Annotated in this window: 46 protein-coding genes, 1 tRNA gene and 3 pseudogenes (2 of these 50 running past the window's edge); 33 read left to right on the forward strand and 17 right to left on the reverse strand. The window is 42.5% G+C overall.

Annotated features, from left to right (window positions below):
• The 7 genes from GD631_RS03530 to GD631_RS03560 form a co-directional block, all read right to left on the reverse strand.
• On the reverse strand, positions 1-1,906 hold the beginning of the coding sequence (locus GD631_RS03530; protein WP_143260721.1) for a hybrid sensor histidine kinase/response regulator transcription factor. The gene continues 2,111 nt to the left of window position 1, outside the view; the window shows 1,906 of its 4,017 coding nt (coding positions 1-1,906); its start codon is at positions 1,904-1,906; the stop codon falls past the left edge of the window.
• Between the two features lie 99 nt (positions 1,907-2,005).
• The gene (locus GD631_RS03535; RefSeq protein ID WP_143260719.1) at positions 2,006-4,066 is read right to left on the reverse strand and encodes an acetate--CoA ligase family protein; all 2,061 of its coding nucleotides are present in this window, start codon (positions 4,064-4,066) and stop codon (positions 2,006-2,008) included.
• Between the two features lie 387 nt (positions 4,067-4,453).
• Positions 4,454-5,095: a hypothetical protein gene (locus GD631_RS03540; RefSeq protein WP_143260715.1), complete on the reverse strand. Its 642-nt coding sequence runs from the start codon at positions 5,093-5,095 to the stop codon at positions 4,454-4,456.
• Positions 5,096-5,228: 133 nt separating this feature from the next.
• Entirely contained in the window at positions 5,229-5,540 is a 312-nt protein-coding gene (locus GD631_RS03545; RefSeq protein WP_185911567.1) for a JAB-like toxin 1 domain-containing protein, read from the reverse strand.
• Between the two features lie 74 nt (positions 5,541-5,614).
• Positions 5,615-6,781 carry an Imm65 family immunity protein gene (locus tag GD631_RS03550; protein WP_143260710.1) on the reverse strand — a complete coding sequence of 389 codons (1,167 nt, stop codon included), beginning with the start codon at positions 6,779-6,781 and terminating at the stop codon, positions 5,615-5,617.
• Entirely contained in the window at positions 6,781-8,034 is a 1,254-nt protein-coding gene (locus tag GD631_RS03555; protein ID WP_143260708.1) for an RHS repeat-associated core domain-containing protein, read from the reverse strand. Before GD631_RS03555 ends, GD631_RS03550 begins: the two co-directional genes overlap by 1 nt.
• A gap of 51 nt (positions 8,035-8,085) precedes the next feature.
• Positions 8,086-8,433: a hypothetical protein gene (locus tag GD631_RS03560; RefSeq protein ID WP_223225959.1), complete on the reverse strand. Its 348-nt coding sequence runs from the start codon at positions 8,431-8,433 to the stop codon at positions 8,086-8,088.
• A 395-nt stretch (positions 8,434-8,828) separates the two neighbouring features.
• Between GD631_RS03560 and GD631_RS03565 the strand changes: the two genes are divergently transcribed.
• The 9 genes from GD631_RS03565 to GD631_RS03605 all read left to right on the forward strand — a co-directional run bounded on the left by GD631_RS03565 (position 8,829) and on the right by GD631_RS03605 (position 19,591).
• Positions 8,829-9,542, forward strand: a complete 714-nt coding sequence (locus GD631_RS03565; RefSeq protein WP_185911568.1) for a LexA family transcriptional regulator — start codon at positions 8,829-8,831, stop codon at positions 9,540-9,542.
• 245 nt (positions 9,543-9,787) lie between these two features.
• On the forward strand, positions 9,788-11,827 hold the full coding sequence (gene metG, locus GD631_RS03570; protein ID WP_143258952.1) for a methionine--tRNA ligase: 2,040 nt from the start codon (positions 9,788-9,790) through the stop codon (positions 11,825-11,827).
• 220 nt (positions 11,828-12,047) lie between these two features.
• A complete protein-coding gene (locus GD631_RS03575) occupies positions 12,048-13,505 on the forward strand; it encodes an O-glycosylation flippase (protein ID WP_143258951.1) in 1,458 nt (485 codons plus the stop codon).
• Complete coding sequence (locus tag GD631_RS03580) at positions 13,492-14,544, forward strand: hypothetical protein (RefSeq protein ID WP_143258950.1); 1,053 nt, start codon at positions 13,492-13,494, stop codon at positions 14,542-14,544. Before GD631_RS03575 ends, GD631_RS03580 begins: the two co-directional genes overlap by 14 nt.
• A 55-nt stretch (positions 14,545-14,599) precedes the next feature.
• Positions 14,600-15,463, forward strand: coding sequence for a LicD family protein (locus tag GD631_RS03585; RefSeq protein ID WP_143258949.1), 864 nt, complete (start codon positions 14,600-14,602; stop codon positions 15,461-15,463).
• Positions 15,460-16,482, forward strand: a complete 1,023-nt coding sequence (locus GD631_RS03590) for a hemolysin activation protein (RefSeq protein WP_185911569.1) — start codon at positions 15,460-15,462, stop codon at positions 16,480-16,482. The genes GD631_RS03585 and GD631_RS03590 overlap by 4 nt, the downstream gene beginning before the upstream one ends.
• Positions 16,455-17,573: a glycosyltransferase family 4 protein gene (locus GD631_RS03595; RefSeq protein WP_143258948.1), complete on the forward strand. Its 1,119-nt coding sequence runs from the start codon at positions 16,455-16,457 to the stop codon at positions 17,571-17,573. Before GD631_RS03590 ends, GD631_RS03595 begins: the two co-directional genes overlap by 28 nt.
• Before the next feature lie 10 nt (positions 17,574-17,583).
• A complete protein-coding gene (locus tag GD631_RS03600) occupies positions 17,584-18,849 on the forward strand; it encodes a glycosyltransferase family 4 protein (protein ID WP_143258947.1) in 1,266 nt (421 codons plus the stop codon).
• Positions 18,842-19,591 carry a glycosyltransferase family 2 protein gene (locus GD631_RS03605; protein ID WP_143258946.1) on the forward strand — a complete coding sequence of 250 codons (750 nt, stop codon included), beginning with the start codon at positions 18,842-18,844 and terminating at the stop codon, positions 19,589-19,591. Before GD631_RS03600 ends, GD631_RS03605 begins: the two co-directional genes overlap by 8 nt.
• 12 nt (positions 19,592-19,603) lie before the next feature.
• On the opposite strand, the gene GD631_RS03610 is transcribed toward GD631_RS03605, so the two are convergent.
• On the reverse strand, positions 19,604-20,461 hold the full coding sequence (locus tag GD631_RS03610; RefSeq protein WP_143258945.1) for an SGNH/GDSL hydrolase family protein: 858 nt from the start codon (positions 20,459-20,461) through the stop codon (positions 19,604-19,606).
• Between the two features lie 442 nt (positions 20,462-20,903).
• Here GD631_RS03610 and GD631_RS03615 point away from each other — a divergent pair, with 442 nt between their 5' ends.
• The 3 genes from GD631_RS03615 to GD631_RS03625 all read left to right on the forward strand — a co-directional run bounded on the left by GD631_RS03615 (position 20,904) and on the right by GD631_RS03625 (position 22,339).
• Positions 20,904-21,680, forward strand: a complete 777-nt coding sequence (locus GD631_RS03615; protein WP_143258944.1) for a class I SAM-dependent methyltransferase — start codon at positions 20,904-20,906, stop codon at positions 21,678-21,680.
• Between the two features lie 70 nt (positions 21,681-21,750).
• A complete protein-coding gene (locus GD631_RS03620; protein ID WP_143258943.1) occupies positions 21,751-22,101 on the forward strand; it encodes a helix-turn-helix domain-containing protein in 351 nt (116 codons plus the stop codon).
• Between the two features lie 13 nt (positions 22,102-22,114).
• The gene (locus tag GD631_RS03625) at positions 22,115-22,339 is read left to right on the forward strand and encodes a hypothetical protein (protein WP_143258942.1); all 225 of its coding nucleotides are present in this window, start codon (positions 22,115-22,117) and stop codon (positions 22,337-22,339) included.
• An 18-nt stretch (positions 22,340-22,357) separates the two neighbouring features.
• On the opposite strand, the gene GD631_RS03630 is transcribed toward GD631_RS03625, so the two are convergent.
• On the reverse strand, positions 22,358-23,056 hold the full coding sequence (locus GD631_RS03630; RefSeq protein WP_143258975.1) for an SIR2 family NAD-dependent protein deacylase: 699 nt from the start codon (positions 23,054-23,056) through the stop codon (positions 22,358-22,360).
• Positions 23,057-23,463: 407 nt separating this feature from the next.
• Between GD631_RS03630 and bamJ (GD631_RS03635) the strand changes: the two genes are divergently transcribed.
• The 5 genes from bamJ (GD631_RS03635) (at position 23,464) to GD631_RS03655 (ending at position 26,053) form a co-directional block, all read left to right on the forward strand.
• Complete coding sequence (bamJ, locus tag GD631_RS03635) at positions 23,464-24,048, forward strand: BamJ family beta-barrel-assembly machinery protein (protein WP_143258941.1); 585 nt, start codon at positions 23,464-23,466, stop codon at positions 24,046-24,048.
• Between the two features lie 20 nt (positions 24,049-24,068).
• Positions 24,069-24,947, forward strand: coding sequence for a BamJ family beta-barrel-assembly machinery protein (gene bamJ / locus GD631_RS03640; protein WP_143258940.1), 879 nt, complete (start codon positions 24,069-24,071; stop codon positions 24,945-24,947).
• A gap of 159 nt (positions 24,948-25,106) precedes the next feature.
• Positions 25,107-25,571, forward strand: a complete 465-nt coding sequence (locus GD631_RS03645; RefSeq protein WP_004302580.1) for an Lrp/AsnC family transcriptional regulator — start codon at positions 25,107-25,109, stop codon at positions 25,569-25,571.
• Positions 25,572-25,576: 5 nt separating this feature from the next.
• A complete protein-coding gene (locus GD631_RS03650; protein ID WP_004296605.1) occupies positions 25,577-25,888 on the forward strand; it encodes a DUF4491 family protein in 312 nt (103 codons plus the stop codon).
• 91 nt (positions 25,889-25,979) lie between these two features.
• Positions 25,980-26,053: transfer RNA gene (locus GD631_RS03655), tRNA-Ile, on the forward strand.
• Positions 26,054-26,175: 122 nt separating this feature from the next.
• Here the strand turns inward: GD631_RS03655 and GD631_RS03660 are convergent.
• A complete protein-coding gene (locus tag GD631_RS03660) occupies positions 26,176-26,682 on the reverse strand; it encodes a transposase (RefSeq protein ID WP_370511914.1) in 507 nt (168 codons plus the stop codon).
• Between GD631_RS03660 and GD631_RS03665 the strand changes: the two are divergent.
• A pseudogene (locus GD631_RS03665) lies at positions 26,672-27,424 on the forward strand (DUF4373 domain-containing protein); the annotation flags it as partial. The gene GD631_RS03660 and the pseudogene GD631_RS03665 overlap by 11 nt on opposite strands.
• 20 nt (positions 27,425-27,444) lie before the next feature.
• Positions 27,445-27,714 (forward strand): hypothetical protein, encoded by a 270-nt coding sequence (locus GD631_RS03670; protein WP_143258939.1) that lies wholly within the window; start codon positions 27,445-27,447, stop codon positions 27,712-27,714.
• 163 nt (positions 27,715-27,877) lie between these two features.
• Here GD631_RS03670 and GD631_RS03675 read toward each other — a convergent pair whose 3' ends face one another.
• The 5 genes and pseudogenes from GD631_RS03675 to GD631_RS03695 all read right to left on the reverse strand — a co-directional run bounded on the left by GD631_RS03675 (position 27,878) and on the right by GD631_RS03695 (position 30,566).
• Positions 27,878-28,198: a helix-turn-helix domain-containing protein gene (locus GD631_RS03675; RefSeq protein WP_143258938.1), complete on the reverse strand. Its 321-nt coding sequence runs from the start codon at positions 28,196-28,198 to the stop codon at positions 27,878-27,880.
• Between the two features lie 15 nt (positions 28,199-28,213).
• Positions 28,214-28,762, reverse strand: a pseudogene (locus tag GD631_RS03680) (hypothetical protein).
• Between the two features lie 86 nt (positions 28,763-28,848).
• Complete coding sequence (locus GD631_RS03685) at positions 28,849-29,070, reverse strand: hypothetical protein (protein ID WP_223225875.1); 222 nt, start codon at positions 29,068-29,070, stop codon at positions 28,849-28,851.
• A 32-nt stretch (positions 29,071-29,102) separates the two neighbouring features.
• Complete coding sequence (locus GD631_RS03690; protein WP_143258936.1) at positions 29,103-29,897, reverse strand: Cof-type HAD-IIB family hydrolase; 795 nt, start codon at positions 29,895-29,897, stop codon at positions 29,103-29,105.
• Between the two features lie 165 nt (positions 29,898-30,062).
• Positions 30,063-30,566, reverse strand: coding sequence for an RNA polymerase sigma factor (locus tag GD631_RS03695; protein ID WP_143258935.1), 504 nt, complete (start codon positions 30,564-30,566; stop codon positions 30,063-30,065).
• A 595-nt stretch (positions 30,567-31,161) separates the two neighbouring features.
• On the opposite strand from GD631_RS03695, the gene GD631_RS03700 reads away from it, so the two are divergent.
• The 7 genes and pseudogenes from GD631_RS03700 to GD631_RS03730 form a co-directional block, all read left to right on the forward strand.
• Positions 31,162-32,517 (forward strand): SWIM zinc finger family protein, encoded by a 1,356-nt coding sequence (locus GD631_RS03700; RefSeq protein ID WP_143258934.1) that lies wholly within the window; start codon positions 31,162-31,164, stop codon positions 32,515-32,517.
• Positions 32,505-35,462: a DUF6493 family protein gene (locus tag GD631_RS03705; RefSeq protein WP_143258933.1), complete on the forward strand. Its 2,958-nt coding sequence runs from the start codon at positions 32,505-32,507 to the stop codon at positions 35,460-35,462. Before GD631_RS03700 ends, GD631_RS03705 begins: the two co-directional genes overlap by 13 nt.
• A gap of 13 nt (positions 35,463-35,475) precedes the next feature.
• A complete protein-coding gene (locus GD631_RS03710) occupies positions 35,476-38,379 on the forward strand; it encodes a DUF6493 family protein (RefSeq protein ID WP_143258932.1) in 2,904 nt (967 codons plus the stop codon).
• Positions 38,380-38,525: 146 nt separating this feature from the next.
• Positions 38,526-39,305: a M15 family metallopeptidase gene (locus GD631_RS03715; protein WP_143258931.1), complete on the forward strand. Its 780-nt coding sequence runs from the start codon at positions 38,526-38,528 to the stop codon at positions 39,303-39,305.
• Positions 39,306-39,374: 69 nt separating this feature from the next.
• Positions 39,375-40,565, forward strand: coding sequence for a THUMP-like domain-containing protein (locus tag GD631_RS03720; protein WP_185911570.1), 1,191 nt, complete (start codon positions 39,375-39,377; stop codon positions 40,563-40,565).
• 18 nt (positions 40,566-40,583) lie between these two features.
• Complete coding sequence (locus tag GD631_RS03725) at positions 40,584-41,066, forward strand: hypothetical protein (RefSeq protein ID WP_143258930.1); 483 nt, start codon at positions 40,584-40,586, stop codon at positions 41,064-41,066.
• Positions 41,067-41,086: 20 nt separating this feature from the next.
• Positions 41,087-41,266, forward strand: a pseudogene (locus GD631_RS03730) (Riean_0653 family protein); the annotation flags it as partial.
• 363 nt (positions 41,267-41,629) lie between these two features.
• Here GD631_RS03730 and GD631_RS03735 read toward each other — a convergent pair.
• The gene (locus tag GD631_RS03735) at positions 41,630-43,480 is read right to left on the reverse strand and encodes a mechanosensitive ion channel family protein (RefSeq protein WP_143258929.1); all 1,851 of its coding nucleotides are present in this window, start codon (positions 43,478-43,480) and stop codon (positions 41,630-41,632) included.
• Positions 43,481-43,606: 126 nt separating this feature from the next.
• Between GD631_RS03735 and GD631_RS03740 the strand changes: the two genes are divergently transcribed.
• The gene (locus tag GD631_RS03740; RefSeq protein WP_143258928.1) at positions 43,607-44,596 is read left to right on the forward strand and encodes a calcium/sodium antiporter; all 990 of its coding nucleotides are present in this window, start codon (positions 43,607-43,609) and stop codon (positions 44,594-44,596) included.
• Here the strand turns inward: GD631_RS03740 and GD631_RS03745 are convergent.
• On the reverse strand, positions 44,593-46,590 hold the full coding sequence (locus GD631_RS03745; RefSeq protein WP_143258927.1) for a DUF2961 domain-containing protein: 1,998 nt from the start codon (positions 46,588-46,590) through the stop codon (positions 44,593-44,595). The two genes, GD631_RS03740 and GD631_RS03745, sit on opposite strands and share 4 nt — an antisense overlap.
• Positions 46,591-46,903: 313 nt before the next feature.
• Here GD631_RS03745 and GD631_RS03750 point away from each other — a divergent pair, with 313 nt between their 5' ends.
• From GD631_RS03750 to GD631_RS03775, 6 genes are all read left to right on the forward strand, one after another.
• The gene (locus tag GD631_RS03750; RefSeq protein WP_143258973.1) at positions 46,904-47,881 is read left to right on the forward strand and encodes a glycoside hydrolase family 5 protein; all 978 of its coding nucleotides are present in this window, start codon (positions 46,904-46,906) and stop codon (positions 47,879-47,881) included.
• 119 nt (positions 47,882-48,000) lie between these two features.
• Positions 48,001-51,252 (forward strand): SusC/RagA family TonB-linked outer membrane protein, encoded by a 3,252-nt coding sequence (locus GD631_RS03755; RefSeq protein ID WP_115483937.1) that lies wholly within the window; start codon positions 48,001-48,003, stop codon positions 51,250-51,252.
• A gap of 12 nt (positions 51,253-51,264) precedes the next feature.
• A complete protein-coding gene (locus GD631_RS03760; RefSeq protein ID WP_143258972.1) occupies positions 51,265-53,028 on the forward strand; it encodes a RagB/SusD family nutrient uptake outer membrane protein in 1,764 nt (587 codons plus the stop codon).
• Positions 53,029-53,057: 29 nt separating this feature from the next.
• Positions 53,058-54,230, forward strand: coding sequence for a glycan-binding surface protein (locus GD631_RS03765; RefSeq protein WP_143258926.1), 1,173 nt, complete (start codon positions 53,058-53,060; stop codon positions 54,228-54,230).
• A gap of 59 nt (positions 54,231-54,289) precedes the next feature.
• Positions 54,290-55,375, forward strand: a complete 1,086-nt coding sequence (locus GD631_RS03770; protein ID WP_143258925.1) for a glycoside hydrolase family 5 protein — start codon at positions 54,290-54,292, stop codon at positions 55,373-55,375.
• A gap of 18 nt (positions 55,376-55,393) precedes the next feature.
• A protein-coding gene (locus GD631_RS03775; protein ID WP_143258924.1) for a glycoside hydrolase family 2 protein crosses the window boundary here: on the forward strand, positions 55,394-57,671 show its 5' portion. The gene runs 293 nt beyond the window's last position; only the first 2,278 of its 2,571 coding nucleotides appear in the window; the start codon lies at positions 55,394-55,396; the stop codon falls past the right edge of the window.

Raw genomic sequence — 57,671 nt, forward strand, 5'->3', positions numbered from 1 at the left:
AACTCGAACGATAATTAAACTGGTCGCCCAACAATCCATTGGAGGTAGTATATACTTTCATGACTCCAGTTGTGGGTTGGAAGCAAACCAGACCATTATTGGTTGTCAACCACAAAAGGCCGTTCTTGTCTTCCACAATCTGATATACAACATCATTCGGCAAGCCAGCAGATAAATTATAGTTGGTAAATGTCTCCGTATCCGGCTGAAAACGACAAAAGCCTCCTCCTTGAGTAGTCAGCCAGATTTGCCGGTGAGAGTCTTCAAAGATACTTAATACCTTGTCGTATGGAAGACTTTTCGGGTCATTTTCATCGTGCAAATAATTCTTCCATTTCTTCTCACTCACATTGTAGCAATAAGCTCCATTTGCATAAGTTGCCAACCATAGATTCCCTCCGGAGTCCTCCTTTATGTCATACACAAACCGACCGTTCAGTTCCGGTATCCGGTCGAAATCATCAGACTGTTTATTATATCGGAGCAAGCCGAACAAAGTTCCCAGATAAATATCACCTGTCGTTGTGCAGCAAATAGAGAAAACACTATTATCTATCAATGAACGAGGAGAATCCGTTTTCTGATAAGTTTTCACGATAGCTCCCGTACGCGTATCTACTACTTTCACTCCTTTTGAGAAGGTTCCCACCCAAAGATAATCGCCAATTAAACACAAACCATGCACATTGGTAAAAGCACTGCTGGGCGTAAAAAAGGAGAAAGTTTTGGTCTTGGGGTTGAAACGGTTCAAACCACCGTCTTCCGTACCAATCCACAGGATACCTTGATTATCCTGACAGAACTCACGTACTCGCTTCCCACGCAAACCATTATCAGTCCCTTTGGGATAATATTTCTCGAAATACGTATAAAAACGAGGATAGTAATTCACACCGCCAAAATAAGAACCAATCCAGATACCACCCTCGCGATCCTTACACAATGAATAAATAGCATTGTCGGATAAAGAATAAGGGTCGTTGATCGAACTGCGCAAATGAACGTATTTGCCCATTCGGAGATTATAGATATAAAGTCCCGACTCTGCACCAATCCACAATTCGTTGTCAGAAGCGACCAGCAATTCACGACAAAAAACAGACTCTCCATTTTCATCTTCAGAAAGTAAGTCATGCAGTTTGTTAGAGGTCAGGTTCAGTTCTTTCACTCCTCCCTTTAAAGAGCCTACATATAGGCAGTTATATGCTCCTTTCACCAAGGCTATCACGACATCATTGGCATAAGTTTTCTGATTGTCTACAGGTGAGATATAAGGATGAAGGGTTTGCAGACGGTCTTTCGAATAGAAAAGTCCATCACCATAACAGCCAATCCAGAGAGTTCCGCTATTATCAAAAACAAAAGACTGGACATTGGTGGAGATAAAAGAAAAGTTCTTCAATGTGTGATTCCGGAGTTTTCCTTCCTCCAGGTCATAACAAAATAATCCCTGTGACTCTACCGCTACCCAGACACATCCTTTGTTGTCTCCGGAGATTGCAGTTACGGTATGTTCTATTTTCGTGTTTTCTGCGCTCAATTCAGCAAAATGCCGGAAAGAATCCTTCTCCGGATTATAGATATAAAGTCCTACATCCGTACCTACCCAGATATCTCCTTTTGCGTCCTCATAAAGCGCTGTGATAAAATTATTACCAATGCTCCGCCGTGTGCGGTCATCATGTTTGAATTTGCGGAATGACAAACCGTCATATCTATTCAGACCATCTTTTGTGCCGAACCACATAAAGCCCTGCTTATCCTGCAAAATCGCATTGACCGTGTTCTGAGATAATCCGTTCTGTACACTAAGATTTTTGAAATAATAATGCTCGTCCGCCATTTGCGCATGGCAGCCTATCTGACAACTTATTAAACAGATTAAAAGTATTAGAACTTTCTTCATAAACATACGCGTTTTCTATCCTTCCGTTTGAGTTACCAAATGTAGGCAAAATCACAGCGGAAAGATAGTAAATATGTCTCAATGAATGAAAAAATAGTCCTATTTTTCTATCCTGATGCGTGCGTCAACTGCTATAACGGCCTTTTGTGTTGCTAAGAGCGGATTTATATCCATTTCTTTGATCTCTGTAGCAAAACGTAGCAAAGTGGACAAACGGACAATAATTTCAGCAAATTTATCTTCGTTGACTCCCTTTTGCCCACGTGTTCCCTGAATGATTTTATAAGCACGCAAAGAATGAATCATTGAATAAGCTTCTTCATAAGAAAGCGGGGCGAGACCGGAAGACACATCTTTCAGCACCTCCACAAAAATACCTCCCAAACCACAAAGTACCACGTGTCCGAACTTCTCTTCATATTTTGCACCAATAAACAGTTCCGTACCTTTCAGCATCGGCTGTACCATAATTGCCCTTGCTTCAGGAATCTGCATCATACGATCGAATTCCAATGCCAGATGTTGCTCGCTTTTGATGTTCAGCACTACACCACCGACATCTGATTTATGCACAGGTCCCACCACTTTGGCCACTACCGGAAATCCGCATCGACGGGCAAAAGCTACTATCTCCTCTTTATTATCGGAAACAAATTCATCTACCAACGGAATACCGGCAGCGTGCAACAATGCCTGTACATAATTGGGAGCGATATAACCATTCTCCGGAATAGAATCTATGATGCGACGAATCCTCGGAACGTCTACTCCGAACAGTTCTATTTCAGGAACTGCCGGTTTAGGAACATTGACAATGCGTGAAAGGGCAGTACCTAGAGTCACTTCGTCCGCAAAGTTCACGTGTCCTTTTGCCAGGAAGGCGGCAACCTCTGCCCCGGCTGTATTAATCGAAGGAAGAATGGGGAAAATCGGTTTCTTGCAAGTCTGCATCTTTTCGTGAAGCACATCATACATTTCAAACATAGTAACCAATCCCGGAGTTCCAAAAATGGCCATCATGGCGTCTATATTGTCAAGCTTCTCCTCGCAATAGTCAATGCAAAGGCGCAGATGTTCCGGTGTTCCGGTAGCCAGAATATCAATAGGATTCCCGACGGCAGCACCGGGGAATAGTTGGGCTTTTAGTTCTTCGGCTACTTCTCCTTCCAGCTTAGGTACATTCAGCCCACCTTTACTCAACGCATCTGTCAACATCACTCCCGGTCCTCCGGCATGGGTGATAATGGCAAAATTCTTTCCTTTCAATTCGGGCAGAGTAAACACGCAACCTACAGTAGTCAATTCTTCACGGGAGAAGCAACGTACAATCCCCGCTTTACGGAACAAAGCCTCTACTGCCGAATCGGAACTGGCGATTGCTCCTGTATGGGAAGATGCTGCCCGGCTTCCGCTCTCCGAACTTCCGGCTTTGATTGCCGCAATCTTACACCCTTTCCTAATCAAAGAAGAAGCATGAAATAACAACCTGTCCGGATTCTGAATACTTTCAATATAGAGTAGTTTCAGATGAGAATCTTTTTCGGGATCGAAGTTCTCATCCATAAATTGCAATACATCTTCTACACCAATCTGCTTGGCATTTCCCACCGACCAGACTGAATTGAACTGCAAGCCTTTTGTTACGGCACTTTCAAGAATAAAGACGGCCGTAGCACCGGAGCTGGAAATCAAGTCCACTCCTTTCGAATTCAAATTAGGAATCGGCTGGCTGAACACGCTATGATGCCATGTGTTCATCAATCCAATGCAATTAGGACCAATCAACGAAGCCCCGTATTTATTGACTGTTTCCAAAATACGTTCTTCCAACAGCGCCCCTTCGTGGGTTTCTTCACCAAAACCAGCCGAAAGTATGATAAATGCCCTGGTTTGTTTCTTGCTAGCCAATGTTTCCACCATATCAGGACACATCAAGGCAGGCACAGCCAACACCGCCAGGTCTGTATCCGGCAGATCGTTCACATCCGCAAAAGCGGGAACTCCCTGCACTTCCTTTTCCTTCGGATTCACAGCCCGAAGTTCTCCCTGATAACCTCCATTTATTAAATTCTTTAATATTGCGCCACCCGGCTTATGTACATTATTCGATGCCCCTACTACGACAATGCTTTCAGGACGAAGCAACTGGGTTGTTATCATATCATGCTTTGGTTTTCGTTTAACTAAGGTACAAATATATTCTTTCTTATGAGAAAAAAGAAAGAAAAAGGGGAGAAATATAAGAGAAAGTACAGGATAATGGGAAGAAAGACAAAGAAATCAAGTGGATTATGCTGACTTATTGATTTAGTTAGAAAATTACCCCGATATAAATTGTTTTTGGTCAACTTATGCCAGGGCAATACACGTAAAGATAAGTTATCAAAAGTCGTTTTAAAAAAGGTAGCCATTCTTTTTTATTCATAGAATGACTACCTTTTTAATACTATAAATAACGATTAAAAAACATATTTATCTGAGAAACAACACTACATTCCAAAAAATTAATCTTCACAGTTCGTATTGTAGAATTTAGAAACGGGCATTTTAAGAAACTCTAGTAGCCTTTCCCCTTTCCAAAAATGCCACATCATATGGATCATGAGTTATCTTATAAATACAATTTTCCGTATCAATACCTAAAAAATCGCCATCCTCCAATTCTCTAATATGATAATATATTTTACCATTCAATTCTGTAGGATAAATATCGGGGGCAATCCAGTTCAACTCCTCTTCAGTCAACAAAAGAGCTACTTTTTCATAATACCCATTTTCACAAAACGATTTATAAACGAAGCTAACATCTACTGTATTTGCGTCAAATGTATATTTCTTAATCTTTGCATGCGTATTAATCGTATAACCAGCCACTAATCCATCTGCTATAAAAATAGAAACCAATAATTCTTTATTTGTAATAACATCCCTCACCTTTATATTATTCAAATCAAAACTTTTGCATTTTCTATTTTCATATTTATCCACAATTGGAGTAAAACGAAATACTACAGTGTTAGGAATAGAGCTAAGCCCAATACATACTCCGCCAATAACCCCTTCGACTATTTGATCATACAATAAAGAATTTTCACTTCCTTGAAGTTTTGAGAATACAGACTTCAAAAAATCTATTTCCCACGGCATTACTTTGTGCCTAGTAAAAAGATTGCCAAACAATGTAAACATAACTATTTATAAATTAGTAGACCAATTATATTTCGCCTCAATCCATCCAATATCTGATTTTATTCCGGCTCTTAAAAATCTAAATCTATATGTATCGAGTAATGAATGTTGAATCGTATTAATTTTCCACACATTAATCCACGATTGGCTGAAACCCTTCAAGTGGCCTATTATTGATACCTTCCAATGTAGAAACACTATAATCACGGCTACTATTTCCTATGATATATTTCCTCTCTCCATCCCTGTATCCGGCAGTATATCTCCATTCAACCCCGGTATTCTCAACACTAAATGTTGCGATATTGGCAGCATCATACGCACTGGATGTTTCTGCAAAGTAATTAACGCCACTGGTAGTATTGCCTAAGTTTGTTTTCAATGCAGGCAAAATAGACTTGTCAAATACCCTAATATTCTTCCATTCAGGGTTTATTCTCGACACTGTCCCACTTGTTCCACTAGCGTATAGGACATTAACAATTCTGTCCGTCTTATATTATCAACGCAATGAAACGTTCATTCTTTATCCGGATTTATTTTTTGCCTTTTCTCACTTAACTTTTCATCTACAGCATCCGATATTTTTTGCCTGTCTGCCTCACTTTTGTTATTCCATTCAGTCCACCACAATTTAGTATTTTTCTCTATTCTATCCTCCTTATCGTATATGCCGTGATTCAATATCCTGAACAGAGTTTCTTTTCCAAACTTTTCACAAGTGACCTCAAACCCATAATTACCAATATCGTGAAACATGACTTTTGTTTTCAGTTCTTCCCCATTTACATTCATCAGGCAATAGGTTGAACGGCAGAATAGATTATAAAAATACTCCCAGGGATTTTTCTCGGATGCCAAATGTTCAAAAAAAAACGAACCCGATTGACCGGACAAACTTCTATATTCCACTGTCTTTCTTTCAAGTGGCTTCAAGACAATGGGCAAAGAATCGCAAAGGGATAAATAAAGGCTATCCCGACCATTCACAACAGCATAGTGTTCTTTCGTACTTGAGGACAGACAAACGGTGGAAGTCGTATTATTCCTCAAATACATTTGACCATATACACTCTTTATCCTCACGCCATTCCAATCAAATAGTTCCCGCTTTATGCTATCTGCATTTAACGAGAGACCCGGATAACGTTCCAATTGAATGTCATGGGACAGCACCCCCATCTGTACCGGATAGTCTTCCACATACCCCGACAAATATGGCCATAATTCCACAATATCAAACCATGACGACCAGTCCTCATACGATGAAAGCTCCACCAATGCTCTTTTTTCTCCAAACTTGGATATCACTACACACCATTTGGGGGTATAGTCTATTTCAACCATGGGATTACCGGAATACCCAGTCATCTCTTTTATATCAGCCACAGGCATCTCCTGTTCGTCCAATTCTATGAAGCAGAGATATTTATCCTTGTATGGAACGATTTTGGAAGGTGACTCCAAATGCGATTCCACAGGAAATTCAGAGTCCGAAATCAGATATATATGATTGGAATCATTCACCGCCAATTCATATAGCACCACATATTTATTATGTATCAAACCACAGTCCACAAGCAATTCGGATTGCGCTTCCACCACTTGCTGCACTTTATTAAGAGTAGGCTGCGCACAGCCTACCATAACAAACAAAAACATCAAATTAAAAAATATATTTCTCATTACTTCATAAATTTATCATTCAACCTTTTCAACAGTTCGCTACTTGTACTTATTTTAAAAGTCTCATTCTCAATACGAGATTTTTTGCTATTATAAAACAAAAGTTCTTTATCATCTCTATAATAAATAGCACCGGTATTGATTTTCAAATTCTTCATATCATTATCAGAAGCTGCTTTATTATACGGATGCGAATGCAGATCCACAATTTTATCGCCTTCAACTCCTAATTTATCTTGCACGTCCGAAAAAACACTACTTTCTCTGCCAGAAGTACCCACAATAGTAGTTTTACTCCCTTGGTTATCATACACATCCAACTTCCACTCTGCATCTGTGTTATCCGCACCAAACTTAAAAACAGCAACTGCATCATTAAGATTCGCTGTTGAATTGTAATATTCTATTCCAGCATTCTTATTCGACTTTTGCGCAGCATACATTCCTGAAAGCAGCCCCTTATCATTTACAATAATTGACGGGACATTTTTTTTAGTACTTAACAATCTATCATATGAGAAATTGTTTATTGAAGTTCTAAAAAGTTGCCCCGCGCCATTTATTGTATAATCATCCTTCCCGTCCGGATCTACCCTTAACACCGGATTATTCTTACAATAAGCATAAGGACTCCAACTGTAGTGTTTCTCACAGGACGGATCTACCCCGTTCCACCTCCCCAGCACAGGATCATACCGTCTGGCACCATAGTCATACCAATTCAGTCCGCCCGCTGTCTCCAGCTCTTTCCCGTTATACTTATACGGCTGGACACTCCACCGGGAACTCGCAGACATTAATCCGCCCAAAGGATAATAATCATTCACTTCCTCCACATTGCCATGCTCATCCACAACGACACGAACATTGCCCTGATGATCCCTGATAAAGTAATGGTAGGTAGTATCAGCTAAAGTGATATACCCGACTTCAGTCAGCAACCGCACCAACACTCCATTTTCATAGACCGCATCGCCGCAATAATCCGTTGTCAGCGTATCGCCGCCAACAACCTGTACCGTGCGCACTTTAGTTCCATCACCACTGTATAAATTTGAAATGCTATCACCATTCTTAAATAGCACCCAACTAGGCAAATTTAAACAATTATATTGAATGTCAACAATATTCTTATTTAAATCTTTTGTCAAATTACCGTTTGCATTATAAGCATAGGCAGACTCTTGCGCAAACAGATTCATTCCTCCAGCGAACAAGATGCCTGTCAATACCAATTTCCGTAATAAATTCATAATCTAATTCAGTTTTGTGTTAATTAATCGAGTTCAGTTTTGTCTGTAAGCTTATCGACACAACAAAGATTCCTCTTCAAGCATTCTTCTCTTTTTGCGCTCCAGAAGAGAACGTACCACCTGAAGAGCGTACAAAATCAGCTGCATCCGTGTTTCACGGTCTTCAATCTGTGTAATGACAGGGTAAGACGGACGCTCGGATAATGCGGACAGAGAACGTTTGTCGTTGCAATATTGCCTGCGGCTTATGGATTTACGACATTCTTTGCAGTATTTATCCGGGCAAAAAGTTGTTTTGTTCACATAGAAAGAATCCAGAGAAAGTTCGCGTTTACAATTCGCGCAGATGCTCGTAGCCGAGGCGGGGAGTCGTGTTGATAAAGAGTTTAACGGTTTCATTATACTTACTTGTTTTTAAATTTAAAGAATAAAAATGACGTGTTTGCCGGGGATATATATACAGCGTGGTGGATATATATGTTCACCGTAGTGGGGATATATATACACCACGGTAGATATATATACTCACTAAACTGAACGGTCAGATCGATTCCAATGGCGGTGAATGATCTTTTTCACAACCTTTCGTTAACTTTTCCTCGTTTTTCATGGTTATCCTGTTTTTAATTTATAATTTTGAAACGTTTTAATCATCCGGACACCACAAAAATAAAACAGTTTTCATGCATAAAATAAATGGTTTTAGAAATTAATTCTCAAAAAGATGATAACGAATTGCTCATTAGCAATTAACGAGTTTATGAATTTTTACATCGAAATTAAACGATCATAGAATGGATACATTTTTGGATGTTACAGGAATAGTGAAGCGTGCCAAACAGGTGCTAAACTTCAAGAACGACAGCGAATTGGCTGAATACTTAGGCGTCTCGCGTGCCACAGTTTCCAATTGGGGGGCACGAAACAGTATTGATTTCCGTCTGTTACTTGACAAGTTTGGAGACAAGGTAGACTACAACTGGCTATTATTGGGAAAAGGAAATCCGAAACACCAGCCGAGATATTGCGAAAGCGAACTGGTGCAGGGAGAAGTCGAGATTATACACAATCCGAAAACACCCGAACCGATAGACGACCGCAGCGTGACATTATACGATATTACGGCAGCTGCGAACCTGAAAACATTGTTCACCAACAAAAAGCAGTATGCACTGGGGAAGATATTGATTCCGAATATATCCGTCTGCGACGGGGCGGTCTACGTCAACGGAGACAGCATGTACCCTATATTGAAATCGGGAGACATTATCGGATACAAGGAAATCAGCAGTTTCGACAATGTCATTTATGGAGAAATATACCTGGTATCGTTTATGATTGACGGAGACGAGTATCTGGCAGTAAAGTACGTAAACCGGTCGGACAAGGAAGGTCATCTCAAACTGGTGAGTTACAACACACACCACGAACCGATGGATATTCCATTCGCGTCCATCAACGCAATGGCGATTGTGAAGTTCTCCATCAGAAGACACATGATGATGTAAGACTCACCACAGATTACACAGATTAATGCAGATCTTTCTATATTAATTCTTAAAAATCCTGCTGGATATTGTAAGTACAGTCACCACTGCTATGAAGTCAGTCACCACTGCTATGAAGACAGCCACAACTACAAGACAACCACGATTATGAGAATGAAAAATCTACGTTAATCCGTGTAATCTGTGATGAAAAGTCACTATCTTTGCACATTGCAAAGCTGAAACAACAAAAATCACACTATATAATGGAAAAGAAATTCAAAAGAACCACCGTCACATCGGCACTTCCGTATGCGAACGGGCCTGTCCACATCGGTCACCTGGCTGGTGTATACGTACCGGCAGATATTTATGTGCGCTATCTGCGTCTGAAAAAAGAAGATGTATTATTCATCGGAGGTTCGGACGAACACGGGGTACCTATCACAATCCGTGCCAAGAAAGAAGGAATTACTCCGCAGGATGTAGTAGACCGTTATCATGCGCTGATAAAAAAATCATTCGAAGAATTCGGTATCTCATTCGACGTGTATAGCCGCACCACTTCACCGACACATCACCAACTGGCTTCGGATTTCTTCAAAACATTGTACAATAAAGGTGAATTCATCGAAAAAACGTCTGAACAATATTACGACGAGGAAGCAAAAACATTCCTTGCCGACCGTTATATCACCGGAGAATGTCCCCACTGCCATTCGGAAGGCGCTTACGGCGACCAATGCGAGAAGTGCGGAACCTCGCTTTCTCCTACGGATCTTATCAACCCGAAAAGTGCCATCAGCGGCAGCAAACCGGTAATGAAAGAAACCAAACACTGGTATCTTCCTCTCGACAAGCACGAAGCATGGCTGCGCAAATGGATTCTGGAAGATCATAAAGAATGGCGTCCCAACGTATACGGCCAATGCAAGAGCTGGCTCGACATGGGACTGCAACCACGTGCCGTGAGCCGTGACCTTGATTGGGGTATTCCTGTACCGGTAGAAGGAGCAGAAGGTAAAGTGCTCTACGTATGGTTTGACGCTCCTATCGGATACATCTCCAACACCAAAGAACTTCTCCCCGACAGCTGGGAAACATGGTGGAAGGATCCTGAAACCCGCCTGATCCACTTCATCGGAAAAGACAACATCGTGTTCCACTGCATCGTATTCCCCGCCATGCTGAAAGCAGAAGGCAGCTATATCCTGCCGGACAACGTGCCGAGCAACGAATTCCTCAACCTCGAAGGAGACAAAATCTCCACTTCCCGCAACTGGGCTGTATGGTTGCACGAATACCTGGCCGACTTTCCCGGCAAACAGGACGTACTCCGCTACGTACTGACCGCCAACGCACCGGAAACGAAAGACAACGACTTCACCTGGAAAGACTTCCAGGCACGCAATAACAACGAGCTGGTAGCCGTATACGGTAACTTCGTGAACCGTGCAATGGTATTGACTCAAAAATACTTCGACGGACGCGTGCCTGCGAAAGGTGAATTGACCGACTACGACAAAGAAACGCTGAAAGAATTTGCAGACGTAAAAGCCGAAGTGGAAAAATTGCTCGACGTATTCAAATTCCGCGACGCACAAAAAGAAGCTATGAACCTGGCACGTATCGGCAACAAATACCTGGCCGACACCGAACCGTGGAAACTGGCAAAAACAGATATGGAGCGTGTAGGTACCATCCTCAACATCTCCCTGCAACTAGTTGCCAACCTTGCCATCGCCTTCGATCCATTCCTGCCGTTCAGCTCGGAAAAACTCCGCAAAATGCTGAACATGGATACTTTCGAATGGTCTGAGCTGGGACGTGACGACCTTCTTCCTGTAGGTCACCAGTTGAACAAACCGGAATTATTGTTCGAAAAGATCGAAGACGCCACTATCGAAGCACAAGTACAAAAATTGCTTGATACAAAGAAGGCAAACGAAGAAGCCAACTACAAGGCTAATCCTATCCGTCCGAACATCGAATTCGACGACTTCACGAAACTGGATATCCGTGTAGGTACCATTCTTGAATGTCAGAAAGTGCCGAAAGCGGATAAACTGCTGCAATTCAAAATCGACGACGGACTGGAAACACGTACCATCGTATCGGGTATTGCCAAGCATTATCAACCGGAAGAACTGGTAGGCAAGCAGGTTTGCTTCATCGCCAACCTTGCTCCGCGCAAACTGAAAGGTATCGTCAGCGAAGGTATGATTCTAAGTGCCGAAAACAACGACGGCAGTCTGGCAGTTATCATGCCGGGACGTGAGGTGAAGCCGGGCAGCGAAGTAAAATAAGAATTTTCAATTGCGCCTACAGTATAAGCGCAATTGGAAATAACTAATTAGCTTTTTGCCGACAATTTTACAAAACATATCCACTTGTGAACGCACTGCGTTCACAAGTGATTACACCTACCTACCATACAACTTATCCAACAGAAAGTAGAAGAATGGAAGAAAGAATTTTCCGAACAGCAACAAGCAAAGATACTATCCGATAAAGTAAAATAATAGCATGAGCGAGAATCAGTCACTAAAAGAGAAAACAGCCAAAGGATTATTTTGGGGAGGATTCAGCAACGGCATACAGCAGCTGCTCACCCTTGTTTTCGGAGTTTTCCTCGGGCGGTTACTTACTCCTTCAGACTATGGTATGGTAGGAATGTTGTCCATTTTCTCCCTCATAGCCAGCTCAATACAAGAAAGTGGTTTCACAGCCGCCCTTGTCACTAGAAAAGAAGTGACGCATAAAGATTATAATGCCGTATTCTGGTTCAACATTTCAATCAGTCTGTGCTTGTATCTAGTGTTATTCCTGTGCGCACCACTCATTGCTGATTTTTACAAAACTCCTGAACTGAAACCGCTAGCCCGATATGCTTTCACAGGCTTTGTTATCGCTAGTTTGGGAATTTCCCACAGTGCCTATTTGCAGCGTAATCTGATGATTAAACAACGGTCTTTATCCATGGTTATCGGAGTTACCATATCCGGCATTGCCGGAGTCACACTTGCCTATCTAGGCTTCTCATATTGGGGGTATGCCACACAAGGCATAGTTTATGTAGCCGTCAATACAGCTTGCAACTGGTACTTTTCAAGTTGGCGGCCTACGTTCGAATTCAATCTCGCTCCTATAAAACAGATGTTCGGATTCAGTGGAAAACTTTTAATTACCAATATCTTCAATCACATCAACAACAACCTGTTTTCCGTGATACTGGGTAAGTTCTACACCGAAAAGGAAGTAGGATATTACAATCAGGCCAACAAATGGTGTACAATGGGGCAATCTTTCATATCGGGCATGATAAACGGAGTGGCACAGCCGGTACTCACCAAAGTGTCGGACGACCTTGAACGGCAAAAACGGGTATTTCGCAAAATGCTGCGTTTCACCGCCTTTGTCTCGTTTCCTGCCATGTTGGGATTGTCCATTATATCGCAAGAACTAATTACTATTGCCATCACCGACAAATGGCACTCCAGCATATCTATCATGCAAATACTCTGTATTAGTGGAGCTTTTATCCCTATTGCAGGACTCTATCAGCAACTCATCATCAGCAAAGGAAAATCCCACATCTATATGTGGAACACCATAGTGCTCGGCATTATTCTACTCACGAGTGTCCTTTTGGCCCATTCGCACGGAATCTATGCCATGCTTGCCGTCTACGTATCCATCAATATATTATGGATACTGACGTGGCACTTCTTCGTGCAACAGGAAATCGGACTAAAGTTGCACCATGCTTTGGCAGATATTCTTCCTTATGCTTTAATAGCCGCCACCGTTATGGTAATCACCTATTACTCCACCCGCTCCATCGAGAATATTTATCTCCGCCTGGCAAGCAAGATAGCGCTCGCAGCAGCACTTTACGTAGCCGCCATGTGGGGCAGCCGTTCGGTCACCTTTAAAGAAAGCATCCAGTACTTCATCAAAAAGAAGACACATGAACCCAAATGATCTTGCCACCAAATACCGCCTTCTGAATAGTTCTTTCAAAAAGACGATGATTTATCACATAGGTATAGACGCCGGATTCTTTACCGAATACACCTATATGCTCCATGCAATGCTCTATTGCCTGCAACACAAAATACAGTTCAAGCTTTACTCCGACGACGCCAACTTCGGATGGGAAAAGGGCTGGGAAGACTGTTTCGCACCTTTCTGCGAGCAAGTGCACGAACCGTTTCATCGCACCTACAACACTCATCGCCTGCCTTCATGGCAAGCATTGATGCAAGACAAAAAACTATCTAAAACGAAGTTACTGAAATGGAAACTGAAAGTAACCTGCAAGAACATCATCGGAAAAGCCCTTGCTTTCTTCACGTATGGCAAACCGGTATTGCTCAACTTCCAAGTGACGTTCAACCCCAACCAGCATTTCCATATCCCCGAACTGGGAATAGACGGTGACTACCTCCACACCTTCCAAAAGCTGACGGAAATCACCTGGAAACTCAACGACACCACCGCACAGGAATGTCGCCAATTTGCCGCCACCCTGCAACTTCCGCCTCAATACGCAGGATGCCAGATACGCGGAGGAGACAAGATAACCGAAACCAACCTGCTGCCACCGGAACACTACATACGCCTCATCAAAGAAAAGACAGCCATCCGAGACGTCTTTGTATTGACCGATGACTACCGCCTCTTCGAGCAAGTGCAAACCCTTGCCCCGGACATACACTGGTACACCCTTTGCAGCCCCAACGAACAAGGATACGTCAACAGCGCCTTCACACAGACCACCAAAGAGCTGAAACAGAAACAAATGGCACGTTTCCTCTGTTCGATACAACTATTGATGGATGCTTCCGTCTTTATAGGAAGTATCACCACCGGCCCCAGCCTGTTCCTGTTGAAGAAGTTCTATCCGGAGATCAATCCGGCGGACTGTCTGCTCACGGATTTCCCACAGGCATCCGTCCTCCCCATTCCTGGACGTGGGCGAGTGGCCACCGAATTTATGCAAGGAAACTTAAAGTTATAGTAACTTAGCAATATAATTACTACATTTGCAAGACAACGTGCATTAACCATTTCCGATGAACAAGAAATATACAGCCGAAGAGCTTGATTTATTACATGCCGAACTTTACGACATATTGGGAGAAACCATCCGGGTGTGCCAGAAGTACGATATTCCCTATTTTGTGATAGGCGGCACAGCTATCGGCGCACTCTACGATCAGGGTATTCTCCCTTGGGATGATGATATAGACATCGGCATGACGCGGGAGAATTACAACAAATTCTTAAAAGTAGCACCCGGGGAGCTAGGCCCTTCCTACTTCCTTTCATGGATAGAGACAGACCCTCACACCCCCTATTACTACGCGAAGGTCAAGAAGAACAACACCCTTTTCGTAGAAGAAATGTTCAAGAACGTCCCGATGCATCCGGGCATCTTTGTAGATATCTTCCCGTTCGACAGAATCCCCGACAACAAACTGTTGCGGCAAATGCAATCCGGCATACTCGGCTTCCTCAAATGCTGCCTGATGGGAAAAGAAATATGGATGTGGAAACACTTCGGCAAATGCGAAATAGAGAACCCTACAAACCGGGGAGCCTTCTCCTGTCTCCTGAACAGAATAGTCGACTCTCTTTTCTCTAAAAAAGCAATTTACCGGATGCTGGTATCCGTGCAAAGCTGTTTCAACTCACGAAACACCCGCTACTACAACAACGTCATGGCAACCGCCGACCACGTGACCGTAGAGAGTATCCGCCACCTGCAACCGGTGAAATTCGGTCCCCTCACCGTGACCGCTCCCGATGATCTGGAAGGGTTCCTGCGATACAACTATCCGACTTTGCATCGATTTACAAAGGAAGAACAGGAAACTGTGAATAACCACTACCCTGCCGCCCTGTCATTCAGTACAACCCCAAAACAAGAACTATGAATATGAAATCCGCTTTAGTAGACGTCCCGGTACTTATCCTGTTCTTCAACCGCCCGCAACAACTCTCGCAAGTGTTCGAGCAAGTGAAGAAAGCACGTCCGTCCCGGCTTTTCCTCTATCAGGACGGAGCACGAAACGAGCGCGATTTGCCCGGAATAGAAGCCTGCCGTGAAATCGTATCACAGATAGACTGGGAATGTGAAGTAGAACGCCTTTATCAGGAAAAGAATTTCGGCTGTGACCCTTCGGAATATATCTCGCAAAAATGGGCCTTCTCCAAAGTCGACAAATGCATCGTATTGGAAGACGACGACGTGCCCTCCGTCTCCTTTTTCCAATTCTGCAAGGAGATGCTGGATAAATACGAACATGACACCCGCATCAGCATGATTGCCGGATTCAACCCCGAAGAAATCACCAAGGATATGCCATCCGACTATTTCTTCACTACCACCTTTTCCATCTGGGGATGGGCGAGCTGGAAACGGGTAGTCGACCAATGGGACGAGTTTTACAGTTTCCTGGACGACTCATTCAACATGCAACAGCTTGAGCAACTCATCAAGGAACGCAAATTCCGGAGCGACTTTATCTATATGTGCCAGCGTCACCGGGAACAGCAGAAAGCCTTTTATGAAACCATCTTCCACGCCTCTATCCTGTTCAACTCCGGACTAAGCATCGTGCCTACCCGCAACATGATAAACAACCTCGGAGCAACGGCAGATTCCACCCATTTCGCTGGCTCGGTCCACACCCTGCCCAAAGGCTATCGCCGCATCTTCACCATGAAACGTTACGAAGTGGACTTTCCGCTGCGGCATCCCCGCTATGTCATTGAAAATGTAGCATACAAGAAAAGTGTCTACCGCATCATGTGTTGGGATCATCCGTGGATCAAGATAGGGCGTTCGTTCGAAGAACTGTTCCTCAACCTGAAATACGGCAATTTTTCTATCATTACGAAAGCTGTCAAAAACCGAATAAACAAATGGCTGAAAAGAAACAAGCACCATTAAAGAAGTTGCTTACTATTTATTTTTACCATACCCGCCTCACACGGGAAAGTTACGAGGAATGGAAAGAATATAAATTCCCCGGGCATATTTTATACGGACTTCCTCTGCTGGAAAATTACGGAATACATTCCGTAATGCACAAATGCAAATATTTCTCCAGTCGCCTGAAGCTCATGTTTTACGCCACCAAAGAGATTCTCTTCTGCAAGGAAAAATATGACGTACTCTATGCCACCTCTTTCCGAGGAATAGAACCCGTCATCTTCCTCCGTGCGCTGGGACTGTACCGCAAACCCATCGTCATCTGGCATCACACGGCCGTCGTCACCAACCCCAAACCATGGCGCGAACAAATCTCCCGCCTTTTCTACAAAGGAATCGACCAAATGTTCCTGTTCAGCCGGAAACTGATTCAGGACTCGCAGAAAACCCGGAAAGCTCCGTCCCACAAGCTTAAACTGATACATTGGGGCCCGGACCTTCCTTTCTACGACCATCTGTTGGCAGAAATGCCCGACCGGAAGCCCGAAGGATTTATCTCCACCGGCAAAGAGAACCGGGACGTGGACACCTTGCTTCAGTCATTTGCGGCAACCAACGAGGAATTGGATTTATACATTGCCGTCTCATGCGGCAACATCAACTATAAAAAGATACTCGACCGCTATTCAGTGCCCGACTCCATCCATATCCACTATACCGACGGAGTGATTCCCTACGAACTGGGAAAACTGGTAGCCCGCAAAAGCTGCATCGTGATCTGCTGTCTGGACTTCCCCTACACCGTAGGACTGACCACTCTTGTGGAAGCATTTGCCCTCGGCATCCCCGTCATCTGCTCACGCAACCCCAACTTCGAAATCGACATCGACAAGGAAGAAATCGGCATCACCGTAGAATATAACGATGTACAAGGCTGGATAAACGCTATCCGCTACATCGCCGGCCATCCCGAAGAGGCACGACGCATGGGAAAGAATGCACGCAAGCTGGCAGAAGAACGCTTCAATCTCGAAATCTTTTCGCGCGAAATAGCAGAAAGCTTACTGGAAATATCAAACATTTCCTCTAAAAAACGTACATTTGCATAAACTTTTGCCCATGAGAGTCCTGATTATAAATACATCTGAACGAATAGGAGGAGCGGCCATTGCAGCAAGCCGGTTGATGGAGTCACTGAAAAACAACGGTATCAAAGCCAAAATGCTGGTGCGTGACAAACAAACCGACCAAATCAGTGTGGTCCGCTTAAAAAGTAACTGGCTACAAGTGTGGAAATTCATGTGGGAACGGATCGTTATTTGGAGTGCCAATCGTTTCCGCCGATACCATCTGTTCGATGTTGATATTGCCAACACAGGGACAGACATCACCTCACTCCCGGAATTCCGCCAAGCCGACGTTATCCACCTGCATTGGGTCAACCAGGGAATGCTCTCGCTGAAAGATATACGGAAAATACTCACTTCCGGCAAACCTGTGGTATGGACCATGCACGATATGTGGCCATGTACCGGTATCTGCCACTACGCACGGGAATGCAAGAACTATCAGCAGGAATGTCACGACTGCCCTTACATCTACAAAGGCGGCGGCCGGAAAGATTTATCTTACCGCACTTTCCGCAAAAAACAAAAGTTATACAACTACGCTCCCATCCATTTCGTCACATGCAGTCAATGGCTGAAGGAACAAGCCCGGACCAGCGCATTGTTCGAAGGGAAAAGCGTCACCAATATTCCGAACGCTATTAATACCAACCTGTTCAAACCCATGAACAAAAAAGAAGCACGTGCCAAGTTCATGTTGCCGGAAGGTAAGAAACTGGTTTTGTTCGGCTCGTTAAAGATCACCGACAAACGAAAAGGAGTCGACTATCTCATTGAAGCCTGCAAACTGCTGGCAGAAAAGCATCCGGAATGGAAAGAGTCATTGGGGGTAGTCGTATTCGGCAACCAGTCACAGCAATTACAGGAACAACTTCCTTTCCATGTCTACCCGCTCCCTTACATCAAAAATGAGCATGAGGTGGTAAATATCTACAATGCCGTAGACCTCTTCGCCATCCCGTCTCTGGAAGAGAATCTTCCTAACATGATTATGGAGGCAATGGCATGCGGAGTACCTTGTGTCGGCTTTAACGTAGGAGGTATCCCCGAAATGATCGACCATCTGCACAATGGTTACGTGGCACAATACAAATCTTCGGAAGATTTTGCCAATGGTATACATTGGATATTGACGGAACCGGAATACGATGAACTCTCCGCACAAGCCTGCCGCAAGGTCTTGGGCAATTATTCGGAGAGCATCGTCGCAAAAAAATATACAGATGTCTACAATAAAATAACAGGGAAATATGCATAGTGTCCATCCTACTCCCAAGTTCTCTATTATTACGGTGACGTACAATGCTGAAAAGGTATTGGAAGACACGATTCTGAGTGTTATCTCACAAACCTATCATCATATAGAATACATCATCGTAGACGGAGCTTCCAAGGATGGAACCCTCTCTATCATCAACCGCTACCGCCCGCACATACACACCGTTGTCAGCGAACCGGACAAAGGGCTGTATGACGCCATGAATAAGGGCATCGCTCTTGCCAGCGGCGATTATCTCTGTTTCCTGAATGCGGGTGACTGTTTTCACGAAGACGACACGCTGCAACAAATGGTGCACACGATCAACGGCAGCGAACTGCCCGATGTGCTCTACGGAGAAACCGCTATCGTAGACCAGGACAGACACTTCCTGCGGATGCGCAGATTGTCCGCCCCCGAAACGCTCACCTGGAAAAGCTTCAAACAGGGTATGTTAGTCTGCCATCAGGCATTCTTCCCCCGCCACACACTGGTAGAGCCCTACAACCTGAATTATCGTTTTTCTGCTGATTTCGACTGGTGCATCCGTCTTATGAAAAAAGCGCGCACCTTACACAATACCCATCTGACGATTATCGATTATCTGGATGAAGGAATGACTACCCGCAATCAGAAAGCCTCTCTCAAAGAGAGATTTCGTATCATGGCAAAGCACTACGGGCTGATTGACACCGTAGCACATCATGCATGGTTTGTGATTCGTGCGGTGACTCACCGGTAAAGCTAGTTCCCATTAAAATGTTGCGGGCAGCGCAAGCAATTGATACATCAGCGTACGTGCCATACGTATCTGTCCTTTTGTACTGGGATGTAAACGGTCATACCCTGCGTCGTAGAAGTAAAGCAGTTGTTCTTCCACCATCGGATTCAGCCCGGTTACCGCATTAAAATCAATCACGGGCACTCCCCACACATTACCGGCCTCCTTGACAGCCTGTACGTAGGCATCCACATATTCACCACAACTATTCTGATAGTTTTCATCCGGTTGCACGTTCTTCTCTCCAAAATCCGCCTGGGAGCGGTGCAACGGAGTTAATAGTACAATCTGCTTATCCGGGAACAGTTGTTTCAGTCTGTTGATTCCTATGTTGATACGTCCTTTATACGTGTTTTCATCCATTATAGGCGTACGTTTCTTGCGGGTTTCCAGCTTTTTGGTCTGTCCACGGGCTGCCATCACCTGTTCTTCTGTTTCCGTAAACCACTCTCCGATAGGCACACCGTCATTAAAATCATTCGTACCCATCAGAATCAAGATAGCATCCACTTCTCCCCCGTGTTCCTGCTTCAGTTTCTCAGCCTGGCGGGGCACATCATTCCATTGTCTGCCGCTGATACCATATACATAAGGAGTAATCCCCAGCCATTCCTGCAGGAAATCCCAGTATTTCTTTATCTTGTCACCATAGCAGTTGGGATCTGTAATAGAGTCTCCCAAATATCCCACTCTTTTTCCTTGCCACGGATGCCGGACAGCTCCATTATTCGTTTCAGCAGAGTTTGCAACTTTAGATGTTTGATTCTGTCCGCACAGAAAAGAGGAACAGAAAAACAGAATGGTACATGTGAGTAATAATTTGCTTTTCATCGGTATTATACATTAAATGAGAGATTTGTATCTAATATCCTGCAAATGTAATTCAAAAATAGGTAGTTTCAATCAATTTGGGCATTCAATCTCATCCATACAACCGGACAGACAAACGGGGCCCTATTTGACTATTCTTGCTAAAATGCAGGTTTACAGTATTTTTTCATCAAAGTTATCATTGAGTTCTACACCTAAAATCCTATCTTTGTCACAAACTAAAAGAAAAATTGGATGTTTAACTCATTTTCATTCCATAAGGATTCCGTTCTGTAAATAATCTGTAAGCCTTCCTCTCATTACAGATTATCCCTTATGTTTTCTGACATACTCTTGTCAGAGTTATTTTCTATATCTAAATTTTAAACTATTTGTATGGTCAAATGATCACAAGCATCGTCACATGCCTTCATTTACCGTACAGCTAAAACATTAAAAAACAATGAGTAACGAATTAAAAACAATCCACGAATTCGATTTCACACTGATATGCAATTACTTCAAAGGACTAAAACGCCAAGGTCCGGGAAGCCCTGAAGTCACACAAAAAGCTCTAAGTTTCACCAACGAACTGTCTGACAAAGCTAGAATAGCCGATATTGGCTGCGGCACAGGCGGACAGACAATGACATTGGCCAACTATACGAAAGGACAAATCACAGGTATCGACCTTTTCCCCGATTTCATCGAAATATTCAACAGAAACGCAATAGAAGCCCATTGCGAAGACAGAGTAAAAGGTATCGTCGGCTCTATGGACGCTTTGCCGTTTCAAAAGGAAGAACTCGATCTGATCTGGTCCGAAGGAGCTATCTATAATATAGGATTCGAACGCGGCATGAATGAATGGAACAAGTTCCTGAAGAAGAACGGATTCATCGCTGTAACGGAAGCATCCTGGTTCACCCCGGAACGCCCCTCCGAAATAGACGACTTCTGGATGGCTAATTACCCGGAAATCGATACGATTCCGAGAAAAATAGCGCAAATGGAAAAAGCCGGATATATCCCGACAGCCCATTTCATCTTACCGGAAAATTGCTGGACCGAGCATTTCTATGCTCCCCAATTCCCGGTTCAGGAAGCCTTTCTGAAGAAGTATGCGGGAAATGAAGCTGCCGCAGACCTCATCGCCGGTCAACGGCACGAAGAGAGCCTATATAATAAGTATAAAGAATACTACGGCTATGTATTCTATATAGGACAGAAAAGAGATTGACTATCTGCCGGAGAAGTTAGCAAGATAGGATAACTCTCCGGCATTTATTATCCTTTATTTTGCAGAAGATATGGAAACGAAAGATATAAATAAGGAAGAATATCAGTTACGGATCAACAAAGTGACCGATTATATCCATCAAAACATTGACCAACCGTTATCATTACAGAAAATGGCGGGTATCGCATGCTTTTCCCCTTTCCACTTCCACCGCGTATTTACAATCCTGACCGGCGAAACGCCTACGGATTATATCAAACGCACCCGGATTGAAAAAGCAGCTCTATTATTAAAACGAAACAAGGAACTTTCCGCCACCGAAATTGCCGCCCTTTGCGGCTTTAGCAGCCTTTCGCTGTTAAGTCGCAATTTCAGGCTGCATTTCAATATGACAATCCGGGAGTTCCGGTCACTAAAATAAAACGCTAAAGAATATGGAAAAAGAAAATAAGATTCTGATTTTTCGAACTTCTATCACCAAAAAATGCGACATCAAACGCATAGGAAAACTTTTGGCAGAGTTCCCTCAAATAGACAAATGGAATGTGGATTTTGAGGATTGGGAGAAAATATTAAGAATCGAGTGCAGTGATATCACTGCACTTGAAATATCGGAAGTACTCCGAAATAATCATATTTTTGCCAGCGAACTGGAATAAAACGGAGGGGAGAAAGTCTCAAACTCCCAACAATTGTTTCAATTCGGCCATTCCTTCAGAAGCCCCCTGCTGAATTACATGTATCGAACGGGAAGTATGTGTATCTACCGGTTTCGGATCAATCAGATACACCTCTGCTCCTCTCGGTACATAATGAAGCAGCCCCGCCGCAGGATATACATTAAGCGATGTACCGATAATGACGAAAATGTCCGCTTTCTCCACATATTGAATAGCCGTTTCAATCTCCGGCACAGCTTCTCCAAACCATACAATGAAAGGTCGTAATTGAGTGCCGTCGCCAGCCTTGTCTCCCATCTTCACTTCATATTCTTCCGGTTTCAACTCTTTTATAAATTGAGGATTATATGGATCTCTGCTGGAACATACTTTTGTCAGTTCGCCATGCAGATGAATAATGTGGCTGCTTCCGGCGCGTTCATGCAGATTATCTACATTCTGTGTCACCACCGTTACATGGAAATTTTTCTCCAGTTCCGCCAACAACTCATGCCCACGGTTCGGTTTCACTTCTAACAACTGTTTCCGGCGTTCATTATAGAAATTAATCACTAGAGCCGGGTCCCGCTGATAACCTTCAGGAGTAGCCACCTGCTCCACAGGATATTTATCCCACAAACCGCCTGCATCTCGAAATGTACTAATCCCGCTCTCGGCACTCATCCCCGCCCCCGTCAAAACTACCAGATTTTTCATTACTATTCCTCCTTCTTTTTTTAATAGCCACACAAATGTAATCAGAATCATCGAATAAAAGAACACTTTTTTATGCTTAATCTAATCCGAAGCATACGAAACTAAAAATGCAAGATACTGATAATTGGCAGCATTTATGCCAACATCTATCCGTCTGACAGCTGCCAGACAATTAATTGCCTGCATAAACAAACCTAAACAATAAGAATAAACAGATTAAATTCCACCAACAAAAGGACTAATTCTTTAAAAAAAAGCGATTAACTTTCACAGATATAAGAATTTTTAAATAGCAAATGCTAAATCATTCAAATAAAACACGTACTTTTGCGTTTCATAAATTTGCAATTGATTGAAAGTTAAAACCATGAAGGTGATACATTTCAATCGCCAACAAAAAACATTATATGGATAAATTCAGTTACGCTATTGGCCTCGGAATTGGTCAAAACTTATCAAGCATGGGAATTGGAAACCTTGCGGTAGAGGATTTCGCACAAGCAATCAAAGACGTATTAGAAGGTAATCAGACAGCTATCAGCCACAATGAAGCCCGCGAAATAGTGAACAAATATTTCGAAGAATTGGAATCTAAGATGGGTGCCGTTGCTATTGAGCAGGGACAGGCATTCCTCGAAGAAAACAAAAAAGGACCGGGTGTAGTTGTCCTTCCCAGCGGATTACAATATGAAATCATCAAAGAAGGGACAGGTAAAAAGCCGAAAGCTACCGATCAGGTAAGATGCCATTACGAAGGCACATTGATTGACGGTACACTGTTCGACAGCTCTATCCAACGTGGAGAACCGGCTGTATTCGGTGTCAACCAAGTAATCCCGGGATGGGTGGAAGCTTTGCAGCTGATGTCGGAAGGTTCTAAATGGAAACTGTATATTCCGTCAGAACTCGCATATGGCGCAAGAGGTGCCGGAGAAATGATTCCTCCTCATAGCACACTCATTTTTGAAGTAGAATTACTCGAAGTATTATAAATAAAAAATTTCAAAGCAAAATGAAAAAAGTTAGTATTTTTATGGCAATCGCCGCTGCAGCAAGTCTTGCTTCTTGTACAGCTCAAGCTCCTAAAGCAAATCTGAAAACAGACATCGACTCACTGTCGTATTCTATCGGTATGGCTCAGACTCAAGGTCTGAAGGGCTATCTGACAGGTCGTCTGGATGTTGATACTACTTACATGGCAGATTTCATCAAAGGTTTGAACGAAGGTGCAAACAAGACTAGCAAAAAAGACATCGCTTACATGGCAGGTCTGCAAATCGGTCAGCAAATCAGCAACCAGATGATGAAAGGTATCAACCAAGAATTGTTTGGCACAGACTCTACTAAAACTATCAGCAAAGAAAACTTCCTGGCAGGTTTCATCGCAGGTACTTTGGAAAAAGGTGGTATGATGACTATGGAAGCAGCTCAAGAATATACTCGCACAGCTATGGAAACAATCAAAGCAAAAGCTTTGGAAGAAAAATATGCTGACTATAAAGCTGAAAACGAAAAATTCCTTGCTGAAAACAAGACTAAAGACGGCGTAAAAACAACAGCAAGCGGTCTGCAATACAAAGTAATTACTGAAGGTAAAGGTGAAATTCCTGCTGACACTTGCAAAGTGAAAGTGAACTACAAAGGTACTTTGATCGATGGAACAGAATTCGACAGCTCTTACAAACGTAACGAACCGTCTACTTTCCGTGCTAACCAAGTAATCAAAGGTTGGACAGAAGCATTGACTATGATGCCTGTAGGTTCTAAATGGGAACTTTACATCCCGCAAGAACTTGCTTACGGTGCAAGAGAATCTGGCAACCAAATCAAACCATTCTCTACTTTGATTTTCGAAGTTGAACTGTTAAGCATCGAAAAAGATAAAAAATAAGAAAGTTCTTTTCTAAATAGAAAAAGGAAAGAGGCGCAAAACGTTTGCGCCTCTTTTTTTGCTTTTTCCTATTTTTTTTCTTGAAAAAGATGAATAATTAAAATAAATCTCTATATTTGCTTACTATTTGATAACAACAGGAAATTACAATTTATTATTATGGAAAGAATAGACAACCTCGACAGGCAGATCCTAGAGATTATCTCCCAGAATGCCCGCATCCCTTTTAAAGACGTAGCTGCCGAATGTGGAGTGTCACGCGCAGCTATTCATCAGCGTGTGCAAAGACTGATTGACCTAGGTGTCATTGTAGGCTCCGGTTACCATGTGAACCCGAAATCATTGGGCTACAGAACTTGTACATACGTGGGTATCAAGCTGGAAAAAGGCTCCATGTACAAATCTGTCGTAGCGGAATTACAAAAGATTCCCGAAATTGTGGAATGTCATTTCACTACAGGCCCGTACACAATGCTGACAAAACTTTATGCATGCGACAACGAACATCTAATGGATTTGCTGAATAACAAAATGCAAGAAATACCGGGTGTAGTAGCTACCGAGACTTTGATTTCTCTGGAACAGAGTATCAAGAAAGAGATTCCCATTCGCGTTGAAAAATAATTGTGATGGAGTTTCTAAATGAATATCACCTTGCAGGGTTATTCATCGGAATCTGTACCTTTTTGATTATCGGCCTTTTTCACCCCGTTGTGGTAAAGGCCGAATATTACTGGGGCACAAAATGCTGGTGGATATTCCTGGTACTCGGCATTGCCGGTGTAATTGCCTCATTAAGTATCGATAATGTGATCTTATCTTCTTTGTTAGGCGTGTTTGCGTTTTCTTCCTTCTGGACGATCAAAGAGGTTTTCGAACAGGAAGAACGGGTACAAAAAGGATGGTTCCCCAAGAATCCGAAGCGCAAATATAAATTCTAGAAGCAAAGGATTACAGTTTTTTCTCGAAAGAATTTGCATAATTCGATGAAAAATACTACTTTTGTCACCGCATCCAGTTAATGGATACATCGGGCTTTTAGCTCAGTTGGTTAGAGCAACAGACTCATAATCTGGAGGTCCTTGGTTCAAGCCCAAGATGGCCCACCTCTTACACTTATTTAAGTACAAAAAGCCGCTAAAATTGCAGTTTTAGCGGCTTTTTTGCGTTCAACAACATAGGCAATCGAAAAAAGGGGCAGTCCGAAAACCCTGTGGGTATGTTAAATCTACCCTGTTAGTTTGCATAATCTAAAAATAAAGAATGGTATATCTCCGACTCCCCTAAACTGTGCTCTGAACGCTTTAATTTTTGCATTGAATGATTCTGCAAATGCATTCGTTTCCCTGTTAACGAAATAGTTTAGTATTGTTTCATAATAGTTCTGCATGGTATTTGTTACGGTTCTGAAACATCCGTATCCAAGCTTTTCTATTTTATTGTACCACAAGGCAAGCTTTCCACGTGCCACATCCTTGTCATAGTGCTTATTATACACATTGGTCAACTCTATAGCTAAGTCGTAAACTGATTTCAATTCCGGATAATATTCGAATATGATTTCCGCACGTATTCTTTGGGATTCAGTCCATTTACTAAAATGCTTGACAAGTACATGCTTAGCCCTTGCCAGCAGCTGCTTACGGGTATCACCATTGGTATATCGAAACGGAACATACTCTATATTTTGCTCTCTGCACCGCTGAATTTCATCGTTCTCTAAATCCCGGGCCATTCAGAGCCGATATATAGACATCTGCAAGCTGGCGAAGAAGAAAATGTATATCCCGCTGGATATTCTTCTCGTAGAACCGGAGCAGCCCATAAAGGAACCCGTCACTATGCCTCTGTTTGAAGCTGCGACAGCCGCGGAACCGACCGGGCAAAACGTACCGGACGTGTCGGTGTCACCGACAACGGTAGAACCTACTTTCGAGAAAGTTCCGGAAGATTTCCAGAACTTTCCGGAAACTTCCGGAAACCTTCCGGAAAAAATCGACAAAGAAAAGAAAAGAAAAGAAAAAGAAAACAAAGAAAAGTCCTCCTCTATCCCCCTACCGACTATCGGAGACCTCACGGAGGAGGAAGCGAGAGCTTTGCTTTCTTCCACTCCGTTGGGGAGAAACAAGCCTGAAACGACCATTGCAACAGGTAGCAATACTGCTTCCACAACTACCGGGAAACGCCCGCCACAAGTGGAGGAGGTGGCGCGCGAACAAAAGCCACGCAATCCCAAAGGGCTGATAGAGGCCCTAAGCCCTTACAATCTTTCCCCCCGGGAGCTTGAGGAGGTGCTCAAACTGTCCGGACATGGCGAAATAGGAAATCCCGTATGGCAAATTCTAGGCGAAATGCACGGGAACAAACGCCTGCGGATGCCCCGGTTGTTCCTGTTGAAGCGGCTACGGGATGCCGTGGGGTTGATAGCGGGCAGCAGTCACGGAGATGACGGAATAAAAAACAAATCGGCTTCATAGCCTCACAAAAAGCAACAACGATGAGCGAAAAAGTAAGCACGATCACCTTGCGACTGACTGCCGAGGAAGTCACGCAGCTTGAAATTTTGAAGAATCTTACAGGAAAGCGAACGGCCAGCGAAGCAATCAAACACGTTGTGCGGGAGTACCCCCGTTTCTGTACCCACTACAAGCAGGAAGCGAAGGAACACGGAGAACTGAAACGAAAATACCGGGAGCAGGGCGAAGCCGTGCGGGGTTTTCTGTCGGCACTCGACAGGTTGGAGAAAGCGGTCAGGGAAAAAGAGTAGGGGAAATGATTGCTAGCAAAATACGCTCCGGAAGATCTTGGCCAATGAAAGATTTGCTATCACATTTTTCCGGATCAGCTGCTGCAGCTCGGGAATAGTGCTGGCAAATGTTTCATCCTGGAAAAATATGATAGCAAATCTTTCCTACTGCAGCCGATGTGAGTTATACAGCTACCGGTTCCCCTTTGATAAGGGAGATTTCCAGTGCGTTTTCAATCTTGGTCAAAGTTTCGAGTGAAAGGTTCTCCCGTCCTCTCAACACCTTTGAAATGTATTGCGGGCTGCAATTCATTTTTTCAGCCAATTGCTTTTGGCTCATTCCTAATTCTTCCATCCTGTCCAGCATCAGCATGGCAATATTTTGCGAATGTCGGAGCCAAGACTTGTTTGTTTCAAGGAAGTCAAACAGCTCACGCCATTTCGAAGGCGTTGGAGAAGAATGTTCTTCAAGCCTTTGTGCGATAGATTTCATACTATTTTCCATACTATTCCTCCCAAATTATAATTCACTAATATACTCTATAAACCCTTCGTCATCAATAATTCCTTCTTCAAGCAAGTAGCGTCGAACCCTGTCTATTTTCACAAGTTCCTGCCTGGTGTGCTCTCTTTCCTGCATCGTAGCCGTCAGCTTGATGGCGCCTCCGGTGATGATGTAGTTGCCTTGAATCAATTTGATAGCGTATAACCGGAGCCATGACGAGTGACCGTATTTACGTTTTAACCGGGCCTTTTCTTTTTGCAGCATCACATCCGAAGCTTGGTTGTTGTCCAGCGGACGGAATATCTTGCTTAAATCGGTTTCCGGGGAGATGTCCATTATGATGTACGAAGGCGTTCACTATCTTCAATAGTATCGCTGATAGCTTCTTTTATATCCGTTATTTTAAAATAGGCGTTCAAAGTCGTCAATGTTCTCCTTGAAGAAAGCGCGTAGCCAAACCACGTCGGCCCAGTTGTTGAACACCTTATAAAATTCGTTATCATCCTCGCCTTCAAAGTGTACAGCCCATAATTTTCGGTCTCCAGTAATGTCGTCAAATGTCATATCTCCTTGTTTTATAGCAAGACAAAGATACGCAAAAATAACGAGATAATAAACTTATAGGTTGATTGTTTAGCAAGAAAAATGTTTTATTTAGTTGGTTTAGTGGTTGTCTGGTAGGTGGTGGTATCTGTGTCCCAGTCACTGATGTCCGGTTCGGGTAGTATTTCTCCCTGATTGTTGGTGCTATCTTGGTTGTGTGACAGTATTTCTGTTTTTTTGTTATTTTCCGATTCAGCGGGAAGCATAGGTTCGCATCCGCTCACCAAGTGAATGATAATCATCACGAATATGATGATGGCTCCTAACACCAAGTTACCTTTGATATTTCGATGAGCCCCTCCTATATACCTGTCAAACTGGCTATAATTCCAAAGTTTTTCAAAGCCTTACACAAACCGTCATTCTCAACGGTATCAGTAATAAAATCGGCTGAAGCCTTGACAGCCTCCGATGCATTTCCCATAGCTACTCCGATTCCGGCAGCTTTCAACATAGGGATATCATTACCGCCATCACCACAAGCCATTATTTCCGCCATCTCAATTCCATAATAATCGGCAAAAGCAGAAATTCCGGTTGCCTTACTGATTCCTGCAAGATTCACATCAGCAAATAAAGGATGCCAGCGTGATAAGGAAAGGTTAGGCAGAAGCGGCATTACTTGCTGTTCTATTTCATCATCGATATAAAAACAAAGCTGACAACACTCTTTTCTTTCAAATAGTTCTTCAATGTCTACAACGGCAGGGATGGGATGTTCCACGATTTTGGCAATCCGTTCGACAGTCGGAGTCAGCCGATTGACAAACACGCCTTCATCCAATTCAATAGCGACTGCGAAATCAAAAGCCTTTGCTATTTCCATGGCTTTCTTAAAATCATCCTTTGGAATAAGGTGTCTCCTTATCACAGTGCCATCCAGTAAGACACAGTCAGCTCCATTCAATGCTATAATTCCATCATACGGAACAGCAGCTATTTCATGAAGGTCACCTGCTGCTCTGCCGGTAGCAATGACTATTCGAATCCCACGGTCATGAATCTCCTTAAGGGCTTCAACAGAAGATTGCAATACTTCATGAGTTTCAAAACTCACCAATGTTCCATCCACATCGAGCATGATTGCTTTTATCATAACATCTATATTTTTTTTATTTACAGTCTATTACCCAGCGACAAAGTTACTGAAAAAATCCCCATAGCAGGTATACCACCAATACATAAAATAAAAAAGGCAAAAGGAAACAAGATCCTTTTGCCCTATACCTATTGATACCTACTGAAAAATGATAGTTAACGTTTAGCGGAAGTCCTTCAACTCTTCCTGTAATTTCTGACGGGTAAAGAATATGCGGCTTTTTACAGTACCTAACGGAAGATTCAACTTTTCTGCGATCTCACGGTACTTGAATCCTGAAATATGCATAGCAAATGGAACTCTGTATTCTTTAGGCAGAGCATTGACTACGCGGTGCATTTCCTTTAAATCGTAAGCTCTTTCTGTACTTTCAAAACCTGACTCTTGTGGCAGATTCAGATGATAGAGGTTTTCAGTCTGATCGACAAAAGTCTGATCGCGCACTACTTTGCGGTAATTATTAATAAAGATGTTCCGCATTATAGTATACATCCATCCTTTAAAATTTGTGTCGGGGGTATATTTGTCTTCGTTATCCAATGCTTTTAATGAGGTTTCTTGTAACAAATCGTTTGCTTCTTCACGATCGGTTGTCAGTTTGTATGCGAAGCGGAGTAATTCATCCTGTACTCCTATCAGATCTTTCCTGAAGGTTAAACTTTTCATATACGCTATTTTTAAATTGTGAGTATTCGTTTTTATAATTTTGATGTTGCAAGTTTACGGGTTTTCAACAAATGTGGCAGGTGAAGAACAGACATTGTTTAGGGGAAAATCTATCGGTTGATAGAATTTAGGTCATTTCTGATAGTATTCGGGTGGTTTTTAATCCGCATTACAGCAAAAATCCCATTTTGAAGTCACACCTGACTCAAAATGGGATAACACAAACAAAACAAACAATATTAGCGATTTTCACAAACAGCTGTCTTTTTATATTAAAAAATTCATAAGACTTAATTTAAAATCTGTCGCTTAAACATTCTTTTTATGGGGGCAAAAGTATTATTTTCCGGCAAAATGGAACGTATGATTTAAGAATAGTTATAAAGAATAATTGTTTTATGTATAAAAAATTGTGTCCAAATATAAAGAATTGTATCTCATAACTAGTATAAAAAGTGGCATAAATTAGTCTTTCGACGATATTTTATAATATCTCACACATTCCAAAGTGATGTAAATTCTCCTACTTCTTTTTTCACGTAAGAATTAATTTCTATATTTGGGCAATGTACAACCAAATACCAATTTATTATCCATGACTGATACTATTTCTTATCAATATGCAGCTCCTTCTACACTGCAACGGTCGGCCGATCAAGACGAACTGTTTCTTGCCAAATATAGCGAAATAGAAAAGAAAGAAGCTCCCTGTTTCTTTTGGGGAAAGCTGACACAACCTTATATGACGGCACGTTGCCTCATTGCATTATCCAACGTTGTGCAATCCAGTTTCAATCTGACACCAGCACAGCTTGCAATGCTGAAAGACCCAATTGTAACGGCTGGAAATAATCGTTTGCGCTTTGAAGGATTTTCTAATTGTGCAGGTGTATACGCCAGGGTCGATGTACTTCCTGATGGACACGACGGAGAATTCTTGGAAAACGGGACAACGAATGTAGATTTTAATCCCGGAATGATTTCTGCTTTAGGAGGAATAGGCAGACAGGAAAATGTAGTAATGTCGGTCGGTCCCAAAGAAGTGGGACTCTATAATAAAGGTGAGAAGGTGATAGAGCGAAAAGTACCTCTGCCCGTGAAATGGATAAAGGGGCTGACTACGGTGCAAATTTATCAATCCGTTGCCGAAAAGGTCTTTTCCTTCAATCGCATACAAACCCTGCAACTCTTCCAGACACTTCCGAAAAGTAGTGTGAAATGTGATTATTATTTAGTGATGCGTGGTCAAAAACCGGCCTTTTCACCGGTGAAAAGTATGAATGCCATCTGCATCGGAGGACTCCATCGTTTGCGCTTGCTCGAGCCTTTGCTTCCCTTTGCCGATGAGTTGAAAGTATTTGTGCATCCTACTATGCAATCTACTATCTGGCAACTTTATTTCGGTCCGGTCCGCTTCAGTCTTTCTCTTTCCCGCGAATGTTGGAGAGGATTTTCCGGAGAAGGTGCCGCACTGGAATCTCTGCTCGAAGACGTACCTGAAAGATGGATAGAGGCGATGGATAAATACAGTTACGCCAATCAACAGTTCAACCCCACTCTTTTTGCCATAAAAGAACATATTGACCTGGATAAGGTAGATTCTCTCTCGGCACGATTGGCAGCAATGGGGTTGCTGGGATTTGATTTGGATGAAAACAGTTTCTTCTACCGCCGTCTGCCTTTCAAAACCGAACGTATTTTGAGCCTCAATCCCCGAATGATAGCCGCTGAAAAGTTGCTGAAAGAAGAAAAAGTAGAAATCATTTCGAATGACGGTAACCGGACAGAAGCCCGTGTTGCAGGAAGCGGAGGAGTGAGGCATACCGTCATTCTGGACAGAGAGAACGAAAAAGAGCGTTGCACTTGCACCTGGTTTAGCAGCAATCAGGGAGAACGGGGAGCTTGCAAACATATTTTGGCAGTAAAGAAACTAGCGCAATGGAAGAACTAAAAAAAGAACTGGAGAAGTTATCCAAAGCTTATGTGGATACTCCGGAGAATGAAGAGAAGATATTAATCCCTTTTATCAAGAGATTATTGGAGTTGCCAATGAAGGACAGGCGGAAGTTGCTGCCGCTAATCCGGGAATTACAATGGATAAAAGGCAGGTTCGCTGGTTTCAGCAGTGAGACAACCTGTAGTCCGGCACGGGCACATTTTTTATCGGCAGTACAGTTTGTATGTGCCAACAAACGGGAGGTGGATATGGCATATCATGTGAAGTTTGATATGCTCTGCAAACTACTCCCACTTTACAACCCTGCCTGGCTGACAGACTTTATCAACGATGACAAAACATGGTTCAATTTCGATCTCAATTACGAAGAACTGATGCAGCTCATGGACATGGGATACCTCAAAGAAATTACGCCAAACCGCATAGCGCATGTACTCCCCTGGATTACCCTCATTAGAAAAAAGGGAGGCAAAGGAGACGATACTTTCAACAGTGAGCTATTACTCAAGCGGGATATTACACTGAAAGAGCACATCTGGACGCTTTTCGAACACGAATCAATCATCGGTTATCAGGATGACTGTGCCAAAAATGCTTATAAGAAAGGGATCACAACACGGGATGAAAGTATCAGTGCGGCCCTCTATCGCTATTCATTGGACGGTCATCTGGATAGAGAACGGCTACTAAGAACCACCCTCGCCACTTTTCACCGGAGCTTCAAAAAAGACATGGCAGGATGGTTTGCCAAATTCTTTGAAACGCTGCAACCGACCACCGGAGAATTGTTATCCTTACAGGAAGAGATCATGCAAACATTCACTTCTTCCTACACCAAACCGGTAAATATAATGTTGCAACAGTTGAAGAGCATTGCAGACGAAGAAGGATTCCGCTATCAGGAATTCATCGAACGGGCAACCACCCTTTTCTTCTCCAGTCCCAAGAACTCGCTATTAACCATTTACTCCATCTTTGAAAAGATCGTTGCGCAACATTCTGAGATGAAAGAGCCTTGTTGTATCACTCTCTGCCAACTATTTTTGAAGAAGGACGAAAGCCTGCAAAAGAAAGCTGCCAACTTTATTTCAAAGTATGGAGACGCCTCTTCGTCCAATCTCCAAGAAACACTACAGTCTTATCAACCGGAGATGTTTCAAAGTGTGCAAGCGATACTCGCATCTTTCAAGCCACAGTCTACAGAGCCACACCTTGCAGAAGAAGCAAATGCAACAGATACAAGTACGACAGAAGACATTCTTCATACAGAAGGAAAGAATACAGAAAGAAATAGTACTGATAAATCCCTCCTCTCCGAAGAGCCATCTCTGGAAGCCGTCCGCATTTGCCGGGAAGACAATCGTATTCCATTCCCTGCCAACAAAGAAGATTTCCTGTTCCAGCTTAGCCGTTTGTTCGACATGGAGGAGAACTGGGAGGTAGAAACAACGATTGCCGCTATCATTGCTTTCCATCCCCAACTGGATAAAGAAGACCTCAACCGGATGGAACCTATTTTCCAACGGGCAGCTAATATTGTTGCCAATAGTTGGGAACCATACGAAGATCTCCTTGCCACTTTCCTATTGGAATACCAACGCTTATGGGCACAGACAGACGACCCTAATACAGGAGTTTTGAGAAACATATTCACTCGGCTGGAAGAGAAACTGAAAGGAATAGATAAAAACAGAGGAGCTTACGACGAACGTTCCTTCAAACGACTTGCTGACTGGCAACCCGGTTATAGCAACGCAACCTGTTTCACCCCCATCAAGCAGTTATGGCTGAATGTGATCCGCAAAATAAAAGAAAGAAATACATTGCCATTGCTTTCTACTCCCACTCATACCCCGGCATACCTACAAGCCACCGAACTGATACGCCGGCTTGCCGCATATCAGGAAGTAGGAAAGAAACCCTGTTCGTGGGATTTCCAACTGGCTATTGCCCGTTGTGCCATGGAAGACAAAGAAGAAGCCATCGTCACCGCCCGGCAACTGTTGCAAGATGAGTATCTGCATCTCTCCCTGTTCTTATTAGACGAAAACACGCAACCCGAACCGCCCTACAACCATCCGACCGCTTGGGTAGCCGCCGGACTGGTAAAAGCACCGGAGACAGAATTTGAAGCATTCAAGTCTTTCGCCTGTAACACATTGCCACACAAGCATCTGACAGGAGACTACGAATGGAAAGAAGTGAAACCCAAAGAAAACTCATACGAAACGGACAGACGCCTGCTCCAACTTGATTTTCACAAATGGCACAAATATATCGAACGCAACAGCCATCAGCTATGGCAGGAACATCTGATTATTAACAGTAAATACAACATGGATGACTCCCGCTACATGGAACCTCTATTGTGTTGTTACCCTAACCACCCGGAACCGTTGATAGCCCGGATTATCTCCTGCTACATGGCGTTCGGCACTCCACAGGAAGACAGCAAACGTACTCTTGCCTGTGCCTTACGTATGTTATTGTCTTTCCATTGCCCGCTCAAAGAGATGAGTCTGCTCCTGTTAAGCGGTTCACTGCTTTTTGTAGACAAAACAGTCCGTTCCTATGCAGCAGAATTATGGGTGGAAGGACTCTCCACAGGGAGAATAAACAACCACCGGGTAGGAGAAATCCTGGCCCGGCTTATCAGCATGGAACTTGCTCCGTTAAAACGCTTCACCACACAAGTGTACGAAAGCATGTACAAACGAAGTGCTTTCCACAACCGCCAACTGGAAGAACTGCTCACTGTATTTATCAGCGGATTGCCCGACAAACCCGTCACCGGACTCAAACAACTGCTCGAACTCTATCTGGAACTATTGACCATCAACCACAGCAAGGTTACGAACGAACGACTCCTGCAACGCCTGCAAGAATGGGCAACGAACAGCAATCTGAAGAAAGTGACCACTTCACTCAACAAACTATAATAAATTCATGATTATGACCATAGAAGAACGCCTCAACGAAATAGTAGAAAAGCAACAGGGTGATGACATCATCCCCTTTCTGCAAGGACTTACACAGGAAGAGCGAAAGGGGCTTGTCCCCTGCCTGAACAAACTGGAAGAATACTACAGTAAATTCGTGCAACTTAACGAGAATACATACGGTACACGGGCAACTTCCGTACAGCATCGTATCATCAATCTTACCGCCCTCGTTGTCTATTCTCTGAAAGAATTCCGCAAATACGAATGGGGAATCAATACGGAGGAACTGAATGAATTGATCCCGTGGTACATTCCCTCCTGGCTCGATAGCTTCTTCAAAGAAGGTGAAAGCAAAGAATTCGACGGTTTCTACGGAATGAATTACGAGATCCTGATGGATTGGATAGAACAAGGAGTACTCACCATAACACCCTCTCCACAAACCATCGCGAAGTATCTGGTGAACTATCTGAACAATACAGATTTCCTGCAAAAACGGGTAATCACACTCAAAGAGCATATCTGGTATCTGTTCCAACATGACTGCAGACAAAACTGGGCAGACAGCCGTACGAGTGGACAACCTTATTTCTCTTTCAGATACTTCGTAGAACACGGACAGCTAGACCGTATGCGTGTATTAAGGGAATCTCTGCTCGCTGTCAACCGAAAAATGAACAAGAACTTATGCGGCTGGTTTGCAGGCATGTTTACCGCACTTAACCCCAGCATAGAAGAGCAACTCGCATTACAACCGGAAATATTCGCCGTCCTGTCTGCCCCTCACAGCCGCCCGGTTAATACCATACTCGGACTGCTGAAAGGCTTATGCGTTCATCCACAATTCCGGATCGAAGAGTTTCTGAATCAGACTTCCGTTCTTTTCGCTTCAGATGTGAAGGCAGTCCACCAAAACACATTGGCCGTACTTAACAAGCTGGCAAAAGAAAGAAAAGAATTTCGTGACACCATCTGTTGTGTTGCCGCACAAGGATTAATGAGCCGGGAAGAATCCACTCAAAGCAAGATAGTCAAACTGATCCTGACGTATGGAGAGACGGAATCCGCCACATTAAGAGAAGCACTCTCCGTATATACGGAAACAATGTTGACAAACACTAAAAAAGAGCTGAAGGCTTATCTGGAAAATAACGAATCCGGCCATACTTCTGCCTATAATGAAGCGACTCCCGCCCACTTCGGACAGCCCGATAACGATTCCGCCTCTTTCGTGTATGAGCCAATACTTCCCATTATCCGTGAGGACAACCGGATACAGGAAATCGCTTCTCCCGAAGACCTGATATTTCTTGCCAGCCAAGTGCTGGATGTGAACGAGATCTATCACTTCGACCTATTACTCGGTGCCTTAGTGCAATGGGACCGGCAACAGGAAGCGAAACAAATCTCACAATGGACACCCATCCTTCAACGCGCCTACAAACTACTGATAAACGGAGGAAGTTCACGAAACGGCCTATTAGACCAACTAATGGCAACTTTTCTCCTTGATTATGCAAAGCTACTGGTTAAACGCTTCCCTAAAGAAGCAAAAGAGCTAAGCGACTTACATCAGAAAATGGTACAGAAAGACGAACTGCAGAAAGGTAAATGGGGCTATCGAAATCTGCAGAAACTCACCATCCGTCAGAAAACAAACCAAAAAGAGAAATTCCCCGTTCACAAGCAGCTATTATGCCGCACACTAGACCTTTTGGAAAGCAAGGAGAAACCTTTACCCCTATTGTCCACTCCCACCCATATACCTATGTTTATTGCTCCGGCAACCCTGATAAAAAGATTAAAACAATATCAACTAGCAAACGCCGAGCCAGACGATATGGATATGCAAACGGCACTCTCGCGAGTGGCACTAGATGATTCATCGCAAGAACTCCCTATCATCCTTCAAGACTTAAAAGGAGAATACCAACGTTTACTTTCTTTCTTATTGGGAGCAGAAGACGCACTCCCTCAAGCCCCCTTCACCCATCCTTCCTGGTGGATGACAGCAGGACTCGTCAAGTCGCCGGAGACAATCTACTCCGAATTCAAAGATTTCTCTTATAGTAAAGGGCCACGTGAATTCCTGACCGGAAACTTTGTATGGAGAACTTATCTGCACACTGACTCGTATATCGATTACAACAAGAAAAAAGTAGAATGGACCTCCGCTATTCTTAATTTCGATATCCCGGAAAGCAAGAACTCTCATATCGTCAATAAAGACGAATATAATGAGAGAATCAATTACCATTCATACGATCCTCATCCGTTAGTGGTCGAAATGTACCCGCTGATAGAACGTTACGACGATATACAGAACGACTTGCCACGTTTGGCATGGTTAACTCCCAATATGCCTGAACCATTATTGGTATGGTGCATCCGCAGTGCCATATATTATCCGATGCTAAATGAGGTCAGGGAAATAGGCATCACCAAAGCCACCATCGAAGCGCTTCATCAGTTAAGACACACCTGGCATGAGACGTCTTACATACTGGAAGCCAGTTGTATGTTGGTAGCAGATAAGACTTCCCGTTCTTACGCCGCCGAAATCTGGATAGACCGTGTCGGCAAAGGATGTATAGACAGTGAACACATAGGTAAAATCTTAGGTTCACATCAACACACCGGCTGGGGACCGTTGAAAAGACTCACCGATCTGATACAGCAACAAATGATGAATGTCAGCCCCCTGCACAACCGGGAACTGGAGAAACTAATCGTGGCAATGCTGGCCGAACTTCCGGAAAAGCCGATAAAAGATTTAAAAAAGTTGTTGGAGATATATGCAGAACTGTTGTCAATCAACAACAGCAAAGCCAAAGATGAACAGGTTTTGCACCTGTTGGACGTTTGGAAAGGGGTCGCCAATCTGAAAAAAACAGTGGCTAATATCCAACATTAAGAGAAGCGGTTGGAGTTACTTAATCTCTTGCGTTGTGTCAACGTATTGGCACGACCCGATCACTTAAACAATCAGGATTTAAAGGTAGTTTATTGGAGCTAAAGCCAAAAAGAAGTATCTTTGGCACACAAAATACCAAAGTTTGAATGATCATTCTAAAATATAGTTTAACCATCTTCTGTTTGCTGCTGACAGGATGCTCCTTCTTTTCCGACCAAAAGGAGAAGGAGGGTCCCACCCTGACGGAATACGAATATACACCGGACGATATGCAATCCGGCGAAGAATGTACCACCGTCTCACCGCCACCGCCAGAGCGAAGCGCAATGGCTCTCTATATGGACTCACTAGGACTTGTCAATGTAACCGATCTGGATAGTAGCCTCGTTGTCAAACTAATGTATACGCAGGCTGATAATTTCACGGGCGAAGTGCTTTACGATAGCCTAACGGAAGCCTATCTGCATCCGGATGCGGCATACGCTCTTATAGAAGCACAAAAAGCCTTGAAAGAGCTACATCCCTCTTATAGTCTTATCATTTACGATGCAGCCCGCCCCATGTCGGTACAAAAGAAAATGTGGAACGTAGTGAAAGGAACGTCCAAATATAAATATGTCTCCAACCCAAACCGTGGAGGCGGACTACATAACTACGGGCTGGCAGTAGACATCAGTATTCAAGACTCTTTAGGGCAGCCTTTACCTATGGGAACCAAAGTAGACCATTTGGGTGTGGAAGCTCACATCACAAACGAAAACGAACTGGTACATAACGGAAAAATGAGTGAAACAGAACGTCAGAACCGGATATTGCTGCGAAAAGTAATGAAAGAAGCCGGGTTCCGTGCATTACCCAGTGAATGGTGGCATTTCAATTTTTGCAGCCGGGATGTAGCCAGACAGAAATATAAGTTAATACCATAAATCGGCACTCGACAAGACCATAACCGGTGCTCAACGATTCAGTGTAATATCCTATAACACAATAACGCTATGATACAAATTTCCCCCGAAACTCTACTTTTCATCCGCGAACATTCATCGGAGGATGTACGCGCACTGGCTTTACAAGCTAAAAAGTATCCGGATATAGATATGCCGACTGCCATCACCCAAATTGCAGGAAAACAGGTTGCCGCCGAAAAGATTCCCTCATGGTGGGCAATAGAAAAGATATGGTATCCGAAACATCTGTCGCTAGAGCAATGCTCTTCTGAAATCACTGCCCGCTACAAAGCCCGTCTTTCGCAAGGAGATTCTCTGACCGACCTCACCGGAGGCTTCGGCATAGACTGTTCTTTTCTTGCCACCGGATTCAAGTCCGCCACTTATGTAGAACGTCAGGAAGAGCTTTGCGAAATAGCCGCACACAACTTTCCCATACTGAATCTAAACCATATAAACGTAAGAAATGAGGACGGAGTAGCCTATCTGCAAACAATGTCCCCCGTAGATTGTATCTTCCTCGACCCTGCCCGCCGCAATGAATACGGCGGAAAAACGGTCGCCATCTCCGACTGCGAACCGAACGTAGCCGAACTCGAAGATCTTCTGCTTAGCAAAGCCAACCGGGTAATGATAAAACTCTCTCCCATGCTCGATCTTTCAGTAGCACTGAAAGAGCTGAAACATACACAGGAAGTTCATATCCTATCCGTCAATAACGAATGTAAGGAACTGCTAATCCTACTCGGACAAACATCACCGGCAGAAATCGCCATTCATTGTGTAAACCTCTTCACGAAAAGGATTCAAGAAGAACAACACTTCGTATTCACCCGCGAACAAGAGCAGCGTAGCGAATGTACTTATACCGAATCTTTAGAAAATTACCTTTACGAGCCGAATGCATCTCTTCTAAAAGCCGGTGCCTTCCGCAGTATCGCCGCAGTCTACTCTGTCCGGAAACTGCATCCCAACAGTCATCTTTACACCTCCGATACTTTCATCGAAAACTTCCCCGGAAGAATCTTCCGGATTGTCAACCACTGTAGTTTCAATAAAAAAGAAGTAAAGGAAAATCTGGCAGATCTGAAAAAAGCAAATGTGACTGTCCGTAACTTCCCCGCCACAGTAGCCGAACTTCGCAAACGGCTCCATCTGACAGAAGGAGGAGATACCTACCTATTTGCCAGCACGTTAAATAATGGACAAAAAGTTATCATCCGCTGTGAGAAAGTCTGAACTAGTACCCACAGCTACCTGCGCACACTTGCACAAGGCGTAAGCTGGGATGGGCAATACCTCTTCCGTCCTCTCAAACGCTTTATCTTTGGAGGAACCTACACCGGATTTTCTTCCAAAGGAAGCCATCCTGAAGGAAAAGACCATTTATGGATTCATTTCATCGGCACGCAAATCGGAATGTGTAATGCCAATACCAAACATTGGCAAATCCGGGTGACAACCGGTCCTGGCGGAGTCATTCTGCGAAACAACAGCGAAGTATTCGGCAACACACGAAAAGTGAGAGCCTTCACTATCGGTCTACTCACCAATGCCAATGTTACCTATAAGCTGAGTCCCAACCTAGGAGTCAGTCTAGGAGTACAATATATGTATAGCGAACTACTTAGAATGAGGACTCACTATCACGGAGAAAAGGTTATTGTAAAACTCGATTCAAATGATGATGCCAACCTCACACGACTAAACGTCACTACGGGATTATCCTATTATTTCTAACATTCACTAAAAAAAGCAATATGAAGAAATATATACTCATTCTCTTTTCCATCATCAGCTTCTGGAGTTGTACGGAAGATGAATCGATCGATATCACCGTTTTGCCTTCTGCCACCACTACAGGCGCCAACACATTCGGTTGCCTGATGGACGGCTGGGTTTATGTGGGAGGACGCTACCTGAATTGGGGACACTCATATAGATCAATACCGGTGTAAAAACAAACTTTTAATACGAACTAAATCACACTATTTATTCCTTTAAAAGGAAGCCCCCGTTGGTTTAAAAGGAACGGGAGGTTGGTTTAAAAGGAAGAGGGCGTTCCTTTTAAACCAACAAATCAAAAAAATCGAAGCAATTATGTAAATTTATAAATCACTAATATACAACAGAATATGAATATAAAGATTTAAATTCTCTTGATGATATAAATTCTACTCTCAGTGAAAAAACACACAACCCGAGGTGTTCCTTTCGTGATGAAAAGGACACCTTTTTAGTAATATTCTATCGCCTACCGATTAGTAGAAGTCCCGTAAGCCTACGATCAATCCAAGCAAAAACTATTCAGATCTATTTTCTTCCCCCGCCTTATTGGAAGGATTATTGCTTTTCTGATACTCTTTGGGAGTGGTCGTCTCATTTCCATCCCGAACTGCCATATAATGCGGTGACATAATTTCAATGCCGGCCTCATTAAATTTATCCTGAATATTCTGATGCAAATCCGAATAAATCTGTGCCATCTTATCTGCCTGTTTGATATAAGCATTAATTTGATAGACCGGATACCAATCGCTCAAAGAAGTTTCCAACACAAACGGACGTGGATCATCCACCACTCCGGGAGTGTTCAACGCAGCATCAATCAGTATCTGATTAACCTGCCGCCAGGGAATATCATAACCGATAGATACTTCCGAGTGAATAATCAGTCCATATTCACGCGCCGAAGTACTGTAGTTCACCGTATGAGACGACATGATAAATGAATTGGGAACAGTCACAACCTCATTTTTGGGAGTCCGGATACGGGTGACAAGAGGAGTCTTTTCGATGATATCACCTGTGGTATCATTCAATTTGATCCGGTCGCCCATCTTGAACGGACGCATATAAGTAATCACCAGTCCGGCAATAATATTACCGATAACCGTACTTGACCCGAGCGAAACGATCAATCCGACAAATACCGAAATACCCTGGAACACACCGGAATCGGAGCCGGGGAGATAAGGGTAAATCATCGCAATCATAAATGCATAGAGCAGGAAACGGGCGATATGGAAAGTCGGCATCGCCCAATCCGGGTAGAAGCCATTGATTTTGAGTCGCCCGGCTTCCACTTCACGTGCCAGATACAAGACGAGACGTACCAGGTACTTCACGGCATACCAGATGACGATGATGGTAAACAGTTTGGGCACATAGTCGATAATACCCACAAAGATACCGCGAATCGGATTCCATATATACCCCAACAGTTGATATGCCAGTCCTTCTGTCTGCGGGAAGATGATAAAAATCAACGGTACGGTAAACAGTAGCTGCAATCCCATCAGTATATACCGCCCGATACTGGACAGGAACACTAACAGGTTCGCCTGTTTCTGCGCATCCAACAATTCATATCCCTGGATGGATACCGGTTTTATCTTCGTGTCTTTCAGGCGCAGAATACGCGCTTTCAGTTTACGGAATAACCAGTTAGTCAAGCGGAACAGGAAATACTGTCCAACAATTACCAACACAAAATAGAGCACACGCTTTGCCATACGCCAAAGTCCGTGCTCGGCTTTCATCTCATGCAGTTTGGTAATGACACTCTGTTGTCTTTCCTTAGCTAGCGAATCACGGGAAACTCCTTCCCACAAGGCATCCTGATCGGTAAGAGAAAGTAGTACTTTGCTGCCGTACATCAAATCGGAAACTATGTCCGAATGGTCGATAGCAACAGAATCAGGTTGTAGATTAAAGCGTCTTCCTATTTCTTCAATCGCCGCACCGGTCATTTGGGCACGTTGCTGAGGAGTATATCCACCTCGTTTGGTGAAAAGGTAAAATAAGGTATCATCGTCCGCCACTACCGGTATTCCCTTAGTGAACTGCCGCAGGGAGTCGATGCGCTGTCGTTGCTGTGCATATTTTACGGAGTCGGCGGTAGCCATCTGGAGCTTCATCTGCTCCATTTCCATCCTCATATTCGCCTCATTGAGCCGGGCTTCTTCCAATGCTTTCTGCATATTCGCCAAGTGGATAGAGTCCGAATCCCGTTTCAAAGGAACATGTCCGCCCGTTATTGTATCTCCGGCAAATATCTTCTTAACCGCCTGTTCCAACTGTGCTTGCGCCCCGATTGCCAGGAAAGAAAAGAACAACACTAGTAACGACCGTTTTATTTTATTTATTTCCATACCTTATATTCCTTGATTATAATTAAGGTTAATCTAACATTTCATTAAAAACAGAGCAAACATACGGATTGTTTTTGACATTACCATTTCCAAATTGATTATCTTTGCCACTAAAAAAGAAAAAACATGAATATATTATTACTTATCGGGGGATTAATCCTCATTCTTCTAGGAGCTAACGGCTTAACAGACGGTGCCGCCTCAGTAGCCAAGCATTTTCGCATCCCTCCTATCGTAATCGGACTTACCATCGTTGCATTCGGCACTTCTGCCCCGGAACTGACGGTCAGTGTATCTTCTGCTCTCAAAGGAAGCGCGGATATTGCCATAGGCAACGTAGTGGGAAGTAATATATTCAATACATTGATGATTGTGGGCTGCACAGCGTTATTCGCCCCGATTGTCATCACCCGCAATACGCTTAGAAAAGAGATACCGCTCTGCATACTTTCTTCTATGGTCTTGCTAATTTGTGCCAATGATGTATTTCTGGATAAAGCTCCGGAGAATATTCTGAACAGAGTAGACGGTTTATTATTGCTTTGTTTCTTTGTCATCTTCATGGGTTACACCTTTGCCATCGCCTCCAAGCCGACCACGACGGAACAAGCGGGACAGATAGAACCTCCGACCATAGAAGAGGAGACAGAGATCAAATCACTCCCTTGGTGGAAATCCATTCTTTATATCATCGGAGGCTTGGCTGCCCTTATTTTTGGAGGTCAGCTGTTTGTTGACGGTGCCACGGGCATCGCCCGCAACCTGGGTGTCAGCGAATCGGTTATCGGACTGACACTGGTTGCAGGAGGTACTTCTCTTCCTGAACTGGCTACGTCTATCGTTGCCGCATTAAAGAAGAATCCGGAAATTGCCATTGGGAATGTGATTGGTAGTAACCTCTTCAATATATTCTTTGTACTGGGATGTAGCGCCAGCATCACTCCTCTCCATCTTAGTGGAATTACCAACTTTGACCTGTTTACGTTAGTAGGTTCCGGAATTCTGCTTTGGTTATTCGGGCTGTTCTTTGCCAAAAGGACTATCACGAGAATCGAAGGAGGGATTATGATACTTTGTTATGTGGCGTACACGGTGGTATTGATTTATAATTCCTAATTATTATAACAAAACACCTGATATTCAGCTTCATTCCAAGTATTTTTTCCTTCTTTAGACATAGAAACTGGTACGATACGAATATTTAATGATTTTTTCCCTTTAGTATACCTGGCTGGAATTTCAAAGTCATCTTCCAACCAGCGTTTATAAGGGTTACTATCAGCTACATACCATAAACGTTCTGTAACCTCTTCACCATCAACAAAAACACGGGCTGCTTGTCGAGCATCGCTTTGATCGCTCAACCTACGCAAACGCACTCCTTCATTTTGAAAAGATATGTTCACTTTAAAACTACTAAAACTTTCAAACCGGACGGTTTCTCCTACATATAAAATACGATCCTCATTTCCTTCAAAGAAACTTTCCAATTTTGTTCTTCGTACATTACCTATAGCTTTATAAGAGTGCCGTTTAATGGAATGCGAAGAATTTAAATCCAAGCTATCAGTTTTCACTAGTACATTTTTATCTTGGCCATAATAGAATATAGTACCCGAATGTTCCAAATACTGATTGTTATATTCGCCCGACTCTATTCCAAACTTTAGCTCTGAATAGAAAGGATAACTATCGCCTATACAAAAACGAGTCATAGACCATGGGTTATCCGAGAGACCGTCATATCCTCCCATTGGATGCACTTCAGGCGGAGTCGGGAATCCCCAACCAAAACAAACATAACTTTCAGAACCGTCACTTTCAACTTGTGGGGTCCGTTTGCCGTCAATATATACACGAACATCCCCCTCGCAAGAAATGATATGTGAACGTTCGGCATGACATGTAATATGGGCAGCAACCATCTTCCCTCTTCCTTGAATAGCGGCTATCGGACTATCTGTTCCTGCCACATGTTTTCGGGTATAGTATGGTGTATTACGAAAGTATCCGGTATTAGAGGTAGGATAAACCGACCGGGAAACTGCTATTTCTGAGAATCCCAAAGAAACAGGAACACCACTACGATTTTCAATCATTATCTTCGCATGTTTCCAATATGGCATTGGAAAATAATTATAGAACCAGCCGTCCGTATTATATCCAGACAACAAATAGTTGGTATCGTGAAAGCCCAAAGAGTTGCCTCCCAAACACGCTAAAGGACATGAAATATCGGGTTGCTGATGAGCATCCCAAAACATATGAATCCATACATCCTGCAAGTGCTGCTCATTAATCTCCGGAAGATAAAATTTTAAAGAACCAATAGCTCCCTCTCCTTTTTCATCCAATAAAGTAATGGATTCGCCAGCATTAATCTTTTGTTCCGACTTACGATGATATGCCAATTGATCTTTGCACAAAAGATTACTTCCTTGTTTCTTCCATAATTGTATCAAAGTATCATAATTCTCCTTCCCGGTAAAGGTCTTGATACCATTGTCCGCATAAGTGTGGTATACAACATGTCCCCAACCTCCTTCACCTTTGGTTCTTTCATAACCTTCCAGTTTCACATCGGTGGTTACACGGCAGCCCTTGTTAAACGGCATTGGAACAAAACTCCGTGCAACACATATGGGCCCTCTTCCGTTATCAAACGGACCAATATAACTTTCAGCCAAAGGTTTTATAAAAGGCTCTTTCTCTCCGAATTCAGATAAATGTAAACTAAAACGAGGCGTTTCTTCTCCATCAAAATAAAAACGGAAGAGCGGATCACTTGAACTCATATAGCGATGTTGTACAAGATTATAAATACATCCCGGACCATCAACATCAAATATTACCCATTCTCCACGTTGATCCTGGTAAAGACTCCAGTCCCAGTCGGCATTCTTTCCTCTTTTATCAATACTACCTTCATAATGGACAGAGATTCCACGATCTAACAGGGGCAAAGATGCAATATCAACCATTCGAGATATACCATAAGATATACTATCAGTCTGCCAACCCGACTGTGCTACAGAGACTATCGAGCCAATTGCCGACAATGACACAACCCCGAAAACAACAAAACAAACTAAAAAAATACTTCTTTTCATAAGGTGATAAATATAAAATAAAACATGAATCTATCTATAAAATTTAATTCATAAAAGTACGGCAACTTATATAAGCATACAACCACTTTATTATCAAATCAATATACTATTTTAACCTTCAAGCCATCTGTTATCATATTTATTTTCCGGCTTAATCTTTTTTGTATATATATATAATAAGGTAATATACTCTTGCCTTAAATAAATAGTAAGAAAAGTATCAGTATATGATAACAAAGCACTTTTTTACATATTTTTTTTGTGCTTACTTTGCAACGTCCATCTTATATGTTATACCTAATTTATTATGAAAATGAAGAAAGTCATTTTGTTTATCACCTTATTCTCCATGATATCATTATTCAGTTACAGTAAAGATCCTGTAAAACAATGGGGACAACTACAAGTAAAAGGTAATCAATTATGCAGCCAAACCGGAGACCCTATTGTATTAAGAGGGGTTAGTTATGGCTGGCACAACCTATGGCCCAGATTTTACAATAAGCAATCTGTGAAATGGTTGAAAAAAGATTGGAAATGTACCGTTTTACGCGCCGCCATGGGAACAGTTATTGAAGACAACTACATTGAAAATCCGGAATTTGCATTAAAATGCATGAATAAAGTGATTAAAGCGGCAATTAAAAACGACCTCTATATAATAATCGACTGGCATACTTATTATCCACAAAAAAAAGAAGCAAAAGCATTTTTCTCAATGATGGCACAGAAATACGGAAAATATCCTCATATTATTTATGAAATATACAACGAACCTATGGAAGACAGTTGGGAAAGTGTGAAAGAATATGCAACTGATATTATCTCTGAAATACGTAAATATGATCCTGATAATATTATTCTTGTAGGCAGCCCACACTGGGACCAAGACTTACACCTGGTAGCAGAAAGTCCTTTAGAAAGATTCAATAATATAATGTATACCCTCCATTTCTATGCCGCCACTCATAAACAAGAGTTACGGGATAGAGCTGAAGCAGCATGGGAAAAAGGAATTCCCATTTTTGTGTCAGAATGTGCAGGCATGGAATGTACTGGCGATGGCCCATTAGATATACCAGAATGGACTCGTTGGGTAGAATGGCTGGAAAGCAAAAAGATCAGCTGGGTTAACTGGTCCATTTCAGACAAGAACGAAACTTGCTCCATGATTCTTCCGCGAGCAAACAAAAACGGAGGATGGGACGAGTCTTTAATAAAACCTGCAGGACGTCAAAGCCGTAAGTTTATCCGACAATACAACTCACATATTTATAAAAATAAAAAATGATAAAATAATATCAGTTTTAGGCAAATAACGTCAATAATTTACATTCCTTATTTACTAGCTTTGCATCAATAATAAATGTACGAGATTTTATACTAAAGTTAATTTTAAATTTGATAAAAATGAAAAAGAATCTCTTTTCTTTTCCCCGCTCAAAAGTGCGGATGCTAAAAGGATCAAAAGGAGTCTGGCTCTTTTTGATTATGTTCTGGATGATAAATACAGCTGCATCAGCAGCAGGTATTGAAATTAAAGGTACTGTAACAGACAGTAAAGGTGAACCTCTTCCCGGAGTTAATATTGTTGAGTTAGGAGTTAAAAAAAACAATGGTACCATCAGTGATTTAAATGGTAAATATACTATAACAGTAGAAAGCCAAAAATCTGTTCTTCAGTATACTTTTATCGGTTATAAAACAACAGAAGTCACTGTAGGAAACCGTAAAACAATCAATGTTTCACTCAAAGATGATACTCAATCTTTGGATGAAGTAGTAGTTATCGGCTATGGTACAATGAGGAAAAAAGATTTATCCGGAGCCGTTGCTTCTATTAAAAGTGATGACTTGATGCTTGGTAACCCGACCAGCATTTCCCAAGCCCTACAAGGTAAATTAGCTGGTGTACAAGTAAACCAGAGTGATGGTGCTCCCGGTTCAGGTGTAAGTATCACCATACGTGGTGCTAACTCATTCTCTACAAATTCACAACCACTTTACATTGTCGACGGTATTCCGTTTGAGGTAGGAGATACTCCAAGCAGTAAAGCCAACGAGGGCAACAACTCCACCACTAATCCTCTGTCATTGATCAACCCTAATGACATCGAATCAATCGACATTTTAAAGGATGCTTCTGCAACAGCCATTTACGGTTCTCGCGGAGCGAATGGTGTCGTATTGATTACCACTAAAAGAGGTCGTGCCGGAGACGCTAAAGTTGAGTTCTCAGCCAACTTCGGACTTTCTAAAATAGCCAAAATGGTCAAAATGCTGGATGCTTACACTTATGCTAATTATGTAAATGAAGGTGTAATCAACGGAGCTGCTTATGACAATCTTCCCTATTCATACCTTCCTTATCGTGGAAAATGGAACTACCGTCGCGACGAAAACGATAAAATCGTTCCTAACTCCGGTAAATACTATGCTTCACCAGAAGATTATCTCAATCCGGGTTATCGTGAAGACGAATATGGCAATAAAGAATGGGTAGAAGGCACCAACTGGATGGACGAGATCTTACAAGATGCATTAACACAGGAATACAATCTTAGTGTATCAGGAGGAAATGAAAAAAGCAACTATGCATTTTCAGGCAACTATACAGACCAGACTGGTATCATCAAGAATTCAGGTTATGAACGTTTTGCTGTTCGTGCCAACATTGGAAGCCATGTGAAACCCTGGTTAAATACGGGACTAAATATCAACTTTACCCGTTCGTTAACTAAGTTTGCCAAGTCAAATTCTTATGATTATAGTATCATCCGTTCTGCCATGCTTTATTTACCGACATTATATGTAGGAGACAAGACAGAAGATGATTCTTATGCATGGTTGTCAGCCAATCCACGTACATACGTTAATACAGCTAAAGATGAGCTGAAGTCAATCAATGTATTTACTTCTGCGTTTGCCGAGATTAAAATCCTCGACTGTTTGAAATTCCGTCAGAATCTAGGTATCAGTTATTCAGTAAACGATCGCGCAAGTTACTACAATCGTGAAACAGGAGAAGGTAAAGCATCTAACGGACGTGCTGGTAAGAGTGATAACTTCTGGCAGAACTTAACAGCAGAATCATTGGTTACTTTCGATAAGACATTTAACAAGTTACATCATCTCAATGTAGTAGCCGGTTTCACTTACGAAAAATCGGACTGGGGTGGAAAAACAATGAATGCATCCAACTTTCCGACTGACATCACACAAGACTTCGATATGAGCCAGGCATTAAATATTGAAACACCGGCCAGCTATCGAGGTCAAGCAGTTCTAGTCTCTTTATTAGGACGTGCCAACTACACATTCAAGGATCGTTATATTTTCACAGCATCATTCCGTCGTGACGGTTCAAGTCGTTTCGCTCCGGGAAATAAATTCGCGAACTTCGCTTCAGGAGCAGTAGCATGGACCATATCGGAAGAAGAATTCATCAAAAACCTGAATATATTCAGTAACTTAAAATTGCGACTCAGCTACGGTCAAACCGGTAATCAAGCTATCAGCAGTTACCAGACTATCGCTTCACTTGCACCATCCAATTACCCTCTGGACGGAACATTAAGCAGCGGATTTGCAGGACAAACTTACAAAGGTCCTTTGAATGATAAACTCAAATGGGAAACAACCGACCAATATAATGTCGGGCTCGACATGGGATTCTGGAATAACAGAATTAGTTTATCCGCTAACTATTATTACAAGAAAACCAATGACCTGCTACAAAATGTATCTATACCGAACAGTACCGGTTATACTACAATGTGGACGAATTTCGGCCATGTAAAAAACAAAGGACTTGAACTAACTGGTAAAATCATTGCATTAGACAAAAAAGACTGGAGCCTAGACTTCGACGGCAACATCTCTTTTAATAAAAATGAAATCGGAGGTTTAACAGCTGACCAATATGCTAACCAATTATGGTATAGTGCCAAAGAAGTATTTCTGCAAAGAAACGGACTACCTATCGGAACAATCTTCGGCTATATAGAAGACGGCTTCTATGATAATATAGCAGAAGTCCGTGCAGATCCAATATATGCTAAAGCATCTGATGATGAGGCTCGCAGAATGATCGGTGAAATCAAATATCTGGACAAAAACAATGACGGAAAAATAACGTCAGAAGACCGCGCCATCATCGGTGATACCAATCCTGATTTTATTTATGGTTTGAACGCCAATTTGCGATGGAAAAATCTGACTTTGGGATTGTTCTTCCAAGGAACTCATGGAAATGATATTTTTAACGGAAACTTGACTAATATCGGAATGAGCAGTATTGCAAATATCACTCAAGATGCTTATGATTCACGCTGGACACCAGAGAATGCAGCTAACGCCAGATGGCCTCGCGTCACTACTGCAATGACTCGTGACATGAAACTCTCCGATCGTTATGTAGAAGATGGTTCTTACTTCAGACTAAAAACAATCAACTTAAACTACAATTTCGGTTCAGTCATAAAAGGTATTAGCAATTTGTCTGTTTTCGGTACAGTAACAAACGTATTCACGATTACAGGTTATAGTTGGTTTGATCCGGATGTAAACGCCTTTGGTTCTGACGCTTCTAGAAGAGGAGTTGATATTTTCTCATACCCGAGCAGCAGAACATATTCAATAGGTTTTAAATTAACTTTATAATCTCAAGAAATGATGAAAAAGAAAAATATATTCATATATCTGATGGCATCCAGTCTCCTATTATCCGGAGCAGTAATGACATCATGCGAAAGTATGATCGAAGAAAAGCCTTTCGACTTCATTGTCCCTGAAGATGTTGAGGATTCTGATAATGGTGCCGACATGTGGGTAACAGGAGTATATAATACATTACACGAAGCCATGTTCAGATACGGTAGTTTCCCACGACCGCTGGATTATGACTGTGACTATATTTCCGGTGCAGTATGGCAGTTCAGCCAGTTTGGAAGCGGTAACTTCCAGGGAGGTGACGGACAGGCCGATGTACTTTGGACCGGAATGTACTCGTTGATTAACCGGGCAAATATAGCGGTCTCTGAAATCAATAAGATGCAGAATGTATCGGAAGAATTTAAAAAGAATGCATTAGGAGAATGTTATTTTCTTAAAGCATGGGCATATTTCTACTTGGTACGTGCTTATGGAGCTATCCCTATTTATTCGGTCAGTGTAAACGAATCCGGACAATATACTAACAATCCGCGTATTCCGATTGCACAAGTCTACACGGAAACAATCATACCTTTGCTTAAAGATGCTAAAGATATGATTTATAAAAACACAGATAATGGCTTTAAACCCGGAAGAGTCTGTGCTGCAACTGCAGCAGGTTTGTTAGCCAAAGTATATGCAACTATCGGTTCTGCTTCCATGTCTACCGGAGAACAAATAACAGTAAAAACCGGTGCACCGTTTGTTATGCAGAATGTAAATGGTACTATGACCAAAGTGTATACAGAACCTGTTCCGACAACATTCTCCAAGGATCAAGTTGCCGGTTACGAAAGCTTTTCTTCTCAAGAATATTACAGACTGGCCTACGAAGTTGCGGGAGATGTAATCGGAGGAGAATATGGGACACACAAACTTGAGGACTATGATTTGATTTGGTCTCCTTCCGGCAAAACTTGTAGTGAACACTTATTCGGTTTACAAACTAAATCCGGTGATGAATTATACGGTACACTATTCAGCTCGCACTACTGTGGCAGACTCAATGCAGCAGGAAACATAGACAATAGTTTAACGGTAGGATGTAGAAAACACTGGTATCTATTGTTTGAAGAAAAAGACTACCGCGTGGACAAAGGAGTGTTGCATTGTTGGATACGTCAGAACTCCGATACAAGTTGGGGTGGTGGTTCATACTATCCGAACTTTGGGAAATGGCAACGTATGGTTGAAGCCAAAGAGCCTCCGTTCGATAATCCAAAAGTAACCTCCGGATGGAGATGTGATGAAGCAGGTTCAGAACAGTTCTTTGCTTTCACCACTAAATATTCACAACAAATAGCCGATCAGACTCAACCTCGTACAGATGCCAATTACCCATTTTTACGTTATGCTGATGTTGTTCTAATTTTTGCAGAAGCAGCTAATGAATTAAATGGTCCGACAAAAGAATCGGTAGACGCTTTAAATGATGTCCGCACCCGTAGTAACGCAACAGGTAAAGAACTGGCAAACTTTATAGATAAAACCAGCCTGCGTTCTGCAATCCTTGAAGAACGTGCAATGGAATTAGCCTTGGAAGGCGATCGTCGTTGGGATTTAATACGTTGGGGAATTTATTTGCAGGCAATGAATGCTCTAGGCGGAATGGATGAAGCCAATAACGTAAAACAACGTTCCAGTAAACATCTGCTATTCCCGATTCCGACTCTTGAAATCCTGACGAACCAAGGAATTAATGAGAATAATCCTGGCTGGGATTAATCACTTATAACCATGTAATAAAACAGATTATGAAGAAAATAAAATATTTTGCAATAATCGCAGCATCCATATTTGCTTTAACATCCTGTACGGATATTGTTGAAGTCGACGATCTGAAAGCCAAAGAAAACAAACCGTCAACAGGTGCTCCGACTGTAGACAAAGTTGTTTTGGCAACAGATGCTGAATTTCCCATTGAGGGAGCGAATTTCGAACAAGTAGTACGAATTGAGGGAACAAATCTCGGAGACATCACCTCTCTAAAATTCAATGATATCGAAGTGGACAGCAAGGAGGTATATTCGACCTACGATATGCTTCTCGCACCTATTCCCCGTGCACTTCCTAAAGAAGTGACCAACACGATTTATATTACAACCAAACACGGAGAACTAAGTATTCCTTTTGTTGTTTCCATCCCTGATTTAACAATCAATGGACTCAAAAATGAATTTACCCAACCGGGAGATACGACAGTTATTACAGGTGACAACTTTGACCTCTACGGTATTACAATCGAAGAAGCAATTGTTAATCTAGGTAATTTACCGGTAAATGTAATCGATGCCACTCGTACAGAACTGACAATAGAAATCCCAGCAAATGCCACTCCAAAATCTACCCTTACTATAAAAGGAGCCAACATGGATGAAGCATACAAGCTCACATACATGGACCCGGGAGTATCTCAACTTTTTGATTTCAACAATTGGCCGGGAAGCGGTGCCTTTACACATTCCAGCCAATTCCCTGATGCCCCGAAAAATTTCTTATGTGACGGCACATTAGAAGGGCAACCGGAACCATTAGTAGAAGGAGGAAAATATATTCGATTCAATAATTCCGTAAAAGCTTGGGGATGGATGGTTATGTGGGCAGGATATATTACTGTACCGGCAGAAGTAGCCGCAGATCCTTCATCATACGATTTAAGATTTGAAATCTGTACTGGAGCTAAATTCCCGATATCAGCCCAAGCGCGCATCATCTTAGGAGATTATGGATGGTATCCTTCCAAAGGAGGAATTCCAGTCAATACTTATGGCGGATGGCAAACAGTACGGATCAGTGCTGACACAGAAACATTGTTGCCCAATCCTATTGATCCTAGTACCAACACAGCTTTCAAAATCATATTTTCTCCCGAATCTGCTCAAGAATTTGATTTAAGTATGTGTAATTTCAGATTTGTTCATAAGTAAAGATAAAAAGGGAACGCTTTAGTATGGGCGTTCCCTCATAAACAAAAATGATTCGATTTATGCTAAAAGACTTATTTTCATTATTAACGATTGTAGCACTTCTATTTTCATCTTGTTCCAAATCAGACGAAGAAGAAAATGGTGATGAGCCTCAACCAACCAAACAAACAGCTTATTTTGGAGTTAACCTGTCAGGAGCTGAATTTGGGAATGTGTATCCGGGGGTGGATGGTACCCACTATGGTTATCCCACAGAAAAAGATTTGGATTACTTTAAAGCCAAAGGCCTTTATCTGGTACGTTTTCCTTTTCGTTGGGAACGTATACAACCCACAATGAATGGGGAATTAAATGCAACAGAGCTGGCAAAAATGAAGAAATTCGTCAAAGCCGCTGAAGATAGAAACATACAGATACTTCTGGATATGCATAACTTTGGAAGATATTGTGTATATTGCGACGGTCAAAGTTCACAAAATAATCAATATGCAATCATTGGTAATGCACGATGCACTGTTGACAATTTCTGTGACGTATGGAAGAAACTGGCAAAAGAGTTTAAAGACTATAAAAATATCTGGGGTTACGACATCATGAATGAGCCCTACGAAATGCTGGCATCGACACCATGGGTTAACATAGCCCAAGCCTGCATTAATGCCATCCGCACTATAGATACTAAAACGACCATCATAGTTAGCGGAGACGAATTCAGCTCTGCCAGACGATGGAAAGAATGCAGTGACAATCTGAAAACTCTTACAGATCCAAGTAATAACCTGATATTCCAGGCACATATATATTTCGATTCGGATTCTTCCGGAAACTATAATAAAGGATATGATGAAGATGGTGCAACCGTTCAAACAGGGGTGGCTCGTTTGAAACCATTTGTTGACTGGCTGAAAGAGAATAATAAACGTGGATTCGTCGGTGAATATGGTATACCTGATACTGACGGTCGTTGGGTAGATATTCTTGATGCAGCACTTAAATATCTACAAGAAAATGGAATAAACGGAACTTACTGGTCTGCCGGTCCACGATGGGGTGATTATCCCTTATCTGTCCAACCGACCAATAATTACACACAGGATCGTCCGCAATTAAGCACGCTCCTGAAATATAAAAGTACACAACAATAATCAGAATAAATACTGTCCATGAGAACTCGAATCATCACTATTATCACTTTACTGCTATCCACTCCAATGGTTATTGCACAAAAATCAATGGATGAGATAGACAGAGAAAGCTTTGCAGCAAAGCTATCTCCAATGGAAGTAAAAGGTATACAGATGACTGAAACAGGAAATATTCCTCTTGTCAGAGATACTCCTGCAAACATCTTTTTAGACGGAACCTGGCAACTGGCAGAAGGAGGAACTGAAAAAGAACGTTTACACACTATCTGGACAGATCAAATACCTGCCTATGTGCCTGGTAGTATTCACACCGCATTAGTAGAAAATGGAATCATACCCGATCCATACATCGGACAGAATGACTCTATTGCAGAAAAACAATCTTACAAAACATGGTGGATGAAGCGGGAGTTCGAACTAGACTCCCCCTCATCTCACTCTATATTATCTTTTGGCGGAATCGCTAACAAATGTACAATATGGCTCAATGGAAAACTTTTGGGAACACACGAAGGTATGTTCGGAGGGCCCGATTTTTCAATAGGTAACTATTTAAAGAATAAAAATACTCTCATAGTAAAACTAGAAGCCATCCCTCAAATGTTTCTGGGCAACTGGCCTCCCAACGCAAATGAAAGTTGGAAATATACAGTTGTATTCAATTGCGTTTATGGATGGCATTATGCACAAATCCCATCATTAGGAATCTGGCGTAGTGTTCAATTAAAAGAACAAGCCGCAGTAGAAATAGAATCACCCTTCATCGCTACTCGTTCGCTCGATGGTCAAATGCGCTTAACTCTTGATCTGCATAAAAAATCATCTCCATTAAAAGGAGTATTATATGCAGAAGTATCTCCCAAGAACTTCAAAGGAATAACACAATATTATCGTTTCGACATAAATAGTCCGAAAAAACAGGAAACTTTATCTTTAGACTTTCAAATCAAAGATCCGCATCTTTGGTGGCCCAATGACAGAGGAGAACAATCACTATATGACCTCAACCTATTCTTCGTTCCACAAAAAGGGAAGACAGCCCATATAAAAACGTCGTTCGGTATACGGACTATTGAGATGAGACCATTAATTGATGGTGCTAAAGAAGATTATTATAACTGGACATTCGTCATCAATGGCAAGCCGATGTTCATAAAAGGAACAGGCTGGTGCACTATGGATGCATTAATGGACTTCTCAAGAAATAAATACGAACATTTGCTCCAGATAGCCCAAAGGCAACACATACAAATGTTAAGAGCCTGGGGAGGAGGAATGCCCGAAACCGATGATTTTTACGAATTATGCGATAAATATGGTATTTTAGTCATGCAAGAATGGCCAACGGCCTGGAATAGCCATAACACGCAACCGTACACTATCCTGCAAGAAACAGTGGAAAGAAATACCAAACGATTAAGAAATCACCCTTCTCTTATTATGTGGGGAGCAGGGAATGAATCAGATAAACCATTCGGACCTGCAATTGACATGATGGGACGACTTAGTATAGAACTTGACGGAACACGTCCCTTCCATCGTGGGGAAGCCTGGGGAGGCAGCCTGCACAATTATAACTGCTGGTGGGACGATGCTCATCTTAATCACAATTTGAATATGACCGCTCCTTTTTGGGGAGAATTTGGGATAGCATCATTGCCTCACATCGAGACAGTGCGTAGATATTTGGACGAGGAAAAAGAAGTGTGGCCTCCCCAAAGGAGCGGTAATTTCACGCACCACACTCCTATCTTCGGAACGATGAGAGAAATGGAGAAACTTACTCAATATTCTGGTTATTTTATGCCGAAGGACTCGCTGGCTTCTTTCATACTCGGGTCACAGTTAGCACAAGTAGTAGGAGTGCGCCATACATTAGAACGGGCACGCACATTATGGCCTCATACTACCGGAGCACTTTATTATAAGATGAACGATAACTATCCTGGTGTATCATGGTCATGTGTAGACTATTATGGTATCATAAAACCCGTTCACTATTTTGTGCAAAAGTCTTTTGCCCCGTTAGCAGCAGTCATGCTATTTGACCGCAGCAACCTTGCCAGTCAAGAAGTCAGTCTTCCTGTCTATCTACTTGATGACTGCCAAACATTAGAGAAAGAACCTTATCAAGTCAAAGTATCTATATACAATGCATTACTAGATACTGTTGCCACCCATACTTTCAACGGTACTGGCGATGAGAATGTTGTCAAGAAACTAGGAGAAATAAATCTGAATAGAGAACAAACCAAATCGACCATGCTATTCTTTGTTCTGGACATAATCAAAGATA

Origin of the sequence: Bacteroides luhongzhouii (genome assembly GCF_009193295.2) — a bacterium.
Lineage (GTDB): Bacteria > Bacteroidota > Bacteroidia > Bacteroidales > Bacteroidaceae > Bacteroides > Bacteroides luhongzhouii.

Coding starts and splice junctions, on each gene's coding strand:
- GD631_RS03535 (WP_143260719.1), bottom strand. CDS start 4,066: ATGATAACAACCCAGTTGCTTCGTCCTGAAAGCATTGTCGTAGTAGGG.
- GD631_RS03540 (WP_143260715.1), bottom strand. CDS start 5,095: ATGTTTACATTGTTTGGCAATCTTTTTACTAGGCACAAAGTAATGCCG.
- GD631_RS03550 (WP_143260710.1), bottom strand. CDS start 6,781: ATGAGAAATATATTTTTTAATTTGATGTTTTTGTTTGTTATGGTAGGC.
- GD631_RS03555 (WP_143260708.1), bottom strand. CDS start 8,034: ATGAATTTATTACGGAAATTGGTATTGACAGGCATCTTGTTCGCTGGA.
- GD631_RS03560 (WP_223225959.1), bottom strand. CDS start 8,433: ATGAAACCGTTAAACTCTTTATCAACACGACTCCCCGCCTCGGCTACG.
- GD631_RS03565 (WP_185911568.1), top strand. CDS start 8,829: ATGGATACATTTTTGGATGTTACAGGAATAGTGAAGCGTGCCAAACAG.
- metG (WP_143258952.1), top strand. CDS start 9,788: ATGGAAAAGAAATTCAAAAGAACCACCGTCACATCGGCACTTCCGTAT.
- GD631_RS03575 (WP_143258951.1), top strand. CDS start 12,048: ATGAGCGAGAATCAGTCACTAAAAGAGAAAACAGCCAAAGGATTATTT.
- GD631_RS03580 (WP_143258950.1), top strand. CDS start 13,492: ATGAACCCAAATGATCTTGCCACCAAATACCGCCTTCTGAATAGTTCT.
- GD631_RS03585 (WP_143258949.1), top strand. CDS start 14,600: ATGAACAAGAAATATACAGCCGAAGAGCTTGATTTATTACATGCCGAA.
- GD631_RS03590 (WP_185911569.1), top strand. CDS start 15,460: ATGAATATGAAATCCGCTTTAGTAGACGTCCCGGTACTTATCCTGTTC.
- GD631_RS03595 (WP_143258948.1), top strand. CDS start 16,455: ATGGCTGAAAAGAAACAAGCACCATTAAAGAAGTTGCTTACTATTTAT.
- GD631_RS03600 (WP_143258947.1), top strand. CDS start 17,584: ATGAGAGTCCTGATTATAAATACATCTGAACGAATAGGAGGAGCGGCC.
- GD631_RS03605 (WP_143258946.1), top strand. CDS start 18,842: ATGCATAGTGTCCATCCTACTCCCAAGTTCTCTATTATTACGGTGACG.
- GD631_RS03610 (WP_143258945.1), bottom strand. CDS start 20,461: ATGAAAAGCAAATTATTACTCACATGTACCATTCTGTTTTTCTGTTCC.
- GD631_RS03615 (WP_143258944.1), top strand. CDS start 20,904: ATGAGTAACGAATTAAAAACAATCCACGAATTCGATTTCACACTGATA.
- GD631_RS03620 (WP_143258943.1), top strand. CDS start 21,751: ATGGAAACGAAAGATATAAATAAGGAAGAATATCAGTTACGGATCAAC.
- GD631_RS03625 (WP_143258942.1), top strand. CDS start 22,115: ATGGAAAAAGAAAATAAGATTCTGATTTTTCGAACTTCTATCACCAAA.
- GD631_RS03630 (WP_143258975.1), bottom strand. CDS start 23,056: ATGAAAAATCTGGTAGTTTTGACGGGGGCGGGGATGAGTGCCGAGAGC.
- bamJ (WP_143258941.1), top strand. CDS start 23,464: ATGGATAAATTCAGTTACGCTATTGGCCTCGGAATTGGTCAAAACTTA.
- bamJ (WP_143258940.1), top strand. CDS start 24,069: ATGAAAAAAGTTAGTATTTTTATGGCAATCGCCGCTGCAGCAAGTCTT.
- GD631_RS03645 (WP_004302580.1), top strand. CDS start 25,107: ATGGAAAGAATAGACAACCTCGACAGGCAGATCCTAGAGATTATCTCC.
- GD631_RS03650 (WP_004296605.1), top strand. CDS start 25,577: ATGGAGTTTCTAAATGAATATCACCTTGCAGGGTTATTCATCGGAATC.
- GD631_RS03660 (WP_370511914.1), bottom strand. CDS start 26,682: ATGGCCCGGGATTTAGAGAACGATGAAATTCAGCGGTGCAGAGAGCAA.
- GD631_RS03670 (WP_143258939.1), top strand. CDS start 27,445: ATGAGCGAAAAAGTAAGCACGATCACCTTGCGACTGACTGCCGAGGAA.
- GD631_RS03675 (WP_143258938.1), bottom strand. CDS start 28,198: ATGGAAAATAGTATGAAATCTATCGCACAAAGGCTTGAAGAACATTCT.
- GD631_RS03690 (WP_143258936.1), bottom strand. CDS start 29,897: ATGATAAAAGCAATCATGCTCGATGTGGATGGAACATTGGTGAGTTTT.
- GD631_RS03695 (WP_143258935.1), bottom strand. CDS start 30,566: ATGAAAAGTTTAACCTTCAGGAAAGATCTGATAGGAGTACAGGATGAA.
- GD631_RS03700 (WP_143258934.1), top strand. CDS start 31,162: ATGACTGATACTATTTCTTATCAATATGCAGCTCCTTCTACACTGCAA.
- GD631_RS03705 (WP_143258933.1), top strand. CDS start 32,505: ATGGAAGAACTAAAAAAAGAACTGGAGAAGTTATCCAAAGCTTATGTG.
- GD631_RS03710 (WP_143258932.1), top strand. CDS start 35,476: ATGACCATAGAAGAACGCCTCAACGAAATAGTAGAAAAGCAACAGGGT.
- GD631_RS03715 (WP_143258931.1), top strand. CDS start 38,526: ATGATCATTCTAAAATATAGTTTAACCATCTTCTGTTTGCTGCTGACA.
- GD631_RS03720 (WP_185911570.1), top strand. CDS start 39,375: ATGATACAAATTTCCCCCGAAACTCTACTTTTCATCCGCGAACATTCA.
- GD631_RS03735 (WP_143258929.1), bottom strand. CDS start 43,480: ATGGAAATAAATAAAATAAAACGGTCGTTACTAGTGTTGTTCTTTTCT.
- GD631_RS03740 (WP_143258928.1), top strand. CDS start 43,607: ATGAATATATTATTACTTATCGGGGGATTAATCCTCATTCTTCTAGGA.
- GD631_RS03745 (WP_143258927.1), bottom strand. CDS start 46,590: ATGAAAAGAAGTATTTTTTTAGTTTGTTTTGTTGTTTTCGGGGTTGTG.
- GD631_RS03750 (WP_143258973.1), top strand. CDS start 46,904: ATGAAGAAAGTCATTTTGTTTATCACCTTATTCTCCATGATATCATTA.
- GD631_RS03755 (WP_115483937.1), top strand. CDS start 48,001: ATGAAAAAGAATCTCTTTTCTTTTCCCCGCTCAAAAGTGCGGATGCTA.
- GD631_RS03760 (WP_143258972.1), top strand. CDS start 51,265: ATGAAAAAGAAAAATATATTCATATATCTGATGGCATCCAGTCTCCTA.
- GD631_RS03765 (WP_143258926.1), top strand. CDS start 53,058: ATGAAGAAAATAAAATATTTTGCAATAATCGCAGCATCCATATTTGCT.
- GD631_RS03770 (WP_143258925.1), top strand. CDS start 54,290: ATGCTAAAAGACTTATTTTCATTATTAACGATTGTAGCACTTCTATTT.